Below are 57,671 nucleotides of genomic sequence, written 5' to 3'. Positions count from 1 at the left end.
TTAGGCGTCGTACCCACAGGCGCATCCGGAAAAAGAGAAGTCGTTAATGTTTCCGACACTTGTCTTTTGGCCAGATCAATGAGCGCCACGGTGTTATCATTGCCGTTTGCCGCATATAAAAACTTGCCATCTCTGGTCAATAGCAGGTCGTTGGGATTTTTGTTGGTCGCAATTTCCGCTGCAATCTGCTGTGTTTCTGTGTTTACGATCACCACCCGCGAGCCGCCCCAAAGCGAAACATAAAGCTCTTTTTTATCATTAGAAAGCAAACAGGTGTAAGCCGCAGCACCTAAGTTTAGCTTACCAATGGTTTTTTTGGTCTGAGAATCACAAACATAAAGCGCGCTGTCTTCTTTTGTCACCACATAAATCCGCTTTTGAGCGTCGTCGACTGCTATTCCGGTAGGAGATATTTTGACGGGCCAGGGTTTGCCCAGCACAATCGGCTCAGCAGCAACAAGTTTCTGGTCTTCTATTTTGTATACCAAAATCTTATTGTCGTTTCCGCCCGAGGCATATATCATTTTCTCATCCTGACTGAATGCCAGACCAAGGTATGATTTGGCCACAATGGCAGTGTCCAGCACTTTCTCGGAAGCCGCATCAATCAATGTAATGCTTTGGGTGCTCTGCCCGTTGTTAGTGACAGCCAGGTATTTTTTTGAAGGGGAAACAACCAGGTTTAAAGGCAAGTCGTCCAGGTCCAGGCTACGGCCTACCGGTGTGAGTGACCAGCCATTGGGCAAGTCGATGCGTTTGGCCGAAAGTTGCTTATACAAGGCTAATTCCTCGGATTGACCGCCTGCATTCCTTTTACAGCCGTAGCAGATGATGCCCGCCAGCATCAGGTAAATTGCAAATTTCAGATTTTTTGTCATGGTGAGTTAGCAGAATTTTGAACTATATTTTTTAAAATTTTCCGGTCAAAGTAAGCCACAGACTGCGGCCGACGCCATTGATCCCTGAGCCGTGTGTACGGTAATCTTCATTGCTAATATTCTGTACAACAGCGTTTAATGCAAAATGTTTGGTCTCGTATCCCGTCATAAAGTTCACTATTAACCATCCCGGCGTGCCTCCTTTTGGGATGCGGTTATCTGCTGCGTCTCCCGCTGCCAATCTGGTTTGTTTCCCGGCAAACCATGCCTCCGGACGGGCAAACCATCCCTTATTGCGGTACTCCAGTCCAAACCTTCCGCTTAGTGGCGGAATGCGACGGACCGGCTCCTTTTTAGTTACATTTTCACCGAAATTATAAGCAGCTGAGCCGTATACTTTCCAATCATTTTCAAAGACATATTCTGCCTCAAACTCCCCGCCCCTGATGTATGCACGCTCCACGTTTTCCTTTCTATACACATCAATGCCATCTATTTTCTGACCATCAACTTTCACGCGGGCAATCAGGCTGCGCAGATTGTTTTGAAATAATCCGGCACACAATGCAAGCCCGCCAGAATGGTATTTGTAACCCGCCTCAAAATTGTAGGACGTTTCGGGTTTAAGATCGTATGCAGGTAACTCGTAGCGGAAATCCACGATTCCCAGCGTTCCCATATCATCAATATTCGGTGCCCTGAAACCAGAGTGGAAGGACGTGTAAAAATTGGAATTTTCGCCAGGCAGATAAGAGATAGAAGCATTTCCGACAAGTGCCTGCGGCTTGACAGAAACGCTACCAAGCGCTTCGTCTTCAACTTTTATATTAAAACCATTAAAGCGCCCGCCAAACGAAAACCGCCAGTCATCCAGCTTTACCTGATGAAGTGAATAAACGGCATAATTCAGGTATTTGCTATCATCAGGATAGAGCCCGCGGCTGGCTAGTGGCGCGGCATTTGCTATTTGATCGGTCTTACTGCTCCTGACAACATCATTATAGATTTCTATTCCGGAACTGGCGTTCCAGAAAGGAGTGATCTCAGAGATTACATTAAAGATCAGTCCGGTGGTTTGCACTTTATCAGTCTCTGTTCGCAAACTGTTACTGCCATTTTTTCGGCTGAGCCGACCTTCATTAGTCGATTGGAAAGAACCGGTCAGTGATAATTCGGATGCCCATTTACTGGATGTATTGCCTTTTAATTTAACATAGCTTAAAGACCGTCTTTGCGGATCAAATTCATTCAAGGCAAAGTTTTCGAGCTTGTAACGGTAGTATAGCGGAACGTGCTTTTGAGAAACCGATTGATGTGCCAGGGTCAGCGTCCACGAATCAGTGAATTTCAAAAGCAGTTTCGCATCAAAAGCCCGGTCTTTGTAGCCACTCGGCGTTTGTTTGCCGGTAGTATCTCCACCTATCAGATCTCCAAAATTACGGATGCTGATGCCGCCCGAGAATGCAGCACGCAAGCCCGAGAGCTCGACCCCTGCCCGTAATGTCTTTTCCATATTACCCGTCGCGTAGCGCGCTACTGCTTTGCCATGGACAGATATCTTTTCGGAAAATGCAGGAGTCGCAGTCAATAATTGAAGGGTGCCACCTAATGCATCCGAGCCGTAAGCTACCGAACCACCTCCGCGTAAAACCTCCATTTTATCAATACTAAAAGGATCAATGGTATTCAGGTACTGGTTGGGGCCATAGCGAAATGTGCTGTTGTTCAGCCGGATTCCGTCTATTAAGATGAGCGTCTGATTTCCGGTTAATCCGCGTAAAAAAGGCGATCCCGCTCCGTGCGTGGTTTTTTGCACAAAAACGCCGGTGGTCCCCATCAGGGCTTCCGGCGTTGTACGGGGCTGATATGTCTGAAAACTTTTAGAAGAAAAAACGGAGATAGAGCCAGCCGTTTGAAATGTTTTTTCATTGGCCCGGCTGGCCGTAATGTTAACCTGACTTAATAATTCGGTCCGAAGCGAATCATTCTTCTGTCCGCAAGCGGGAATACTTAAAAGAATAAGACCGTAGATTATTTTCATAGACGTGATGTGTCGATATTGAATTCACATCAAATCTAGGCGTTCTCTGCTGGTTAAATTCAATTGATAAATTAAGGAATCATTAAGTCAATCCTGTAAGTGTTAGACCATGAGCCTTTGCATATGTCCATCGATGAACGACAACCTGTCCGTTTTTGAACAATATTCAAGCCATCAAATCTGATAACTTCCAGTAAATGGGCACATTATTATCTAGGCACGGGATTTGATTTAACTTATTGTATATAATCAGGACGCCGACTTTTATGAAGAAAACAATCCTGGGAGAATTGGAAGAACTGGTGCTCCTTGTGGTAGCCGCAAGCACCGAGCAAATGTATGGGGTTCCTGTGATGGAACAACTTCAATTGCATGCGGGCCGCAGCTTTACCATCGGTGCTGTTCATACAACATTGTATAGACTCGAGGAAAAGGGTTTCCTATCCTCTTCTGTCGGAGGCGCTACAACGGACCGGGGCGGAAGACGAAAGCGCTTTTTTGCGCTGACGGCGGCTGGCGCCACTGTACTCGCTGAAATCCGGACAATGCGAGAAAATCTTTGGCAAGCCATTCCGGAAGGAAAGTTTAAGTTATTAGGCCAGTAACATAGCTCATCACAACGTGACCCGAAAGCCTCAAAATCAGCAACCGAAAGCCCAACCTCCCCGCTGGGCCGACAAGCTTCTCGAATGGTTCATAGCACCGCACCTGCTAGAATTCGTGCAGGGCGACTTGCATGAAGTTTTCTATAAACAAGTGGAAACCAACGGACTGTCCCGCGCTCGCCAGGGTTACATATCGGCCGTATTGCACTGTCTGACACCGTTCTTTTACAAGCGTAAAGCAACTTCGAAATACCCAAATCCATCCCTAACCGACATGCTTCAATCCTATTTTACCACCGCCCGGCGCAATCTTGCCAAGAATAAAATGTACACAGCCATCAATGTCTTTGGGCTCGCCCTGGGTATGGCCTGCGCGCTCATGATTGGTTTGTGGGTTCAAGATGAGCTTAGTTATAATCGCTTCATTACAGATGCGGAAAACGTCTTTTTTGTGCGGACCAACTCGACCAACCGAAATACGGGAGAAATCGGCACGGGTGAAGTCACACCCGGACCATTACAGGATGCGCTTTCCAAAGACATACCCGAAGTTGCCGCAGCCACAAAGGTCAATGCCTGGGCGGAGCTGCTGGTTAAGGTCGGAGAAAAAAGTGCCAAGGAGAAAGGATATTATGCGACGGACGACTTTTTTGGCGTATTCGAATTGCCTGTTTTGAAAGGCAACCCCCGCATGGCGCTTGCGCAAACCAACCAGATTGTCATTACAGAAAAAATGGCTGATAAATATTTTCCCAATACAGAGGCACTTGGAAAATCACTGCAGCTTAATAATGAGAAATTCTATGTCGTCGGTGCTGTGTTAAAGGATTTGCCAGACAATTCGACTTTGAAGTTTGGCTGGGTGGTCAACTGGAAGGAGCAGGAACAGCCCTGGCAAAAAACGTGGGGTAACAGCTCTTTTTTAACCTACGTCCGGCTGCGGCAAAATACGACCCAGGCCCAGGCCGAACAGAGCATGAAAGGTATTTACAAGCACTATACGGATAAGGATAACACTACGGTGCCAATTCTTCAACCGATAACGGACGTTTATTTGTATGGTGAATACAAAATGGGCAAGCCAGTCGGTGGGCGGATCGAATATGTCCGGGTGTTTTCTGTCGTTGCAGCGTTTCTTTTGCTTATTGCCTGCATTAATTTTATGAATCTTGCCACAGCACGTTCTGCTACACGGGCCAAAGAGGTAGGTGTGCGAAAAGTAGTTGGCGCATTACGTTCCTCGCTGATCGGGCAATTTTTAAGTGAATCTGTTCTCACCAGTGTGCTGGCCGTTGTCCTGGCGCTGGCTGGCGTGTGGCTCGCATTGCCTGGTTTCAACCAGTTGTTTGGAAAGCAATTGGCCCTAAACCTTGCCAGTCCGGCAATTTGGGCCGGGATTATAGCATTAACAATGCTGACCGGGCTTTTGGCAGGAAGCTATCCGGCGTTGTTTTTGTCAGCATTAAGGCCGATTGCGATTCTGAAAGGCAAAATACAGTTTGGCAATGGTCCGGCACTCTTCCGAAAAATACTGGTTACATTCCAATTTTCCTTATCCGTTTTTTTGATTGTCGGCATGCTTGCCGTCAGTAAGCAAATGCAGTATTTACGGACCAAAAATCTGGGTCTGGATCGTAATAACGTTATTTACCTGACCCTGGAAGGCAATTTTGCCAAGCCCGAAAAGATGGAAGCTTTCAGGCAGGAAGTAATCAGGCAACCAGCCGTAGCATCGGCGACGGCGACCGCTATGCTCCCAGTCAACATCCAGGCAACATCGGGCGATTTATCCTGGCCGGGAAAAGATCCGAGCCTGGAAACCAATGTGACAGCGATGACGGTTGGAGCTGATTTTGTCAAAACCATGAACATTAAGCTCGTCGACGGCAGGGACTTTCGTGCTGGCAGCGCCGCGGATTCATCTGCCTACCTGATCAACGAGGCAACGGCCCGGCTGATGGGCGAAAAAAATCCTGTTGGCAAGGAGATCAAATTCTGGAAAGGCACCGGGCGTGTGATCGGGCTTATGAAGGACTTCCATATGATCTCGCTGCACCAGGCTATCACCCCGCTCGTACTGACTTATATTCCTGAGAATTCGGGTTATTTATTAGTAAAAACGCAGACGGGGAAAACAGAGCAAGCCCTTGCAGAGCTTAAAAATATAGCTAAGCGGTTCAATCCAGATTATCCTTTCGACTATCATTTCCTGGATGATGAGTATGAGAATCTTTACCGGAGTGAGCAACAGGTCAATACGCTTGTCAATTATTTTGGTGTGCTTGCCATCCTGATTTCGTGCCTGGGGCTATTTGGACTCGCAGCATTTACTGCCGAGCAGCGGACGAAGGAAATTGGCGTACGAAAAGTGCTCGGAGCAAGTTCGGCAAATATTGTCGGTCTTCTTTCTTCTGACTTTCTGAAACTTATCCTAATCGCATTAATTCTTGCCTCTCCGCTGGCATGGTGGGCTCTCAGCAGCTGGCTGGGCACATTTGCATACCATACAAGTTTAAGTTGGTGGATTTTCGCCATATCCGGCGTGGTAACAACGTCCATTGCACTACTCACTGTCAGCTCTCAGGCGATCAAAGCTGCCTGGTTGAATCCTGTTTCTGCTTTAAGAACCGAGTGATATTTAACTGATATGACCACCAACAAATTAATTGTGTTATCTTTTTTGATAAGTCTGCCCATCACCGTAGTAGGCCAATCTTTTAAGGGAACGGTAAGTGATGCTGTCAATGCAAAACCGCTGCCTTATGCCAGCATAGGGGTGAAAGGAAAAAGCATCGGGGGAATAGCAGATGCAGATGGGCGCTTTGACATTGCCATAAACAAGGCAGCACCAACAGATACTCTCATTGTGAGTTATCTGGGATATGCATCTGTAAAATTTATAAAACGAGAAATTTCGCAATCAGCCTATCAAATTAAACTCAGCCCGGGCGCCCTGCAACTCCACGAAGTGATTGCACAAGGCAAACGGGAAATAATCCCGATCGGCAATCAGAAAGCAAGCGGGCAATACACGGGCTGGGGTGATTATAAGAGTTCCCGAGGACGTCTAAGGGGTGTTGCTATTGAGACCAACGAGCTACCGTTGAAGCTGGCCAAGTTTAAGATGCACATGGATGCGTGTGAATTTGACAGTGTCCGCTTTCGCTTGCATATTCTGCCTTTGGCCGGGGGCTACTCAGGCAATTTAAAGGCGGAATTAATTAATGAAAACATATTCTTTAATGTCAACAAAGGCCAGAAATGGGTCAGTGTCGATTTAGCTCCTTATAATCTTGTCATTGATGAGAGCATAGTCGTCGCCGTTGAATGGCTGGACGCATGGGTAAAAGAAGAAGAAAGGGATGAAAGTTATAAACTGACTATCTCGCTATCCAGAAAGGAAGGTTATATGTTTATCCGAAATACGCCCGAAGAGCCTTTTCTGCCAACAAAATCCAAATTCAGTCCTACAATGTATTTTGAAACCTATAAACCGGGTAATGGAGGCGTAGAGTAAGAGATAAAGCCAGATTTCGTCGCTAAATCCCAGTTGTAAATTCGTTTTGACGGGTTCTTGTGTTGCCGAAACGATAATCTAAGCGGATTTGGTTGTAATTTGAATGATTGGGTAAAGCTAAAAGTCGTGTGCACTAATCGCAGTATTAGGTTTTTGGTGAACGGCCGGGAAGCATATAAAACCATAATAACCGACCCGGCAACCGAAATTATTGGTGTCCAGTACCGTTTCAAAGGCCCTGCTGCCGTCAGAAATACGAGGCTGCAAGGCAAATCTGGAAATCAGGTGATCTTTTAAAAGGAATCAGCCGCAATCTAATTCCGATGGTTGTTTTTAAAGAAAACTTGAAGCAATGAGAAAATCTTATTCTCACTTTTAGCCTGCGTGTATGGGTCTTCAATAAAGGAAAGCTTATCTTTTAATTCATCCATGTTACGGGATGCGGGCGTACTATAGCCCATCGCCCAGTTATCGAATGATCTGACATTTACAGGTCCTTGAAAAAGGGGGATTACCTGATTATGGCGGTCGTCCCGCTTTATCTTTTCAAATAAGGAATGTATGGCATCTTTATCTCCTTCCAAAACCTGTATAATGCTGCCATTACAGTAAATCAAAACCCCCGTAATATCAGCCTCAGCATTATTTATACGGCTTTTTTCTATAATATTTCCCATTTCTCTCTCATCCAGCAGGACTCTTGATGAGCTCAGATATACAATTGAATGCATCATTAAAATCATTTAAACCCTACGCTAAAACGCTCGTCTTAACGTATATACTATCAGTTACATCACCAACCAATATATCACAAAAACGTGCCAAAGCCTCGTTTTGAGAGGGTATTAAACAAAATTTTTAAATATTCTTTTTCATCAGCAACCACCTTTACCAGCGGCACGTTTATAGATAATTTTACCATCCCGTTCTATATAATCGCCCGATATTATCGGATACAAATACTTGGGTGCGTGCGATACACTATGGCTTCGTATCTTTATTTTGTCGTTGACTTTCAGCGTGTGCAATTGCCGGGATTGATTAATAGCGTTTAAAGAATTCTTCTCGGATAGTTGGGCGCCAAAACTAAGAATGTAATCTTCATCATTAATTCTGACCATCACCCCAAAACCCAATCGGGAGCCAGCGGGAAGAGAAAGGGCGGTTACGGTAGCCGTCATATCGGTAAAAGCATTGATATGTTTGCGTATTTTAGCTTCACCGGCATACACTTTTTTGCCTTCGGGTGACACTTTCCATTTTTCGTATCTTATAGCATCCGGAGTAGACTCCCATTTTTTCAACGAAGCTTTCCTTTCGGCATCAGAGCGTGGACTTGCGGTTGATTTTTTGGCAGCTTCATTTTTGATTTCACGATTTGCAAATACTAGTCCGCTTACTACAACCAGGGGCAAAAGCAGCGCATAAATGATTTTTTTCATGTTTTTAGCAGGTTTAATTTGAATAAATCTCTTCGGCAAAGCTAAATGGTTGTATTCTCGCCGCTGTTAAGGAGCTGTAAAAGAATGTAAACGATAAGTAAAATCAGCTTTAACAGAGTGTTGCTGATTTTTACGGACAATGGATTTTTATAAAAATTTGAAAAAAAGTGCAACGGTTTGGCCAGCTTCATTTGTCTGTATTGAAGGCGATAAAGCCATTCTATAAACTACTCATTCCATGAAGAAACTCTTATTCTCTGCATTGATCCTGTCGGGTGCATTTTTCATCGGTTCCTGCACCGACGAATCGGTTGAAAAAAAAGAAGTTGTGGCCGAAGAATTCGACAAAGAAAGGTTTTATAGTCAAATCAGAACGGTACCATTTTACATATCCAAAGCTTACCGGGTTGTCGGCCAAGACACCATCAACGTGCTGGCAGACTCGCTCAAAGTTCTCTACCGCGATGCTGTTTATGTAACCTTCCAGGCAAGCGGTGGTTCTGGCGACATAGGTTATGTACATTATTACGCCGGCTCGGCTTGGACGAATCCACCGTTCGCGCCGCCCGCAAAGGCTTTTAGTACCGAAATGAAGTTTTCCAGGCCTACCAACATGACCTTCAATTGGGATGACACCAAAAAAACCGTTGTCGTCACCTCTTCGGGAGCTGATAATGCGTTCCGCCTGGTGCCTCCCGGAAAAAGCGCATACCTGGATACCAGCCGTTTTCACTACAAATATGATTTTGAGGCCGCCAAAGCAGGAGCCGACCAGAGTATGACCTGGATTTATGATGACTACACCATCGTAATGAAACCCATGTATGTCTTTTACAAACATCCCGACGAGACCCTTTTTTTAAGAGGCATTGTCGTTTTTTAAGCGCACACCAATGTCCGAAATCGCACAGTCAATGCTATCAAATAGCCGCTCCAATCCGCTGTAAGGCATTTTTAGCCTCGTGGAATGAAAATTGGGCCGTAAAGGAAAAAGTAGCTTTACAGACCTGACAATAATTTAGCGGTATATGATGGTGCTCAACTATATGAAAATTGCCTGGCGTAATTTGCGCAAAAACCGCGCGTACGCATTCATTAACATCACTGGTTTAGCACTTGGCATGGGCTGTGCATTGCTGATATTCGCACTTGTCCGCTATCATTATCAAACCGATCGTCACCACCGCAATTACGAGCGGATCTACCAATTTACATCGCGTTTTACCTCCTCTACCAGCGAGTTCAACATTCAGGGCATTCCGTATCCGTTCGGTCAGGCAGCGCGAAGCGACTACCCTGAAATTGAACATATTGCCATGCTGGAAGAGTGGTATTCACCGCTGGTAAGCATACCCGTTGCGCAGCAGGCAGATAAGAAAATAAAGGATAAAAATCACAACGGCGCATTTGTTCAGCCTTCCTATTTCAGCATTTTTGATTACACCTGGTTAGCAGGCGGGCCCGACGCTCTTGCTGAGCCGGGCACTGTGGTTATCAGTGCTGAAATGGCCCGCAAATGCTTTGGTACCAGCACAAACATTATAGGCCGGACCCTTCGACTGGATGCCCGGATCCCTGCGCGCGTGGTAGGCGTATTTGCAGATTACAAGGACAATACTGATCTGGATTATTCTATCCTGGCTGCCTGGGGATCTGTTAAAGAGCAGCTAGGCTCCCGGCCAGAAGATCAGCCTTTTGATAATACCAACGGCAGCACGCACTGTTACGCATTGTTTAACGACAATTTCACGGCAGCTGACTGGCAACGGCACATACCCTCTTTCGTCAAAAAGTATAATCCAGCTAAAATCAAGGAGACCTCCTACCCGGCCATACCATTCAGCACCATGCACTTATCGGCTGAGTATGGAGGCGTAAGCAAGGGATTATTGCTGTCTTTGACATTGATTGCCGCACTGCTAATAGGAACTGCCAGTATCAATTTTGTAAATCTTGCCACTGCGCAGGCACTCAACCGTGCACGCGAAGTGGGCGTTCGCAAAGTGTTGGGCAGCACAAAAGCACAGCTGTTCTGGCAATTTATAGGTGAAACCGCGCTCATTGTCTTTGCTGCCCTGGCACTGGCCATCGGTATCTTTCAGTACGGACAGACACTGGCCAATACTTTCCTGAATGGCCCCTTCCGGTTTACATTTTACTTTTCTACCTCGGTATTGGGTTGGCTGGCCTTACTTGTTATAGCGGTTATTTTGCTGGCAGGTTTATATCCAGCCCTGGTTTTGGCTGGTTTTCGCCCGGTTGTCGCCCTGGCAGGACGGCTCACCACACAACAGGCAGGCGGTTTCAATCTCAGGCGTGGTTTGGTGGTAGCGCAGTTTGCCATTTCACAAATGCTCATTATCGGCTTGATAGTCGTAGGCAGTCAGCTCCGGTATGTTCAGAGAAAAGACCTGGGCTTTCGAAAAGATGCTATTGTGACCGTAAGTCTGCCAAACCTTCCAGCGCAGGATCTGGTTAAAATGCGTGCGTTCCGTAACCTGGCAGCAGCCATACCTGAGATAGGCCAGTTTAGCTACTCGATGGGCGGGCCTCCTCAGTCGGGCTGGAGAAGCGAAACCAGGGTTCGCCTTGATGGCCGCCCCAGCGAGGAGCCATACGGACCACAACAAGCCTGGATTGATGCTGACTATGTGGGCTTATATGGTTTAAAATTACTGGCTGGTCGTAATCTCCAGGCTTCGGACACAGCCCGAGAGGCCCTTATCAACGAGACATTCATGCAGCGGCTGGGATTCTCCCGGCCCACGGACGTTGTGGGCAAGGTCTTGCATAAGGCTGGCTTTGCTCCTTTGGAAATTGTAGGCGTTTTAAAAGATTATAACCAATCAGATCTTAAACAGCGCATTAAGCCCTTATTTCTGACCACTATGGCTACTGGGTTTTACTCGGCAAATATTCAACTTCGCTCTGCCAACTACGCTCATATGCTGGCTCGATTAGAAAAGGCATACAATCAGGTGTATACCGACAGCTTTTTCGAACCAGCATTTGTCGATGAACAGATTCAGGAATTCTACCAGCAAGAGCAGACCATGGGCAAGCTCATTAACTTTTTCACAGGCATCGCCTTGGTCATAGGTTGCATGGGCTTATATGGACTTGTCTTATTTATGGTCACTCAGCGCACGAAAGAAGTAGGCGTTCGCAAAGTACTGGGTGCTAGCGTCGGTAGTATCCTTTGGCTTTTCAGCTGGGAGTTTATTCAACTGATTGGCATTGCATTTGTCCTTGCAGCACCTGCCGGGTGGTGGGCAATGAATAGCTGGCTGAAAAATTTCGAATATAAGATATCGATTAACCCTTTTGTTTTTCTGTTAGCACTTTTAGCAACAGTTGTCGTTGCACTGATCACTGTAAGTTTTCAAAGTGTCAGGGCCGCCTTAATGAACCCAGTGAAGTCTTTACGAAGCGAATAGACTCTGTGGCATAAATTTTTAACAACCTGACATTGTACACCAAATACTATAAACCATGGGAATCAAGCCAGGACCTAAAAAAACTGCCCAGTCTACCCAAGAGCCCGATAAGCGTCAAAGGGATAACAAGGAGTCACCCGGCAACACGCCTTCATTGAAGCCACATAAACATAAAAAAGGCGATTAATTTTGCTGTAAGCACGCGGTGCATGCTGTTACACCAGCAGATCCATTGCTTTGATGATGCTTGAAACTGTTCTTTTCCGACATTTGATCGTGCTGGTAAATAAAACGGAGCTGCCCTATAAAGAGCAGCTCCGTTTTTTATTTTCATATTTTAAATTCCCTACCTGATAAGCCTTACCGGGTATTAACCGAAGTATAATAGAGCTGCAATTTGACGCCCTTGTTGCTTTGTCGCTGATTGCCGATTACCAGACGCTGGGCGCTTTTGGTAAATTCCGTATCGTAGGTGGGCTGCGCGGCAGTTTCGCTGGTATTGAATGGTGAAGTTCTGAAAATCAAACCGGTTGTATTTTCACCTCCGGCAGCTAAAACACTTGAAATATAACCGCCTACATCAAAAAGGTAAAAAGCAGTGTTATTAAGCAGATCAACCTGATATTTGCCAAAGACGGGCGTTCCCGCCAAAGTCCTTGCCGGCTCGGGAAAGCCCGTGCTTCCTTGAAAATATTCGTTGTTTTTGTCGACCAGATAGGCATACAATGTATCAGGCGCGCGATAAAAATTTGTCACCGAGCCCGCCAGCGGCGTCACGTGCAAAAATGCTTTATTAACAACCGTATAAGGATTAATTTTCAAATCCATAATGGTTGGGAAATCAACGCGCGTCATCACACCCAGGCCGGCCTGAACAAAGGACATATTACCCGATTGCTCAGAAGGCAGGGAAATCCTTTTCGTATTAGGAAGCTTAACAAGCTGCGTTCCTTTCCGGTCGCTCAGGATTTGATTGTAACCAATGCCGGACTTGATGATAGCTGAATCCCGCTTTACGCCATCATCCTCTGTTAAATGATAATGCAGCTGAATGGATGTGTGATCATCAAACAATCTGAACCCGACAAGTGGACCATTGTCCGAAGATCCCGGCACTAGTACGAGCCCTTTAACAAGATCAATCCACTCGGTGTTGCTGGGCAGCTGATTGTTTTTACTCATGGAAAAAATCTGCTTTCCCAAAACATCAGAAAGTTTGATTCTGATTCTTCCGCTGGATCTTGGCGTGGGAACTACCTTTACTTTGCCTAGTGGCGTCGCCTCGTAAGGCGTCGCATCCGTGTTGTAATAAGCATTTTTATCAAGCATGTTGGCCAGCAGCTTGTGGACGGCAATGTTCATGGCAATCGTAGTATCGCCATACGTATAGTTATCGTATCTCAGAGAAAGTACAAGCGAATCGTAAACAGCAAGTTCAGGAACTACAAGCGCCGTTTGAATCGTAGGCTGGAAAAATGGAGTAGCCTGAAATTTACCAAAATAAGGATCAATATTTCTTCCCAGCAAAAGTCTTCCCGGGCCTCCGGTAAATACCGAGTCTGTTCCAACCGAAGAAAGTGAAACCGATGCCGTATCTGAAAACACCACGGAAAAGTCATCAACATTAGGCTGGACGATCGCTTCAATCTGATCACCGGTAGGTTCACAACCAGACATTGAGGCTGTTACACCCAATATAATCAGTAATCTAAAAACCGTTGAAGATCTTTTAAGAAAATGCGAATTGAATTTCATTTAGTGCAAGAACAGTAAAAAGTGCAAAATTATCATATGTAATCTTAATTACAACATCATTAGGATAAATGCGCCAATTTAAAAGTGCATTCACATGTTGCAACAAAAACGCAAAGCGTCACGTAAGGGTTAAAAATGGCAGTAATCAACGCCTGCTATTAACACGAACTACGCTGCCGATTGTATTTACGCACCTCGGCAGCAAACAGTGGCAAACCTGATGATAAACGTAAAAGAGACCAGCCTATTTTAAACCAAACACAACAAAGCCTTATGACAACATTACGGATACTACAAACGTTGAATGCAACAGAGAGGGCCAAACTTTTAGACAAAAAGTAACATATAATTTTACTTAGCAGTATCAAGATGTTATGTTTGCAAAAAATTTGAAATTGCGTTTGCTGTTTTTAAAGCACTAATCCTTCTGATAGGCATGATTTCAGGGCCGTGTTATTCACCAATATTCTTTTGTATCAATTAGTCAAACCATATTTTTTACATGTTTAATACCTTAAAAAAGACTTCATTAGCCCTTCTGGTTGCGTCAACCGCATTACTTTCGTTCAGTTGCAGTAAGGATGATCCCGAAGCAGATAAAATTGGAAACTGGTACAGAGCAGGCATTCCCAATTTTGGTGGATCTGCAAGGGCACGTGCAGTAAGCTTTGTCATTGGAAATAAAGGATATATCGGAACAGGTCTTACAAATGAGACTGTTCAAAGAGTAAAGGATTTTTGGTCCTATGATGCAACAACCAAAATCTGGTCACAAGTTGCTCCATTCGAAGGATCAGGAAGAAATGATGCTGTTGCCTTCGTTGTAAATGGAAAGGCTTATGTAGGAACAGGTTTCGACGGTGTGACCACAGTAGACGGCGGATACAAAAAGGATTTCTATCAATACGATCCTGCGACCAACAAATGGACAAAAAAGGCGGATTATGCAGGCGGAACGCGCCAGTATGCAACGGCTTTTGTTGCTGATAACAGAGCTTATGTGGGCCTTGGATGGAATGGAAGTGGTTACTATCAGGATTTCTACGAGTATAATGTACAAACTGATAAGTGGACAGAGGTTGCCACTTTCACAGGTGGAAAACGCAGAGGCGCGTTGGCATTCACAGTGGGTGGTAAAGCTTATGTAGGCTTTGGCCAGAGCAATTCGGGCGCCGGATCCGAGCCAAAAGATCTTTACAGTTTCGATCCGGCTGGAAACAGCGGAACGGGCGCATGGACCAGAATGGAAACCAATACGGATGATAAATTCACCGGAAGAACTTACGCTTTGCCCTTGGTTATCAATGATAAAGCTTACATAGTTGGTGGAAATGCAAAGTCCGATACATGGGAATATACACCCGGCACCAACACATGGACTGAGGTTGCGAGCTTCGAAGGTGGCCAGAGAGGTTTTGCCGCTGGTTTTGCAATCGGTAACACGGGTTATTTAGGAACAGGCGGAAACATTGTTGACGACTTCTGGGCTTTTGATCCTACTGCTGCCAAAAATGATGATGATAACCTGTAATTGTGAGTAGCAAGAAAAAAATCATTTTAATTATAAGCGTACTGGCCTTTGCTGCTGTAACTTATATCTTTCTTTACAAAGGGGATATCGGTGCAGACGGCAAAGGCCTTCGCCGTCTTAGCGTAGAAGCATTCAAAGTTGAATCAGGCTGGGGTTACCGCATTCTTGACAACGGCACGCCCATTATTGAGCAGCGCAGCATTCCGGGAATTGCAGGAAACAAAGGCTTTCAGAACGAGCAGTCGGCTTTAAAAACGGGCAATTTGGTTGAGCGCAAGCTGCTAATCGGCATTTTCCCACCCTCGGTTTCAGCCGGCGAGCTGGATAGCCTGGGGATTCAATACGGGCAGTAATTTTGATTGTCGGCTATCTTGCCGCATCAATTATCATTAATCCCTCTTTGCTTGCTCAGCCGCTTTTGCATCCGCGTTACTGAACTGGTAATGGCCCATCACCGGGTAATGATCTGAATAGTCGACGTTATTGAATGTAGTAAAGTCCTGGATTTGAAGCCTGTCGCCGCTATAAAACTGGTGGTCTATGCGGATAAAATAAGGCAGGTGGTTGAATGTAAAGCCAAAGCCCTCCCCTTTTTCTTCAAACCCGTTTTTAAGCAAGCCGCGCATTTTACTGTAAACATATCCGTAGGGAATCTCATTAAAGTCGCCGCATACAATAACCGGGTGCGGCGAAGCATTGATCCAGGATTCAAGGATCCCCATCTCTACCGATCTTCTCACAAAACCATTGCGCATGCGCTGGAAAGTGATTTTTCCTTCCTTTTTGACGCCCTCGACCTGCTTTTGGCGCACCAATGTACTGAGCTTTAATGTCATTGAATAAAGGTGCACGGCAATGATGCGCACCGTATCTCCCTTTATCTTGATATCTGCTTGGAGAAGACCGTTTTGCGCTTCAAAGATTGTATCCCTTTTTGCAATGATGGGGTATTTGGAGAAAATTGCCAGCCCAGCCGACTGCGTAGGGCTTCCTGACGTGTTCTTAGTGTAAAAGGCGCTGTGGCCATATCCGCTGCTGTCCAGGGCTCTGTTAATGTTAAAGAGGTTTCCGCGGTCACTGAAATATTCAGACATGCAGAGAATGTCCGCTTCCGAAGAAGTCATCCATGCTTTCATATCACTTACGCTCTTTCTGACCTGGGGATCTTTTAAATCTTCATTTCTTTGAAAGCTGTGCACATTATAGTTCATGACAGAAAATGACTTAGCCAGCACATCCGGATCCGTATCGTTGCCGAAAGAATAAGTCCTGGGCAGAAAAAGAACGGCCAGGCCGACCATAATCAGCGGCATCAAAGCCCTTTTTCTTTCAACAATAAACCAAATGGGGATACTGACCAGATGAATGATAACGACAACCGGAAAAGACATCATCATGAAACCAGCCACCCACCCTTGGAGCGGGATCCAGAGTATCATGATGTAAATCAGCAGGGTATAAGTCGCAAAACACTTGTAGAGGAACCAGAGGAAATTTTTAAACCCTTTCATTAAGTCAAATATCGCATTTTTTAACAAAAATAGGCGATCGAGATGAATTTAGAAGACATCTGCTTTAACTTGTACAAATGATAAAATATTTTTACCTTTGCAAATAATTCTATTTTGATCGATTGATTGAGGGGGTCTTAAATCCCCTTTTTTATTTGCAGTAAGCCGTACATGACAATAAAAGAGCAGTTGGAAGCTTTGCTGGAACCCCTTCTTGAGGATGGCAACTGTTTCCTTGTAGATATCATCATTAAGCCTTCCAAGGTAAGTCAAAAAGTTTCAATTCTTGTCGATAGTGATGAGGGGATAACCATTCAGCAATGTACATCCATCAGCAGAAGATTGGCCAAGCAGTTGGAAGAACTGGAAGTTTTTGCAGATGCCTACACACTTGAAGTTTCATCACCGGGATTAGACCAACCTTTGCTTTTGTTGAGGCAATATCAAAAAAACCTGGGCAGAAATTTAAAGGTCACATTGAAAACGGGAGAGGTAATTTCGGGGACATTGATGGAGGCAAATGAAGAAATTGTAAAATTACAGTTACCTGCACCTAAAAAGAAGACGAAAACGCCCATCGACCCAGCTGAGTTGATCCGGGATATTCCGTTTGACGATATTTCAAAGGCTTTAATAGAAATTTCTTTTAAATAAAGTTACAAGCCAGAGCCAGTTTTCTGATTTGTAATCAATTATATAATATGTATAACTTAGTATCAGCAAATATCTATAACATAAGCAATGGATAGCGGAATATTAATTGAATCATTTGCCGAGTTCGCAAGCTCCAAAAACATCGATCGTCCAACGATGATCAGTGTTTTGGAAGAAGTGTTTCGCACAATGATTCGTAAGAAATACGGCACTGATGATAATTTTGATGTAATCATTAACCCAGAAAGCGGTGACCTTGAAATGTGGCGGACACGTGAGATCGTTGACGACAACTCAGAGGACATTTGGGATTACAACAAAATACCACTTGCAGAAGCCCGCAAAATTCAGGGTGACTTTGAAGTAGGTGAAGAAGTTGCTGAAGAAGTTAAGCTGGTTGAATTCGGCCGCAGGCTGGTGCAGACGGCAAGACAAACTTTGATCCAGAAAATCAAGGACATGGAAAAAGAAATCATGTTCGAGAAATACAAGGATCAGGTAGGTGAAATGATTACCGGCGAGGTTTATCAGACATTACGTCACGAGGTGATCATCGTGGATTCGGAAGGTAACGAGCTTTCACTTCCACGCACCGAGCAGATTTCAAAAGATCGCTTCCGCAAGGGAGAATCCGTTAAATCTGTGATCCACAAAGTGGAAATGAATAATGGTTCTCCAAAGATCACACTATCAAGAACTTCACCTGTTTTCCTTGAAAGACTCTTCGAAGTTGAAATTCCCGAGATTTACGATGGAATTATTTCAGTAAGACGTGTTGTTCGTGAACCAGGGGAGCGCGCCAAAGTTGCCGTAGAATCCTACGATGATAGAATCGATCCGGTAGGCGCTTGCGTAGGTATGAAAGGATCCCGTATCCATTCAATCGTACGTGAACTTGGTAATGAGAATATAGATGTTATCAACTACACAGACAACCTTGAACTGCTTATCAGCAGGGCTTTGAGTCCGGCCAAAGTAAGTTCGATGCAGATTGACCGCGATACCAAACGTGTTTCTGTTTTCCTTAAACCCGATCAGGTTTCACTTGCAATCGGAAAAGGCGGCCAGAACATTAAGCTGGCCGGTAAGCTGGTTGGAATGGAAATTGATGTTTTCAGAGATATTGAAGAGCAAAACGATGAAGACGTCGATTTGACCGAATTCTCCGATGAAATTGATGAATGGATTATCAGTGAACTGCACAAAATTGGTCTGGATACAGCCAAAAGCGTGCTGGCACTTAATAAAGAAGAGCTTGTCAGAAGAACCGATCTTGAAGAAGCAACGGTTGAAGAAGTTCTTGACATTCTTCGAAAAGAGTTTGAATAATTTACAATAACCGGCAGTTTTAATCCAGGGGTTAGATCTGCCAATGCAAAACTTTTTCTACTAATTGCTAATATGGCAGAAGATAAAATGATGCGCCTAAGCCAAGTGGCACGGATCCTGAACGTAGGAATTACTACGATCGTGGATCACCTGTCTGCCAAAGGGTATAAGGTGGAGAGTAACCCGAATACAAAGATTAATTCTGATCAGATTGAATTTCTTGCGAAAGATTTCAAATCTGATGATCTGAGATCATCCCTTTCCTTTAAACCAGCTCAGACTGAAACTCCGGTAGAAACCAGGGAAGAAAAAGTAAAAAGTGATGTTGATGGAATTCTATACTTCCGTAACAGTGCTTCTAAAACAGAAGAGAAACCTGTTGTTGAAGAAGCTGAATCAAATGCTCCATCCGCTTTTGAGAACCGCCTGCCTGGAATTAAGGTAGTCGGTAAAATAGATTTGGACGCAAAAAGATCTGCGCCGGCACCCGCCGCGCAAGAACCTAAAACGGAAGCGCCTAAGGAAGTTGTAGCTGAAAAACCAGCTGCGCTAGCGCCAGACGCTGTTGTTGAACCTAAGCCAGAGCCTAAATCAGAGCCTGTTGCAGAGGTAAAACAAGAGTCAGAGCCCGTTCAGCCAAAAGCTGTTGAAACGCCGAAAGAGCCGGTTAAAGAAGAGCCTAAGGCTGAACAGCCGCAGGAGACCAAGGCAGCTGAGGAGCAAAAACCAGCTCCTGCCCCAGCGCCGGAAGAAAAACCCCAAGCAGAAGCAGTGCAACCAGCGCCTGTGGCCGAAACGCCTAAGGCTCCGGAAACAGCTCCGGTTCCAAGCGAACCTGTGGCAGCTGTCGCCGAAGAAGCGGTTGAGTCGAACCTGATCGAGGCCAAGGGAGAGCAGCTCCGCGGTCTTCGCGTGATTGGTAAGATTGAGCTTCCCTCTGATAAGATCAAGAAAAAAGACCCTGTTGCATCCAGCAGTGATACAGCAGCAGATAAAAAACGCCGCAGAAAACGCAAGAGAATCCGTGATGGCGTTGTGGTTGCCGGTGAAAACCGCCCCGCGACAACAGCAGCAGATCCAAATGCACCTGCAAGGCCTAAGGAAGCCAATGTTCCACCAGCAGGAAGCCGCACAGGAAACCGTCCGGCTGCACCGGGAGCACCAGCTGCCCCAGGCACAACGCCGGCAGCAGGTAATGCATCTGCAAGGAGCGGCCCGGGCAATCGCAGTGGCGCAGCAGGCAATAATCGCCGTGGTGTTAAAAGAGAAGAAGTTTCAGATAAAGAAGTTTCAGATAACATTAAAGCTACAATGGCCCGCATGGGTGGTGGTAACACCAGAAATGTCGGTCGTGGTGGAAAAGGAACCCGTCGCAGGGACCGCGGAGATCAGAACGATCCGAACGGACTGGATTCGGACGAAACAAAAGTATTGCGCGTAACAGAATTCGTTTCCGCAAACGATTTGGCTTCACTGATGGACGTAACAGTTCAGGAAGTAATCTCGGTTTGTATGAGCATGGGAATGTTCGTTTCCATCAACCAGCGTCTGGATGCAGAAGCGATCACTTTTATCGCCGATGAATTTGGATTTGAAGTTGCCTTTATTTCTGCCGAAGAAGAAGTGCAGAATGATGTGCAGGAAGAAGTTGATGACGAAGAAAGCCTGAAAGAAAGAGCGCCGATCGTTACCATTATGGGTCACGTTGACCACGGTAAAACATCGCTTCTGGATTATATCCGTCAGGAAAATGTAGCCAGTGGTGAAGCGGGTGGAATTACCCAGCACATTGGTGCATATAGTGTTAAAACCAAAACAGGCAAACAGGTAACATTCCTGGATACGCCGGGTCACGAAGCATTTACAGCGATGCGTGCCCGTGGTGCCAATGTTACCGACGTGGTTATCATCGTGATTGCAGCTGACGACAGCGTCATGCCCCAGACACGTGAAGCGATCAACCACGCGCAGGTTGCCGGTGCACCTATCGTATTTGCATTCAGTAAAGTAGATAAGGCTGGGGCCAACACGGAAAAAATCCGTGAGGAACTTGCCAATATGAACCTTTTGGTTGAAGAATGGGGTGGAAAATACCAGACCCAGGAAATATCCTCCAAATCAGGTATGGGTATCGACGAGCTGCTTGAAAAAGTATTGCTTGAAGCCGAACTGCTTGAATTGAAAGCCAACCCGGACCGCCGTGCAGCAGGTGCCGTAGTAGAAGCATCCCTTGATAAGGGCCGCGGATATGTTACGACCATCCTTGTACAGACGGGAACCTTGAAAGTAGGCGATGTGGTCCTTGCAGGATCGCATTACGGAAAGGTGAAAGCCATGACCGACTATCTGGGAAGAAAGCTTAAATCAGCCGGACCATCCATGCCAGTGCAGTTGCTTGGTCTTAACGGTGCCCCGCAGGCAGGTGATCGTTTCAATGTATTTGAGAACGAGCGTGATGCCCGCGATATCGCAACCAAGCGCGAGCAGATCCAGCGCGAGCAGTCGATCCGGACGCGTAAGCACATTACCCTTGAAGAGATCGGTCGTCGTAAGGCAATCGGAAGTTTCCGCGAGTTGAACCTGATTGTTAAAGGTGACGTGGATGGATCGGTTGAAGCCCTTTCAGATTCGTTATTGCAACTATCAACATCTGAGGTGCAGGTGAACATTATCCACAAAGCAGTGGGTCAGATCTCCGAATCCGATGTCAACCTGGCCATTGCTTCTGATGCGATTGTGATAGGCTTCCAGGTTCGTCCTTCTTCGAATGCCAAGAAAATGGCAGAACAAGATCAGATCGAAATCCGTCATTACTCTGTAATATACCAGGCGATCGATGAGATTAAGGATGCGATGACAGGTATGCTTGCTCCTTCTATCGAAGAGATCATTACCGGAAATATCGAGATCCGCGAAGTGTTCAAGATCAGCCGGATTGGAACCATTGCAGGTTGCTATGTTACGGATGGTTATGTGAAACGCAGCAATAAAATCCGCGTAGTTCGCGAAGGAATCGTATTGCTGACCGGCGAAATCGACTCGCTGAAACGTTACAAAGACGACGTGCAGGAAGTTAGAAACGGTTACGAATGTGGTTTGAGCATTAAGAACTTCAACGACATCGAAGTGGGTGACATCATCGAAAGCTTTGAGCTTCGTGAAGTGAAAAGAACACTTTAATAGTTTAAGCGAATATAAAAAAGCCCTGCTCCAAAACTGGATGCAGGGCTTTTTGCTGTTTAACACTATAATTTTACTTCATGTATTCTTTGTCAAGAAACAGATAACGGTCCCTGTCACTTTCTGTCTGCTGCTCGCTTTTTACGTCAATGTTCATGAACTTAACAGGAGCCTTGCCTGTATTTGCATCCCACTGAGGAAGTCCTTTACCGTTGGGATTACCCGTTTTTATAAAATTTGCAAAATAATCTACCATTGTTGCAGACACTTTGTAATCGTCCGGCGTCCATTCGTACACCTTGTTACTAGCCAGGTTTCCTAATGCATACTCAATCTCAGAAGCGTGGGCTGCTCCTACTGCCGCAGGCGCCGCGGGTGCAGCTTTGGCAGCATCGCCCTTGATAACCCCGCCCGCAAGACCTGCCTTCGCATTACCCATCGCTGCCGACATAGCCGGGCGAATGCGTGAGAAAACATAGCGGTACACAGGTTTGCCGCCAGTTTGAATTTGCAGATCAGCCCATTTCCATGTGCTGTAAACAATGAAGCGGTCGCTGGAAAGGGCTGTTGCCGCTTTGACAACATCAGCATCTGAGGCAGCCGGATACAATTTCAGAATTTGCTCTGCTTTATCATTATACAAACCGCTAACGGCCTTCTTGTAATTTTCAAGCGTTGGCGCATCGGCCTTTAAAACAACCTGGTAAGGTACTTCGGCGGAATTCCAGCCAACCAGGATGGGGATTTTTGCCTGCTGGCCAGCCTGGAAGATTTCAGGCAATGTTTTTGGCAGAAAATAACCATCAATCGTAGGCGTAGTGGCAGTGCGCGTCTGGCCGGGCGTGTAGGCTGCATCCAAAAGATCCGCAGCAGATAAAGCCCTGAGCTCTTTTAGCGAGCTGCCCGTTTTAACGCCTTTGGCAAATGCCTCACCGATCTTTTCAGCTTCGGCCAAAGGCATAGATGCTAATGTAGGGTTAATTCCTGCCCCACTCTCTCCTATTGCTCCTACAATGAGGTCCTTAGACAAGGGCGAAGCCATCTGAACCGAAACCGAAATCGAGCCTGCCGATTCACCGGCAATGGTCACACGCTTGGGATCGCCACCGAACTTATCAATGTTCTTCTGCACCCATAGCAATGCTGCGTGCTGATCCAGGTAGCCGTAATTGCCCGAAGATTTGTTGGGAGATTCCTGCGTCAGCTCAGGATGTGAGAAAAAGCCAAAAATCCCCAGCCGGTAATTCAATGTTACCACTACAATTCCTTTTTTGGCTAATGTCTCTCCATCATACCGGGGCTCAGAACCATCACCGGCTGCAAGGCCTCCACCATAGAAATAAACCAGGACCGGCATTTTCTCTTTCATCGTCTTGGCGGGCGTCCAGACATTTAAGTAAAGACAATCTTCGCTCATATCCTTTGAGCGGAAGCCCATATCGCCAAAAATCGGCTTCTGCATGGGCTTGTTACCAAATTGGTCCGCTTTGCGCACACCTTGCCAGTTCTGGGCTGGCTGTGGTTCTTTCCAGCGCAGCTCACCAACCGGCGGCGCAGCAAATGGAACACCTCTGAAAATCAATAGCCCCGATCCGGCCTCCCTGCTTCCCTCCAAAGTCCCATTCTCGACGGTTACCTGATTACTTTTTTGGGCAAAGAGCGTCATAGAAGTGGTTACGCAGAGCAAAATTGCTAGTACTAACTGTTTTGGCATAATATAAAGGTTTGACATGTTGCAACATTTAAAGTATAAATCATACATTAATTTTATATTGTATCAATATGTTACAATGATAATTTAAATTCTGCCTGTTAGCAAATCTTTTCGTTACTTGCCCATATAATGCAGGCAAGCCATGGATCAGGAATTTAAAAAACAGGAAACAAACTTTACAGGAGCCGGTTATTTACCCGGCATTGCAATTGATACCGTCATTTTTGGTTTTCATAAAAATGAGCTGAAAGTACTGCTGCTAACCTATAAGAACACAGGTTTTTTTGCCTTGCCCGGTGGCTTTGTACATGAAGATGAAGACATTAATCAAGCCGCACGGCGCATCCTTTTGCACAGGACGGGACTGGAAGATATTTTTCTTGAACAATTTTACACGTTCGGGGAGAAAAGTCGGCATGATACTGAGCCGCTTAAAAAAATTATGGCTGCCCGCGGCTTTGTTCCGGATGACAAGCACTGGCTGCTGGCCCGCTTCGTATCGGTGGGTTATTATGCGCTGGTGGATTTTACCAAAGCGATTCCCACACCCGACAGCATTTCGGACAGCTGTGAATGGTTCAATCTAACCGAGCTTCCCAAGCTCATGCAGGATCACGAGCACATTCTGGCCAAAGCCCTGCAAACCATTCAGCTGGATTTAGATCACAAACTGATCGGCTTTAACTTACTTCCCGAGCAGTTCACCATGGGCGAGCTGCAAGGACTTTATGAGACTATTTTAAACAAAAAGCTGCTACGGGCAGCCTTCCAGCGCAAAATGCTGGGCCTGGGCATACTGGAACGAATCGCAAAAAAATGGACGGGAGGTGCTCATAAGGCTCCGTACTTGTACAGGTTTCTCCCCTATCCCAGCCCGGAGGCCCGATGAGCACGCCACGTCCGCTATAATAGATCCGGTTACATTCTGCCCGCCGAATCCGTGGACATTGTATCTGTCCCCATTTCCGTTTGCATGGTATCCACACCTGTTGAATCCATATTTCCCTCAGTGCCTTCTGCGTTTTTGTTTCCATTACAAGCTGCCAGACTCAAAAGTGCACTCAGGCTCAGGAATGAAACTACTCTTACGATCGCTTTCATAAATTTCGGTTTTAGGTGAAAATTTCTGCTTTATCAAAAAACCGTTCCATCATCGCGCCTCCAATACTTTTAAATGAAGATATCCGCCTGTTAGTGAGCAAGATTAAGCTGCACAGCTAGCGCACGGGTGATAATGCTAAGGGAAAATTCTCAGCGCAGCCGGCCCTTCCTTAGCTCATTGAGCTCTTTAAGACCTAAATGCTAACAAACCATCCGATTGTAAGCCAGAACTGCTGGGCTTTTGAAGGATTGTCGAATTCATTGACACGATACTCGACGCCGAGCTCTATTTTGTTGTTGTCGGTAGCATTGTAGCCCAAAGCAAGTAATCCGCGAATTTCAAGATCCGCATTGCCCTCTGACCATATGCCCAGATACTCGTTGTTGACTTTGCTGTAAAATTCCCGGGGGTCGATTTGCCGGCCGCTTAATGGCAATTCCAGCCCCAGCCGATACCGCGCCCGAAACTCCGGGGATTCCGATGGTCTGAATGTTTCATCGGTAACAACCCGGTGGGCCAGGCTGATTACTTCCAGATTTTGAACATTACTGAACTGCTGAATGAGGCGGTGGGTGAATTCCTTGCCATCCCACCTGGCCAGATAGCCCGCTCCCAGGGTGTTGTCTGCCGAGATTTTCCTGGTGATTACCGTGCTTAAATCGGTTCTTTCATATCGCAGCCGGCGGCTGAGGGCTGTTTCAGGCTCTCTTTCGAAGAATATTTGCCTTGCTTCCAGCTTTGTATTCAGCTTCCAGCCAGGTGCAAGTTTTATATTAACATTAATTTGCGGAAGCGTACCGGTCCTGAAATTGCGTTGACCCAATACAGCCAAGGGCAACATTACCAGAAAAAGACAGTTAAGAGCGTATCTGTACATCAATATATCAGATTATCCGTGTTGCGCTGAACGATCTGATGAATGCTCACAATCGCTCCGTTTTCTTCGGCCAGTACTTCAAAATAGCTTTCCAGTTTATCCCTTGTCCCTTTTAGTACCAGCTCATATCTGGTCTGTACGCCCTTTGCAGCCATGTTTTCAAGCAAAGATTTTTTCAATGCGGCCACTGGCCCGTTCCAGTGAAGCTGCGTTTTCACGATCTTATAATGTGAAAATTCCTTGCGCAGATTATCTGCTAATGTGGCCCTGCTACCTCCCTCCATGGCATCAATACTCGACACGATCTCGACGTCCTGGATATTTCCCGATTCATCGAATTCAATGCTATACCGCTTTTTTGAATGTTTCAGTTTCGCTTCGATGGAATTTCCAGTCAGGCTTTCTTCCCTGTACCAATGAATTTTTGATTTCGTAAAAACGGAATTGACAAAGTCAGCCGCTGTCTGCGGGACTGCGTCGGTTTTAATGCTGAATTCGCGTTCATACTTTTTCTGTGCCGAGCATGGATTCCATAGCAACCCGGCCATTAGCACAAATATGAGATTTATGAAGGATTGTTTACTTTTCACCAGCGCATTCGTTTAATATTATTTTCTTATGCATTAATAGTAACGTAAGCCTGAGCGAAAAAAGGTTCTGCAAACATGCTAATTACCGATCTTGATCCTGGACCTGGTAATGATAAGCTTTTTTGGATGGGATTCGGGAAAGCAGGATCAGTCCGAAAACGAAAATCACTAAAAGGGCCAGAATGCTGTTACGCATGCTTCCCGTCAGGTATTCGACCGTGCCATAGATGAATGTGCCTACTACGATGGCGAGCTTTTCGGTTACGTCATAAAAACTGAAATAAGAGGCTGTATCAGTGATATTTTCGGGGATCAGCTTAGAGTAGGTCGAGCGCGAAAGGGATTGTATTCCACCCATCACCATGCCGACAGCACAGGCGACAAAATAGAATTCCATGGCCTCAGTGGTGTAGTAAGCCCCTGTGCAAATTCCGATCCAGATCGAAACGCCAACCATCAGGGCGAAAATATTGCCGATTTTTCCCGAGAGCCAAGCGAATGCAAATGAGCCGATGATGCCCACGATCTGAATCAGCAGAACTGTGACGATCAGGCTCTGCGATGGCAGTTTCAGCTCGGTTGCCCCAAAGATCGTTGCCACGTACATTACAGTTCGCAGACCCATGGTGTAAATGAAAAAAGCGCTGAGAAATTTGGCCAGAAAGGGCTGTTGACCCAAATTAAAATACACCTTTTTAAGCTCGGCAAAGCCATTGAAAATCCAGTTTCCGGGCTTTTGCTTTGCGGCTTTATTGGCGGGTAAATATTTGAAGGGGATCTGGGCAAAAAGTATCCACCAAAGCCCGACGGTAAAAAAAGAAATCCGGGCAGGAAGCGCTTTGTCGGTGATGCCATAAAATCCGGGCGCTAAGATCATGCTTAGGTTAAACAACAGCAGCAGCACGCTTCCCAGGTAACCCAGAGAGAATCCCCGCGCACTATATGCATCAAACCGGTCTTCGGTGGCTATTTCGGGCAGGTAGGAATCGTAAAAAACAATGCTTCCGCTCCATCCGATCAGACTCAGGGCAAACAGGATGATGGAAGGCACCAGGGTGTCTTTGGTAAAAAAATAAAGCAACATACAACTGACAGCGCCCAGGTAGCAGAAGAACTTCATAAATCTTTTCTTCTTGCCACTATAATCGGCGACAGCAGTGCATAAGGGGATAAGAAGCGCGGTGATAAGAAAAGAGGCCGAAACGGTGTAGGTGAACAGCACCGAACTTTTGATTTGAAACCCAAAAAAATCAGTGAAAAGATTTCCCGAAGCCTTTAAGGCAGTGGCGCTGAAATAAACGGGAAAAATGCTTGATACGATAACAAGGGCGTGAACCGAATTAGCCCAGTCGTACATATACCAGGCGTTTATAATTTTTGGGTCGTTCTTTTTCATTCAGGGTTGAATTTGGTACAAAATAATAAAAGCGGCAGATTTAACCGGCCGCTTTTACTGAATTATACCAAAAAGTGAATTGTTTACTTGATCACAGGCTCGAAAACCATGATCGTTTCCTGCTCAACTTTATCGACAGGCATTTTGCTTTTCAACTTCAATTTGCTGTTGGATATTTCCACCACACCAAATTCGCCCGAAAAGCCCGAAATCTTAATGTCAAGCATTTTATCATCATTTTTCAAATACCACGTCCCGCCGTTGATAACCTGCTTTGAGCCTTGGTCAATGGCTTTGGTAACATTGTTTTGAAGGAACTGAATGTCCATTACTTCCTTAATGGCGCGCGTCTGCGTGTTCAAAAGATTCAAAGGGATGGTTTTACCGTTCAGGTCAGTTACGTCCGACATCCGCCATGGATAATTGATCAGGATCTTGTCCTTTTCAGATAGCTGCGGGTTTGGATCCGGGTTCTCTTTTTTGTCTTTATCACAAGCCACCAGAAATAGGGCCAGAAAAAGAGGGGCAATAAGCAGTAATCGTCTCATATCAGGTTTATATTTTATGTTCCAGGCAATTTCTTTTCTTACTTTGTCATTACTATGTTGAAATCTGCGCCATTCGCGGAAAGCGTTTCCCGGAAAGCGTTTCCCGGAAAGCGTTTCCCGGAAAGCGTTTCCCGGAAAGCGTTTCCCGGAAAGCGTTTCGCAGAAATCGTTTCCCCGAAAAAATCAAATTTCAATGTTGCAAAAGTAACGAATTTGTCTGGTCAATTCTTATGATCCATTTTACCAATATGTATGTGAGGGTTTTTTACACCACTTTATTTTATTGTCTGGCCCAAGCAGTTGCTGTTTTAGCGCAGGATTGCCAGCCCGCTTATATACTAAATCCGGTCAAGGCCAATAACACCATCGAATGGGGAAAAATCCCTGAATTCACCCTGCCCTTTACGATCGTTTACAATGCTACGCGATTTGGCGATACGCAGTCGCAGCCGCTTAAACACGGATTTAGCCATCTTGCCACATTCAGCGGATCAGAGCTCGCAACATTGCCTGTTGCCAAGCGCGCATTGATCTGGTATGGTGTTGCCACATCGAGCGGCAACCAGCCCTGGGCAGACAATGCCCTGCGCAGCCCGTGGGGAAACGATACGGCTGCTTACCGCAGTTTTTGGGACAACTATGCCGAAACAGCCAAAGGAAGCGATATTATTTGTATGGACATTGAGCGCATGCAGCGTGAAGACCGCGACATTCTCGCCTTAAAATCTAATAGCCAAATCCCGCAGAATTACCGGAACTTGCCGGATGCAGACTTTCTTGCAACTTATAAAAGAGACATGCGCTGGTGGTATACCGAAGCGGCCAAAAGGCTCAGGGCCAAGGGTGTTACCGCTCCGCTGAGCAGTTACAGCGATGTTCCCGTGCGAAACACCTGGCTGAATATTACTTCCAACAGCTGGCAGGACTGGACTACCAACCCGGCGCGGACACATTATCTGGTGCAGGACAATGCTGGCAAAATCGGCGGCAGCTTTTACGATGCGCAGCAGTTTTTGACACCTTCGCCTTACTATTATTATGGCTATGATAACCCGATCGGCAAGGATTACCTTTCCTATCTGCTCTTTAACATTGAGGCCAACCGCGCTTGGAGCGATAAACCCATCATTCCGTTTGTATGGATGCGCATTCATGACAGTTATGATCCCAACACGCCGCTGATTGCGCCATTTGTGGCGGAAGCAACTGCTATTTTCCCGTTTTTCTCGGGAGCAAAGGGCTTATGGCTTTGGGAAAACCCCGGCTTTCCGGGCAGCCGCCAGGAAAACTACGAGCCTTATGAGCGCTTTATTTACGGACTTTACCGGCTTTCGGCCTTCAAAGATATGTTTGAGGGAACATATGAGCTGGTCATTCCGCAATCGGCGCGCGATCATATGGAGCGGCAAAGCCCAATCTGGCGCGGCGTAGTAAAAGGAAGCAACATTCTCATCGCTGCCCAGAACCCCTATGCGGCTGATAATGCCGAAACCGAGATTGTGGTTTCGCATCAAAAGTGGCTTAAAAACATTAAGCTGAAAGGAAAAGAAGTCTTTCTCTGCAAGTTTGATCTCAATGATACGGTCACTGGCACTGAGCCAGTCCTTTCGGATGCTTATGTTTATGCCAATCCCGTCTCATTTGAAATGAATGTTGTTTTGAATGGCATGAATGGTGTTTCCAATGTGGCTTTTTCCCTGCTTAATACCAAAGGTCAGGTTGTGCTCTCAAAGGAGCTCAAAGCCGTCGCGGGCGAAACGCGCGAGCGGATCGATTTGCCGCGGTTATCTGCTGGCATATATTTTGCCCGCTTTGTAACCCAAAACCGGACCATTACCAAAAAAGTGGTCATTCATCAATAGCACTTACAACTATGAACCGCCTGAGCCAGCAAACCAGCCCCTATTTACTCCAACATGCACATAATCCCGTTGACTGGTATCCCTGGGGCGACGAAGCATTAAGCAAAGCAAAAACGGAGAATAAGCCGATCCTGGTCAGCATTGGTTACTCGGCTTGCCACTGGTGCCACGTGATGGAAAGGGAATGTTTTGAAAAAGAGGACATTGCCCAGGTCATGAATGCACATTTCGTATGCATCAAGGTGGACCGTGAGGAGCGTCCAGATGTGGATGCTGTGTATATGGACGCCGTGCAAGCCATGGGCGTGCGGGGCGGATGGCCATTGAATGTCTTCTTGTTGCCGGATAGTCGGCCCTTCTACGGAGTTACCTATTTGCCACCGCAAAACTGGGTGCAGCTGCTGAAAAGCATCAACAATGCATTTGACAAACATTACGATGAGCTGGCTGGGTCGGCAGAAGGTTTTGTGCAGAACATGCTGATATCGGACACAGAAAAGTATGGCCTCATAGCCAGCAGCAACGGTTATCAAACTGCCGAGCTCGATTCAATGTTTGAACATTTGCAGCGCAATTTTGATACAGAAAAAGGCGGGATGGACCGGGCGCCCAAGTTTCCTATGCCTTCTATTTACAAGTTTTTGTTGCGCTATTATGATATAAGCCAAAATCCGGAGGCGCTTGCCCATTTGGAATTATCGCTGAACCGCATTGCATTGGGCGGGATATATGATCACGTTGGCGGAGGCTGGGCCAGATACTCCGTTGATGACGAGTGGTTTATCCCCCATTTTGAAAAAATGCTTTATGACAATGCGCAACTGCTCAGCATTTACGCCGAAGCCTATTCGCTTACCCAAAACCCACTTTATGCCGATCGCCTTAACAGCACAATCCAATGGCTGCAGACTGAAATGCGAAACGAGCAAGGCGGCTTTTATTCGGCACTGGATGCTGATAGTGAAGGCGTTGAAGGCAAATTTTATATCTGGACAAAAGCAGAACTGAAGCAAACCCTGGGTGAAGACTTTGAATGGTTTGCCAGGCTTTATAATGTTTCCGATCATGGCAATTGGGAAGAGGGCCACAATCATTTGCATTTAACCCGGCCAGTTTTGCAAACAGCAAGTGCTTTGCGGCTTGATGTGGTTGATCTTGAAACCAAATACAATGCGGCACTTCGAAAACTGGCCGAAAAGCGCGCAGAGCGTATCCGGCCCGGTCTGGACGATAAGACGCTTACTTCCTGGAATGGGTTATTGATCAAAGGACTGGCGGATGCTTACCGGGCTTTGGGAGATGAGAATATTCGGGCGCTTGCCGTTTCAGCGGGTGTGTTTATCCGGGACAATATGATGAAGCAAAGCCGGCTTATGCATAGCTACAAAAGCGGCCAGGCCACGGTAACTGGCTTTCTGGAAGATTATGCAGCGGTCATCGAAGCTTACCTGGCTCTTTACCAGATCACATTTGATGAGCAGTGGATCACGCTGGCTAAAAACCTCGCTGATTATACTATCCAGAACTTTTACGACCAGCAGGAAGGTTTCTTTTATTTCACCGACATTTCGGGTGAAACACTGATAACCCGTAAAAAAGAGCTATTTGACAATGTAATTCCGGCCTCCAACTCGATTATGGCGCATAACCTCTATCTGCTCGGAATGATGCTGGATGATGATCAATACAGCAAAATCTCAGATGCCATGCTCTCTAAAATGAGCAAAGTGATGCTTGCCGACGTGCAATGGGTCACCAACTGGGCCGCATTATACTGCATCCGGGCCACACCAACAGCCGAAATCATCATCGCAGGCCCAGAAGCAGACGAAATGCGCAAAGACTTCGACCGCTTCTTCGTCCCAAACAAACTCGTCATGGGAACCACAACCCGCTCCGATCTCCCCCTGCTCCAAAACCGAACCGACATTAACGGAAAAACGGCAATCTACGTATGCTACGACAAAACCTGCCAACTGCCCGTAACGGAAGTTGAATCAGCGCTTGATCAGCTGGCTGGGGTTTGATTTGGGGTTGTTGGCGTCAAAGCACCGGGCGAACATTTACAAAAATGACTTATCTAGAAGTAGGTTTTCACAGCGAATCTGAATTGCTCTATAAATATTTTCTTAAACTCGCTGATATTATTTTGCTCGTAAAAGATGAGCATCGCTTTTTTATATTCGACTGCGTCGACAGTTCGGAAAGAGATAGGACAATATTGGTGAGCAATCAGTATTGCGTTACTTACTATACGTGCTGTTCTTTTGTTCCCATCATTAAACGCCTGAATATAGGACAGCAACACCAACGCCAGCAGCGATTTCTCAAACACATTTTCTTTGCGGTTGATCAGCCTACACATATCTTCCAATGCTTCTCTGATCTGATGTTCGTTATCAAGCGGCTTATAATTCGTACCGGAAATACCGACACGCCGCCTCCTGATGTTGCGTTCAACTTCAAGGTCCTTAATGAGCAGACTATGTATATCTTCTATGCGTGCAATAGATAATGGAACCACGTAGTCAGGGTTCTCGATGATAAAGTTGAGCGCGTCTTTATGATTTAGCAGCATGGTCGCGTCATCCTTAGGTTTTCCTGCGGCCGTTTCCTTGTCCTTCAATAAGCGTTCGGTTTCCAGCAGAGAATAAGTATTTCCCTCAATTTGTGATGATTTCCAACTCAGATCAATCGCTAGCCTTTCCATCTCTTTATGATAGGCAGCGGAACTCATATCATCTACATTGCGGCGAAACTCCTGCTGTAATTCTCGCAAGTAATTTGCTTCATCGGTAGTGAACAGATTGACACTGGACAATATCTCATTGATCAGCTGAAAATTGAATTCTTCCCGGATATTACGCTGGTCTATTTCCTGCTGAAAATAAACTGCCATGTCCAGGTGACTAAACAGCTGGTTGGCTGGACTTATGGTATACCTTGTAGCGCGAGTCTGCCCCGAGGCAAGTAGTTGCCCGGTTGCAACCAATGTTGCTATCGCTCTTTTGGTTGTTGCAAAAGAACCCTTTCCAACCGCCTGATGTATCTCAACAGATGAACATAGGGGATGATCCCTAACAAAGGATAAAATTTCAGAATCTATTCTTGGCACTATTATAGCTCATTATTAACATATGATTACAGCTCAAATCTAAACAAAAATGAGCTGTAATAAAATCAAAATTGAGCCGAAAATTTTTTATAGCTCAAATGAAAGCGTGATACGGATCAATTGTTTGTAATTCTGATCCGTATTTACGTCGGATTTGTATCGTAACGACCTATAAACTGGACGCCTACTAACCCAGCAGCGGATAATACCGTTCTTCGATCACGCGCATGTGGTGGATGGGATGGCCGATGATGACGAAGCCCAGGGCCAGCGCGGAAATTTCGGATTTGAAAGCAAAGCCCGAGCGGAGCATCATTTCATCATTCATGCCTTTGTAAAGTGAGAGGGTGGCCTGCCTTACCTGATTGAATTCCTGCATCAGGTCCTCAACGCTGCGTTGGTAGGCGATCGTGTTTGCTGCCAGAAGCTCCTCGTCGTAGCCTGGCAGGGTGGTTTTGTCGTTTCGGCAAAAACGCATGGCGCGGTAGGACATAATGCGCTCGTTATCAATAACGTGTTGCAAAATATCCTTCACGCTCCATTTTCCTTCGGCATAAGCCCGGTCTTGAAGGCTGGCTAGTTTTGTGATGTCAGTATAAACTTTGTCAGGTGCATATTGGTCAAATGCTTCAAAAATGTTAATGTCTTCAACCAGATTAATATAGCGGTCAAAAAACTGGGGCATTGGGTTGATCATTGATTTTTTCATGGGCTGCAATCGCTTTTTTTAAGGCGAAAATATAAGAAAAATCCGCAGGATGTCTTTTGCTGCCCATATGACACCATAGTATTTTAAACAACACTTGCAGAATTGCACTTAACTTGATTACATTTGGATATAAATCCTCTTGAAATTGAAAAGACTGTTACCAATCGGATTGTTGGTTCTGCTGCTCTACAACACGTTCGGGCTGACTATCGCTGTACTTTTCTTTGATAATCATCACCTACAAGCACCCATCTCGTCCTTAAACGATGAAACGGTGGTTGTGAAAATGCATTTGCCGTCACTTCCCTATTCGGGCGATCTGCAAATTACCGATCTGCCTCAGGGACTTATCCGCCAAAACGACCAGTTTTACAATCCCACCAATGTCCTGCATCAAAACGACACGCTTTACGTCACTTTGAAATCCAACCAGGTGGCCAGGGACGATTTTTTCGCATTAGCCAATGCCATGCAGATCTTGACCGATCCCAATGCAAAACTTCCTGAGGATCCGTATAGCAAAGCCATGAAAATGGTGGATCATCTGCTAAAAAACTACGTTTCCAACATCAATGAAATAAGCTTTCAAACCGCATTATTTGCCGAACAGGCGCCCTTATCGATGGCCTTGTATTCGAAAAATATCTATTCAGCCAACTTCATTCAGCTAACAAGCCCGCCTCCCGAGCTTAGCTGAATATTAGCGGATCATTCGTCTTCCTGCCGCAAGCCTTCTATTTCATTTATACCATTGCCCGCAAAAACGCTGTGTCTTTTTTGGAGATCGCACCGGCGCGGCATTATTCCTTATTAAAACAAATGCAACATTCTTTACAGAAAATGAAGCAACTGGTCTTGTTGCTTTTTATAATCCTGCTGTGCGTGACAGGAAAAGCATTCGCGCAAATGCCCAACGACGCCATTTATATGTCGAAAAACACGGCTTGCCTGGCTCTTTCTTACGGCCACAGCTCTTGGGATAAATATTGGGAAAATAGCCTCAAACGCCCAAATTTTAACATTGGCACGCACACAACCCAGAATGCAATGGCCATGCTGGCCGTAGGCGTTACCAAAAATCTGAACGTGATCGCAGGCGTGCCTTACGTATGGACCAAGGCGAGTGCGGGCAACCTGATGTGGCAAAACGGATTCCAGGATGCCTCTCTTTGGCTTAAATATCGTTTTATCAACAAATCCGGCTTCTCTCTGCATGCCATAGGCGGCGCTTCTATTCCCATCGGCAACTACGTTCCCGACTTTCTGCCTATGTCCATTGGCATCCAGTGCAGGACGGCAACAGCCCGTTTGCTGGCCAGATATTGGAACCGGCCAACAGGTATTTACCTGACTGCATCAGGAAGCTATATTTTCAGAAGTAACATTAAGATCGATCGCGATTCGTACTTGGCTGATGGTAAGCTGCACGGCACCAACCGGGTAAGCGTACCCAATGCTTTTGATGCATCGGCCAGAATCGGCTATCAGAAAGCTGCTATCCAGGCAGAAGTTTTCGCTGAATACGGCGCCTGCGATGGCGGCGACAACATCCGCCGCAACGATATGCCTTTTCCATCAAATAATATGAAAAGCACTGTGGGCGGGGTTTATGCCAAATTTCAGCCGAAAAATATCGGCGTTAATGCCCGGGCCGCTTACGTTTTAGACGGAGCTAATGTTGGCCAGAGTACATCTTTCTCTGTTGGCGTGCTGTACCAGTTCCGGTATATCAAAGCTGACAAAAACCCAAACATGCATCAATAACAATGAAAGTAAAATATATATCAAAGAGCAGACTGCTGATTGCGTGCGGATTGCTGATCACATTAGGGTTTTCTTCCTGTACCAAAACCATTGACGAGCCTACGGCTTCGGTTAACAACCCTTCCAGTATGGATGCCGATGCAGGCAACTGGAAACCTTACGTGCTTACTTCGTCCAGCGAAGTGGAAGTAGCTGAGCCTAAGAATGCTGCGTCGGCCGAGTATAAAGCAGAAATTGAAAAATTAAAAGAGACGACTTCTAAAATCACGCCTCAGCAGCGGGATATTGTTAATTTTTGGGGAGCCGGTGCTGCTTTTCGCTGGAATGAGATTGGCCGTGAGCTGGCTGCGCGCTATAATACCCCGCCCGCATCCAACCAGGACGGCAAATATCCACTGCCTGACCCGGCTAACCCATTGGCTGACCCTAAGTTTCCATTCGCTAACCCGCCTTACACGGCGCGCGCGCTGGCTTACCTGAGCGTGGCGCAGTATGATGCGCTGGTAAGTGCCTGGAATTATAAGTTCAAATACAACCGCAAGGCGCCTTCGAAAACAGACGCTTCCGTGCAGGCTATTTTGCCGGTTACCGATCTTCCCTCCTATCCTTCTGAGGATGCGGTTGTGGCCGAAGCTTCGTTTTTGGTTTTGAAAGCCATGTTTCCGGGGGAAGTGCCATTTTTGGAACAGAAACTTGCAGAGCATAAAAACAGCCGTTTATGGGCTGGTATGAATGTGGAGAGTGATATTGCCGCTGGTGCAGAACTCGGAAAAGCGGTAGGCGCCAAAGTTATGGCAAGAGCAAAAACGGATGGTATGGGCACGGCAAACAACCAGGCAGCAACAGCTGAAATGGTCGCTAATGCTAAAAAACTCGGCGTTTCTGAGCCGTGGGTAAGCCAGGAGATGCCCGCCCGCCCGCCTATGCTTCCTACATACGGATTTGTAACGCCCTGGAATTTTGACAAAACAACTGTAAAAACATTGCGTCCCGGCCCGCCGCCAACGATCGGAAGTGCTGAATATCAGGAAAATATCAATGAGCTTTTGCAAATCGCCAAAAAGCAAACCCGTGAACAGGCGCGCATTGCCAGTTTCTGGTCAGATGGTGTGGGAAGCTATACGCCTCCTGGTCACTGGCATAGAAGAGCAGCTGACCTTTGCCATAAAAATGCGTACAGCGAGGTGCGTACAGCCAGGACACTGGCGCTTTTGGGCACTACATTGCAGGATGCGGGCATCTGTTGCTGGGACGTGAAATATTTCTATTACTACCCACGCCCAAACCAGATGAACAGCAAAATCAAAACCTCTGTGGGCTTACCTAATTTCCCGTCTTACACATCCGGACATTCCACCTTCTCGGGCGCCGCGGCTGAATTGCTAGCCTACATATTCCCGGAAGAAAAGAAGAAAATCGACGAAATGGCACAAGAAGCCTCCGTATCCAGAATGTACGGACTGATCCATTACCGCTTCGACTGCGAAGCAGGTCTGGCATCTGGCCACAAAATCGGCGAATACGCCGTTGCCAGAGCGAAAGCGGACGGGGCGAAGTAAAAAGATAGTTTGTGTACCAAAAAACGTCCTGGCCTTCCTTGTAGCCGGGACGTTTTTTGGTATTAGTCCGATTAAAACAATGCATGCCGTTTAATAGAATTCCCATATCTCATAAGTAGTATTTGAAGTATTTTATCTGTATAATTAAATGTTACTCAACTGTTTAAACAAATTCTACTATGAAACCAGTTCTACTCATTTCAGCCCAATTTTGCCTTTTTATTTTTGCCCTCTCAACACAAGCGCTCGCAGGGACGTGCCGCTTTACAGAACTGCGTTTGAATTCACAATCTGCTGTTAACAATTTTGACGCATCATGCACGAGTGTAATTGGAAACATTTCTATCGCAGGCGCGGATATTACTGATCTGGCACCCTTAGCAGGCGTTGCAACGATCGATGGTACGCTTACGATCCAAAACAATACGATTTTGCCGAATTTGAAACAATTGGCAAACCTAACAAGCACCAAGAATTTGCTGATCTATAACAATGATCTTCTTACCGATTTGTCTGGTTTAGAGGGATTAACATCGAATTCAGGTTCTATTCACATTCGTTTTCACAAAAATCTGACAAGTCTGACCGGATTAAATAACCTGGCTACCGCTAGAATCTTTTACATTACCGATAACGCGCTGTTAGAAAATCTCGATGGGCTAGCCAGTCTGACTACCATCACGGATGTCTTGATGATAAGCCTCAACAAGAGTCTTGTCAATCTGGAAGGCCTTAACAATTTGAGCAATGTGAGCCGCATACTTATTGGTGAAAATGATCTTTTGAAAGATTTAACAGGACTATCGAGTTTAACTTCCGTTTCCTACCAAATGCACGTGAGTTCTAACAAAAGTCTGACTAGCCTCGCTGGTTTACCCACCAGCATATCTATGAGTGAGCTTTATATTAGTGATAATAATCTATTGACTGATCTGACTGGATTGCAAAGTATTGGTTACGTATATTGGCTGGTTATCAGCGACAGCAAAGGTCTTGGCAGTCTTAACGGATTAAACAATCTTAATTCGGCAACAAATTTTATCATCAGGAACAACCCATTGTTAACCGACTTGTCGGGCCTCGATAACCTTACAAATATTGGCTGGATCCAGATTACCGGCAATGCAGAGTTGAAAAGCCTTGATGGTTTGGGCGCTGGTGAACAGAGCAATAGTGAAACCGGGAGAATTTCGGCTTCGCTTGCTATCGGAGGATTGGCAATCACTAACAATCCAAAATTAACCATGTGCGCTATTGAGCCGGTCTGTATTTTTATCAGGCAAAGTACTGCCAGCATTAGTGGTAATGGCATTGGTTGTGAAAGCCAGGCAGCTGTTCAAAGCTCTTGCGGGTCCCTTCCGGTAACACTTGCCCATTTCTCTGCAACCGATGAAAATCAACAAGCCATCCTAAAATGGGCAACAACAGACGAAAGCAATAGCTCCGCTTTTGAAATTGAACGTAGTCTCGATGCCAAAGCCTGGTTGAAAATAGGTGAACATGCTGCAAAAGGTGAGAGTACCCAGCTTGTCAATTACCAGTGGACGGACATTCACCCGCTCGATGGCCTTAATTACTATCGCTTGAAAATGGTTGATCGCGATGGCACCTATTCATACAGCCAGAAGCGTATGCTCCGATTCGAGCTGAATCAGGCTTCAACATTCATTTACCCAAACCCTGTTTCTGACTTCCTGTTTGTAAAAAATGCCAGGAATATCACTTGGCTTAGCATTACTGATTTACGTGGAAAAATTATTTTCGAAACTAAAAAGGTGCCCAGTGAAGGGTTGTCAATAGAAAGAATAGCTACCGGACTATATCATGTACAAATTACCACGCAGGGAGGGGAAGTGAAGACTGAAAGCATTGCCATCTATTAAATTTTTGTCCCTAGCTATAAATAAATAAACGCCCGTAGCCGACTGACGTTAGCTACGGGCGTTTAATGTTATTCGAATAATATCTTAATGTTTATTACTCCTTAGAAAACGGGGGTTTCGCTTACCTACCCCAGATTCCCGATATCAAAAGGAAGCTTGCGGAGGCGTTTGCCGGTGGCGGCGAAGACGGCGTTGCCCAAGGCCGGGGCGATGGGTGGCAGGCCGGGCTCTCCTACTCCGCCTGGTGCTGCGCCGCTGTCTATGATGTGGATGTCGATGGCGGGCATCTCGTTGAGGCGCAGGATGTTGTATTGGTGGAAATTGTTTTGATCGCTGATGCCATTGGTGAATGTGATGCCGTCTTTGATAGCGGCCGTAATGCCCATGACAATGTTGCCTTCGGTTTGCGCTTTCACGTTATCCGGGTTTACATAATGCCCGCAGTCGATGACAGAGACCACTTTATCAATCTTTACTCCCTGGTCTTTCCTGGAAACTGTGATGCAACATGCGGAAATGCTGCTGAAAGAGCTGAATACGGCAAGCCCTTTTCCCGAACCATCAGGCAATTTTTCTTCCCAATTTGCTTTTTCAGCCAATGTTTGAAGCACTTTCTTAAAGCGGTCATCAGTAAGAATGTCCATTCTGGCTTGTAACGGGTCTTTTTTTGCCAGATGGGCGAGCTCATCCACAAAGCACTCCTGTCCCCATCCGAAGTTTGACGCATAAACAGAACGCCACCACACCACCGGAATGTCGGTTTTGACATGCGTCCAGCTTACCTTAGAAGCGCCGTCGAAGCGATATTTATTATTTTCTGTGGCCAGCTCGCCGCTAAGCCAGGGATCTGCGTCGGTTTCTTTCAATCCACCAAAAACCTGACCGGAAATGGATTCACCAATGGCGTGATGATGAAAACCCGTGATTTTGCCATTTTCTACAAAACCCTGCATATGACTGAGCATTCCCGGCCGGTAAGGGCCCTGTGAAATATCATCTTCCCGCGTCCAGACCACCTTAACGGGTTTCTTGACCACTTTTGAAATGTGGCATGCTTCCAGCACAAAGTCGTGATATGCTTTCCGGCCGAATGCACCTCCCAGCAGCGTAACATTGATTTTTACCTGCTCAGGTTTTACTTTCATATAGCCGCAAACATCTCGCAATGCCCAGTCGGGCCCTTGCACGGGCGCCCAAATTTCCACTGTTCCGTCGTCCTTGACATGCGCTATTGCATTTTCAGGCTCTATGGGTGCATGTGCTAAAAACGGCGTCTCATAGTTGGCTTCGAGCTTTTCCTGGGCAGAAGCGTATTTTGCAGTAAAATCGCCTTTCTCCTCAGCGTTAATGCCCTCTTTTTTGGCCGCTTCATAGGTGGCTGCGAAATAATTGGCTGTGCTTAAAGATTTTTCCAGATCACCATTATCCCATTTTACAACCAACGCCTTTTTGCCTTTCAGAGCCGCCCAGTAATTGGTGGCCACCACAGCTACGGCTTCGGAAGTGCGGTGCGGCATGGTCCTTTCGGTTTTGATAACCTGCAAAACGCCCTTGATCTTTTTTGCTTCCGTATCATCGATGGAAGCCACTTTACCGTGGATCATGGGGGAATGTAGAATGCTTGCATACACCATTCCCGGCACATCCACGTCGATGCCATACACCGCCTTGCCGTTTACGCGCTCGGGCACATCGAGTCTTTTATTGTATTTACCAATGATCTTGAAATCGCTGGCATCTTTAAGCTTGGGATTTTTAGGAATTTCCAGCTTGGAGGCTTCATCGGCCAGCTCACCATAAGTCAGGCTTTTGCCTGTTGCCTTGTGGACGATCTTGGCATCTTCGGCGTGGCATTCCGAAACAGGCACATTCCACCTTTTGGCGGCAGTGGTTGTAAGCATTTCCCTGGCTGCGGCCCCGGCTTTTCGGATCGGAAACCATAGTTCGCGCACCGAACTGCTGCCTCCCGAAGTCTGGCTGCCATACTTGCCCATTCCGTCACTTTGCACGATGAGCACTTTTTCCAGGCTTACTTCCAGCTCTTCGGCCAGAAGCGACGGCACGGCCTGCGTTGAGCCCTGGCCCATATCAGGCCTTGGGTTAACAAGGGTAATGTTGCCGTTGGTGTCAATGATAATGAAGGGATTGATTTCCAGGCGGAGCACAGCAGGCGTAATCTTTTTTAAAGATGCGTCCCTGGTAAAACCTGAAATGCCTAATGCAAGCCCGAAAGTGGTGATGCCCGAAGCTTTCAGGAAATCGCGTCGTGATGTTTGTATATTTTTCAATGTCTTTAAAGCTAATGTTGACTGAATGTTGCCTGTTAACGCTTTCCAATGCCGTTTTCCGAAACTTTCATCTCCTCGGCAGCCCGGTGAATGGCTTTCCTGATGCGATCATATGTGCCGCACCGGCATAGGTTTCCGCTCATAGCCGCATCAATGTCGGCATCTGTTGGATTGGGTTTGGATTTGAGAAGCGCCGCGGCAGACATGATCTGGCCCGACTGACAGTAACCACATTGCGGGACCTGCTCTTCGATCCAGGCTTTTTGAAGCACATTCATCTTGCCATCTCCGATGCCTTCGATGGTGGTGATCTTATCATTTTTACCCACGCCCGAAACCGGCAGCTGGCAGGAGCGCGTTGGCTCTCCGTTCAGATGCACCGTGCAGGCTCCGCACAGGGCCATTCCACAGCCGAACTTAGTGCCTTTTAACCCGGCAAAATCGCGGACAACCCATAGCAAAGGCATATCGGGCTCGACATCAACTTTTACCTTCTTTCCATTCAGTGATAGATTGTATATCGCCATAGTAAAATATTATTAACATTAATCGCAAAAATGACCATCTAAATTACGAAAAAGGAAATTTTTTCAAATTTATATTTCGCAAAACCAGCGTTTTACGTGATAAGCGGACAAATGACTTTCGTCGGGACAAAAAACAACGTTAATTTTACCCGATTTCATTTCCCAGACCCTATTTATGATTACAAACGACGCAGTTGTTCTTGGTTTGTTAATGCTGATTTTAGCTGCTATTTTTTATACAGCTTCTGATGGTAACGCTGCCTGGAAGCGGTTTTATGCAATAGTCCCTCCGCTGTTGCTTTGCTATTTTATTCCCGGCCTGCTGAATTCGTTTGGCATTGTAAATGGTCAGACCTCGCAGCTTTATCCGGTTATTTCCAAATATTTTCTTCCCGCTTGCCTTGTCTTTTTTACGATCGGCATGGACTGGCGCTCATTGAGCCGGTTAGGGCCAAAAGCGTTGATTGCTATGCTGGTAGGAACGCTGGGCATTATGATCGGCGGGCCATTTGCTTTGTGGATCGTGGGGCTGATCAGTCCGCAGACTGTGGCCGGCGAAGGCGCCGATGCGGTTTGGCGCGGGCTTGCCACCATTGCCGGAAGTTGGATCGGCGGCGGGGCTAACCAGACTGCATTAAGGGAAGTTTTTCAGCCCAGCGACGCGCTGTTTTCACAAATGGTGGCCGTGGATGTGCTTGTTGCAGAGCTATGGATGGCATTTCTGATTTACGGCGCAGGAAATGCCGCCAGGATCGACCGCTGGCTCGGCGCTGACAGCCGGCCCATTGAGCTGATAAAGCAACATCTTGATATACAAAACAAAACCAACGAGAACACGCCTGCCATGCGGGATTATATTTTCCTGGGAGCAGCAGGCTTCGGTGCCACGGGAGCAGCCCACTTTCTGGCAGACATTATCACGCCCTATCTGTCCAGAAACTATCCTTTTTTAGATAAATACAGCCTTACCTCGCCCTTTTTCTGGGTGGTAACCATTGCTACATTCATTGGCATCGCGCTTTCGCTGACGCCTGTCCGAAAACTGGAACATGTGGGCGCCTCCAAGCTCGGTTCGGTGTTCCTATATGTGCTGGTAGCCACGATCGGAATGCAGATGGATCTGGGTGCGGTGGCCGGGAATCCCGGACTTTTTGCTATTGGCCTGATCTGGATATTGACGCATGCGATTATTTTGGTGCTGGTTTGCAAATGGCTTAAAATCCCTTTCTTTTTTCTGGCGGTGGGAAGTCAGGCGAACGTGGGCGGTTCGGCTTCGGCGTCTGTGGTAGCTGCTGCCTTTCACCCCTCACTGGCAACAGTCGGAGTTTTGCTTGCGATTCTGGGCTATGCAATCGGCACTTATGGGGGTTATCTTACGGCGCTGGTTATGCAATGGATCAGTGAGGGCTGACCTACAAATCCAGCACTAGGCCGTCATAGGCCAGATGTACATGAGCAGGCAGCTCATTTTCAATATCGGCATGCTTTCCTAGTTTATGGCTCATATGCACCAGATAGGCCTTTGGAACTTGCAGTTTTTCAATCAGTTCCAAAGATTGGGATAATGTAAAATGAGAAAGATGCGGCTCTTTTTGCAGCGTATCCAAAACGAGGACCTTTGATCCAATGATCTTTTGCTGCTCTTTTTCAGCAATAAGATTGGCATCGGTAATGTAAGTAAAATCACCAACCCGGTAGCCGTAAACCGGCAACTTGTGGTGCATGGCCTCAATAGGCGTAAATTTTACACCCTGCACATCAAATGGCTCATTATCAATGTTATGAAGCTCAAAGTGCGGCACGCCCGGATATCTTTTCTCAGAAAAAGCGTAGGCGAACTCGTTTTGGATCTGCATTAAAACAGATTCTCTTCCGTAAAGCGGAATATCACGCTGACTGCGGTGGTTGAATGCACGGATATCGTCAAGTCCGGCGGTGTGGTCCTTGTGCTGATGCGTAAAAATAGCTGCGTCCAGGTCCTTTACATTGGCCCGGAGCATCTGCTGACGAAAGTCGGGACCGGTGTCAATAACGAAAGATCTGCCATCAACCTGGATCCAAACGGAAGTCCTTAAACGCTTGTCGCGCGGGTCATCAGATCGGCAAACGGCACATTCACAGGCAATAACCGGTATTCCCTGTGATGTGCCGGTCCCTAAAAATGTAATCCTCATCAGGTTTATTCTGTCAAATGCGCGACCACTTCAACCAGACGGTCAAAATTCAAAGGTTTCATCAGCGCATCGTCAAATCCTGCTTGTTTAAAGTCTTCTTCCGAATAGTTTTTGGCGTTTCCGGTAATGGCAACGATGGGCGTTTTGGCCTTTTTCTCGTTAGGCAATTTGCGGATGCTTCTTGCGCACTCCATTCCATCCATCACAGGCATATTGATATCCAGCAAAATAATATCGAAATCCTCTTTTTCAAGAAGCTGCAAAACCTGCTCTCCGTTTTTGACAGAAGTGATCTCGTAATGTTGAAATTCCAGAATCTTCCTTGCCAGATTTTGAATAACTGAGCTGTCTTCGGCAATGAGTACTCGCTTGGTGTATGACATATGATGGGTCAGGTATTGTGTTTAATAATTAGCCAGGCTCAATTTAGGGATATTTCATCCAAAGTCGCAACCCGGCGCGGTGCGAAGATTCAAAATTATCATAAAAAAGTAAATAAACATCTTATACTTTTTCAAAGCACACTTTCGGGTGTAAGTTTGTGATCCGTTCAAAAATTTCGAAGTCTCATGTTTAAAAATAAGGTAATCCGGTACAGCACAATCGCGATGGTAATTGCGATCCTGGCCTATTTTGTAGTCGAAAATTTCTCTATTGGAGGCCTTAATGGAGCCAGCGAAGATCAGATCGCCAGCAACCCCGAGCAATACAAAACGACCATACTCAACGAGCGCGCGGCCAAAGACGAGCAGTTCCGCACCACCGAGGACTCTCCCATCGCAGACAAAGAAAGCTTCCACGGCCTGCATTACTTTGCACCCGACCTCACCTATCGCATCAAGGCCAATATTTCTCCTTATATGAATGATGATAAGGAAGTTGTAGTGAAATACACGGACGGGACGTCGGAGAAATATGAGAAGTATGGTTATGCCAATTTCAAGATTGGCGACCAGGAGCAGAAGCTGTTATTGCTTAAAAATGAAAGCGTTATCTCCGTCCTTTTCAAAGACGCAACCAGCGGAAAGGAAACGTATGGTGGCGGCCGCTACCTGGATTATCCCGTTTCTGAAATCAAAAACAATGTAATTGTTCTGGATTTTAACAAAGCGTATAACCCTTACTGCGTTTACCAGGAAAGTTACGCCTGCCCCGTTCCGCCCCAGGAAAATACGCTTTCTGTGGCCATTTTGGCTGGCGAGCAGCTCGAATCGGCTGTTCATAATTGAGCCGCTTTACGCTTTTTGTGTTTTGTTAAAAAAACCAATGACTATTTCAAGTCTGACGGCGCTGTTCGACTTAAATCCTTAATTTTGTAATTCGGCTTAAATGTCGGTTGAAAACCTTTTTTGAAAGCATTCGCATGAAGATCTCCTATAAGTGGCTTAAAGAATTAATAGAAATAACAGAATCTCCGGAAGAAATCGGCAAAATACTGACCGCAACCGGACTGGAAGTTGAAAGCATTGAGGAGATTGAATCCATCAAAGGAGGTCTGCAAGGCGTTGTGATCGGTGAGGTGCTTACCCGCGAAAAACATCCGGAAGCAGACCGTTTGAGCCTTACGACTGTTGATGTAGGTGGTGAAAATCCATTATCCATTGTTTGCGGCGCGGCTAATGTGGCTGCCGGTCAGAAAGTAGTGGTAGCAACCGTAGGCGCAACATTATATCCGATGGGAAGCGACCAGCCATTGGTTTTGAAGAAATCAAAAATCAGAGGCGCTTTGTCGGAAGGAATGATCTGCGCAGAAGATGAGTTAGGCGTCGGCTCGTCGCATGACGGCATTTTGGTGCTGGACACCGATCTTCCCAACGGCACACCGGCCAGCGAATATTTTGGTATTTCTTCTGATTATTTAATAGAAATCGGCCTTACGCCTAACCGTGCAGACGCTGCATCGCATTATGGGGTTGCACGTGATCTGAAAGCCTATTTTAATCGCGATATAAAACTTCCGTCCGTTGATGCTTTTGCAATCAACAACGAAAACCTGCCATTTGAAGTCGAAGTACGCAATTCGGAAGCGGCGCCACGATATGCCGGCCTGACCATCACCGGTTTGAAGGTAGCCGAATCGCCCGAGTGGCTTAAACAACGACTGGCAACAATCGGAATCCGCTCGATTAATAACATTGTAGACATTACAAATTTCATCTGCCATGAGCTGGGCCAGCCCATGCATGCTTTTGATGCAGATAAGGTTACCGGCAACAAGGTGATCGTTACCACCCTTCCGGCCGGGACAACATTCGTGACGCTGGATGGCGTGGAAAGGAAGCTTTCGGATTCCGATCTTATGATCTGCAATGCAGGCACAGGCGGCAATCCGGAGCCTATGTGCATTGCCGGGGTTTTTGGCGGGCTCACTTCTGGTGTCACTAGTGAAACCACTTCCATATTCCTTGAATCTGCCTATTTCTCTCCTGTATGGGTGCGTAAAACAGCACAGCGGTTTGCATTAAAAACGGATTCTTCCTTCCGCTTTGAGCGGGGAACGGACCCTAATATGCCTTTGTATGCATTGAAAAGGGCAGCATTACTGATCCAGGAAATTGCAGGCGGCACCGTTTCGTCCAACATTACAGACATTTACCCAGATCCGGTTGCGGATTTTGAAGTGAAAATGACTTACCGCAACATTGACAGGTTGATTGGTAAATCATTGGATAAAACACTTATTACTAACATTCTGAATGGCCTGGACATTAAAATTCAGGACCAAACCGAAGCTGGCTTTACTGCTATCGTGCCGCCTTACCGCGTAGACGTGCAAAGGGAAGCCGATGTGATCGAGGAAATCCTGCGCATTTACGGTTTTGGCCAAGTGGAGCTTTCCGATGCGCTTAGCTCTGATTACTTGTCTGATTTCCCCGTTAACGATCCTGAAAAACTGAAACTGCGCGTTGCTGAACTGCTGGTAGCGAATGGTTTCAACGAAATGATCAACAATTCGCTGACAAAACCTGATTACCACATTTCAATTGCAGAAAGCATTCAGGGGAATCCGGTCAAAATCCTGAATTATCTGAGCGAAGATCTGTCCGTAATGCGTCAGACGCTGATTTTTTCCGGTTTGGAGGTCATAGCTTACAATAGCAACCGCCGCCAAAAGGATTTGAAGCTTTTTGAATTTGGTAAAACCTATAATGAGATCAGCGAAAAATATGTGGAGAAAGAAAGACTGGCTGTTTTCCTGACGGGCAACATCGGACAGGAAAGCTGGTTTGAAAAGTCGCGCGAAGTCGTTTTCCATGATCTGGCAGGCTTTGTAATGCAGGTTTTATCAGCGGTTAAGATCAGGGATGTGGAAAGGACTGAGGCGGATGCGGCGATTTTTAAGTTTGGAACAACATTAACATTAAACCGCAAGCCTGTTGTCACATTTGGACAACTCCAAGCGGCTATTGCTAAAAAGCTTGATATTAAGGCGCCTGTTTTTTACGCAGATTTTGATTGGGATTATATGCTCAAACAATACGATGCGTTTGTTCAGTACAAAGAAGTGCCGAAGTTTCCCGAAGTGCGCCGGGATCTTTCGGTTGTGGTTGACAAGAAAATTACGTTTGACGAGTTGCGCCAGATCGCCTATAAGACGGAAAGGCAGCTTTTGCGCGCAGTAAACGTGTTTGATGTGTATGAAGGCGCGAATCTGGAAGGTAAGAAATCGTATTCCGTGAGCTTTATTTTACAGGACGATCAGCAAACATTGACCGACAAAGTGATTGACAAAACCATGCAGCGGTTGATTTCTGCTTACGAAAGGGAATTTGAGGCCGTGATAAGGAAATAAGAGTTTTGGTTGACAGCATTATTAAGGCCAAAAAAATGGAAAGGAGCATCGAGCGCATCATTGAGCATAAGTTGACCGACCTTGAGAAAAAACTCGAGTTCCTGATCAACATTAAAGAGAAACTAAACTGGTCAATATCAGAGCTGCAACGCGAAAATGCGGAACTGCGTGCATCGAATAACCAACTCAAGGAAGAAGCAAAAGAAATAAAGAAAAAATACACTAGTTTGGAAAAAGACTTTAATAAGTCTAAAAGTTTCGCTAAAATTGTCACTAGTAAACTGACACCAACAAGCGGAATCGCCGAACTGAAAGACTCAGTTGAAAGATATATACAAGAGATCGATAAGTGCATAGAATTGCTTGAAGATACCTTATGAAAAAAAATAACATACCCAATCCGGACGTTTCTGTCTTTATAAAACTGCTGGACAGGGGTTTCAAACTGAGCGTTCCGGCGGATCAGGAGAAATTCTACAGGGATGGGTATGAGGTGTTCATGCAACGCGTGCAGCAGCATAAATTAAAGGGAAAAGTTTACGGTGACATTGAAGCAATTGCACTTACTTCTATTGAATGCCTTGTAGCATTACAACGGAACCAGGAGCAAATGGACAATTTGGTGATGGCTTTTAAAAACAGGGTAGAAAAGCTTGATGAAACCATTACCAGCGCAATAGAAAGCTAAAAGCTCAACACCACAAAACCTTTATTTTATACGGATTACTCTTTATCTTCTTTCAATACTTCCACCTTCGGCATTTTCACGCGGTTTAGTCGGTAAAACCAACTATATATAACCTTACTGAAATGTCAAATTCATTAATTTTCATCCTTGTCCTGTCCGACATTATCGCCATTGGTGTGGGGATTTTCGCAGGAAAATTCATTTTTCAGAGGTCGTTTGACCAGAAAGAAAAGGAAGCGCAGGAGCGCGCAGCCGAAATTCTCCGTAATGCCGAAAGTGCTGCTGAAAACATAAAGAAAGACCGAATCCTTGAAGCCAAGGAAAAATACCTGAGACTTAAAGGTGAGTTTGAAGAGGATGCCAACAAGAAACGCGTGATCCTTCAAACCAACGAACAGAAATTAAAACAACGCGAGCAAAGCCTTAACCAGACCATTGAGGCAAACAAGCGCCGTGAAAACGAGCTGGAAGCGCTGAAAACAAACTTGAACTCGCAACTCGAAACGGCCACGAAACGCCGCGAAGAAGCAGAAAAGTCACTTGCACAACAGGTTACCCAATTAGAAAAAATCGCGAACCTTACCGCTGATCAGGCGCGTGAGCAGTTGATAGACGCATTAAAAGCAGAGGCTGATACAAGGGCCGGATCGTATGTAAAAAGTGCGATGGAAGAAGCCCGCCTTACTGCCACCAAAGAAGCTAAAAAGATCGTTATCGAGACCATCCAGCGCACGGCTGCTGAACATGCGATTGAAAACTGCGTTTCTGTTTTCAACATTGAAAACGACGATATTAAAGGAAAGATCATCGGCCGGGAGGGACGTAACATTCGTGCCCTGGAAGCTGCAACGGGCGTTGAGATCATTGTAGACGATACCCCGGAAGCGATTGTCATCTCCGGATTTGACCCTGTAAGGAGAGAAATTGCCAGACTTTCGCTGCACCGCCTGGTTCAGGACGGAAGGATCCACCCGGCCAGAATTGAAGAAGTTGTTGCCAAAACACGCAAGAACATTGACGATGAAATAGTTGAGATCGGCGAAAGGACTGTAATCGACATGGGCATTCACGGACTTCACCCTGAGCTTGTTAAAATGATCGGCCGCATGCGTTTCCGGTCTTCTTACGGACAAAACCTGCTGCAACATTCACGTGAAGTGGCAAAGCTATGCGCTACGATGGCTTCCGAGCTGGGTTTGAATACGAAACTGGCGAAAAGAGCCGGTCTGCTGCATGATATTGGTAAAGTCTGGCCGGAAGAATCCGACCTTCCACACGCAATATTAGGGATGGAGCTTGCCAAGAAATACAAAGAAAACCCTGAGGTGTGCAACGCCATTGGTGCCCACCACGACGAAATTGAAATGACAAGCATCCTTTCCCCGATCATTCAGGTGTGTGATGCGATTTCAGGATCTCGCCCGGGAGCACGCAGGGAAATGATGGAGTCTTACATTCAAAGGCTGCGTGATCTTGAAAACATGGCATTGTCGTTTGACGGTGTTGAAAAATGTTATGCGATCCAGGCCGGCCGCGAGCTGCGCGTGATCATTGATGCAGATAATGTTTCGGATGAAAAGGCAGGGATGCTTTCTTTTGATATTTCACAAAAAATTGAAAAAGAAATGCAGTATCCCGGACAAATTAAAATTACAGTAATCCGTGAGATGCGTTCAGTAGCGTATGCGCGTTAATCAGCCAAAAATACATGAGTTACTCACTTCTTAGTAGTTCAGAGCTGTTGGATATCCAAACGCTTGGTGAACTGAAAAAAGCAGGTTATCAATCCCGTTCCATTAAACAGGAACTGCGTGACAACCTGATCGTTAAGATTAAAAGCAAAGAAAATATTTTTCCCGGCATCTGGGGTTATGAGGAAACGGTCATTCCCGACGTGGAACGTGCCATCCTTTCGATGCACAACATTAACTTCCTGGGGTTACGCGGGCAAGCCAAGACGCGTATTGCCAGAATGATGATCAGTCTTCTGGATGAATACATCCCGTATGTAAAGGATTCGGAGCTGCATGACGATCCATTGGAGCCATTATCCCGTTTTGCAAAAGACGCTATTGAAGAATATGGCGACCAGACAGAAATTGCCTGGCTGCACAGAAGCGAGCGTTATACCGAGAAGCTGGCAACGCCGGACGTCTCTGTGGCCGACCTTATCGGTGATGTGGACCCTATCAAGGCCGCAACATTGAAATTGCCTTATTCGGACGAAAGGGTGATCCACTTCGGGCTTATTCCCCGTTCACATCGCGGCATTTTCGTGATTAACGAGCTTCCCGATTTACAGGCCAGGATCCAGGTTGCACTTTTCAATATTTTGCAGGAAGGCGACATTCAGATCCGTGGGTTCAAATTGCGTTTGCCGCTGGATATCCAGTTTGTTTTCACTGCCAACCCGGAAGACTATACCAACCGCGGAAGCATTGTAACCCCACTGAAAGACCGTATCGAAAGCCAGATCGTAACGCATTATCCGAAAACAATTGAAACGGGTAAGAAAATTACAGAACAGGAAGCGATTGTTAAAACGGAGCAAGTGGGCATGATCAAGGTCAATGAGCTTGCTAAAACATTGATCGAGCAGATTGCATTTGAAGCAAGAGAAAGCGAATATGTGGACAGCAAAAGTGGTGTGTCTGCACGTTTGACGATTTCAGCTTATGAAAGCCTTTTGAGCACGGCGGAGAGGCGAGCGCTGATCAACAGGGAGGAAAGCACTTACGTGCGGATTTCTGACCTTTATGGCGTTGTTTCTGCCATTTGTGGAAAGGTTGAGCTTGTTTATGAAGGCGAGGTTGAAGGACCCGTTATCGTGGCTCAAAACCTGATTGGAAAAGCGATCCGTACACAGTTCCTTAACTTTTTCCCGGATCCGGAAAAGAGCAAGAAAAGCAAGATCAACCCATACGCGAAAGTGATCGAATGGTTTGGCTCAGGCAATGAAATGGAAATGCCTGGCGATATGACCGATCGCGAGTATATGGCGCGGTTGAAAACCATTGACGGACTGGACGATTTCGTGGATATGCTCAGCGCTTATTCAGGAGTGGAAGAAAAGCTGTTTATGATGGAATTCGCATTGCACGGCATGGCGGAGTTCTCGCTGATCGGGAAAATGTCTTTGGATCAGGGAATGAAATTTCAGGACCTGGTTAGCAGCATGTTCTCCGGACCGGGAGAAGATGATTATGATTTCGAGGACGACGATGATGATCGAAAACCATTTTGATATATAATAAAAAATGCCCGGCAAACACCGGGCATTTTCTTTATAAGCTATTACAGAATCAGAAGCTATTCCTCCAACATCAAAGCGGAGCGCCTTCGTCTACAACATTAGGCTCGCTCGTGTCAATCAGCGCATCCGGCTCGTTGTTGACCTTCGCGCGAACTTTCGCTTCCAGTTCGTCCATTAACTCGGGATTGTCCTTAATAAGGGCTTTCACGGCGTCACGGCCCTGTCCAAGACGGTTACCGTCGTAGCTAAACCATGAACCCGCTTTTTTAACGATATCCAGCTCAACTGCAAGGTCGATGATCTCCCCTACTTTGGAAATTCCTTCACCGTACATAATATCAAATTCCACAACTTTGAAAGGCGGCGCAACTTTGTTTTTCACAACCTTCACACGTGTACGGTTACCCAGGATCTGGTCAGCGCTTTCTTTGATTTGACCCACACGACGGATATCCAAACGCACAGAAGCATAGTATTTCAATGCATTACCACCCGTTGTAGTCTCAGGGTTACCGAACATTACGCCGATCTTCTCACGCAACTGGTTGATGAAAATACAGCAGCATCCGGTTTTGTTGATTACACCCGTAAGCTTACGCAATGCCTGAGACATCAAACGAGCCTGTAAGCCCATCTTACTGTCACCCATTTCACCTTCAAGCTCAGCGCGCGGCACAAGTGCTGCAACAGAGTCAATAACAATGATATCAACAGCACCGCTGCTGATCAGGTGTTCTGCGATTTCCAATGCCTGCTCACCGCTGTCTGGCTGTGAGATCAGCAAGTTGCTTGTATCAATGCCTAATTTCTCAGCATAGGACCTGTCGAATGCGTGCTCTGCATCAATGAATGCTGCAAGTCCGCCTTTTTTCTGAGCCTCGGCAATGCAGTGCATCGATAATGTTGTCTTACCGGACGATTCCGGTCCGTAGATTTCCACAACACGGCCACGCGGAACGCCTCCTACTCCAAGTGCCAGGTCCAGCCCCAGCGAACCTGTTGAAATAACAGGAATGTCCAAAACCTTACTGTCGCTCAGGCGCATTACTGTGCCTTTTCCGTAGGTTTTGTCCAGCTTTTCGAGCGTGGTTTGTAGTGCTTTTAGTTTGTTGTCTTTATCAGTGGTTGGTTGTGCCATAAAAACGGTTACAATAATTTAGTTTGTTCATAAAAAAGCGGCTTCTGATTCCAAAAACCGCTAGATACTTGGTCTTTTTGTTGTGTAAAAATACCAAATTCCAAGCAAAAATCCAACGGGTTTTTCTTTTAAAAATATAATTTCAGGCATGATAAATACAGATAATATCAAGCGGATTTTACAACTTAGGACATTGGATTATTCTGCGTCGCGAATCATTTACCCACCGGCTTTTTGCCAGGATAAACGGTGAATAATTAATGGCCTATTTCTATAATTTTGCAGCGCAATGATCTGTTGTAGAGATTCATTCCGACTACTTACTTAATTACCGCGTTTGTGTTTAAAAAGATTTTTATTGCCATCATAGTGCTTTGCGTCCTTGCAGGGATTTATTATCGTGATCTGCTCAGCTATGGCTGGATGCAGGCTTCCGGTCAGGTGAAGATCCTTATGAATGTGGAGGAAGTAACCGACGTGCTCGCCGATCCTTCATTCCCCGATTCGCTTAAAGCAAGGATCCGGCTGATCGAGGAAATCAAAAAATTCGGCGTCGATTCACTCGGGCTGACGCCTTCAAAAAACTACACAACGTTCTATAATCAGCATGGAAAACCATTGATCTGGCTCATTACAGCATCAGAAAAATATAAAATCGAACCCTACAAATGGCAATTTCCTATCATTGGTAGTTTTCCTTACAAAGGTTTTTTTGATTCCACACGTGCGGTAAATGAAGAGCGTGAACTGATCAAGCAGGGCCTGGATACGGATATCGGAGATGTCTCGGCGTGGTCTACACTGGGTTACCTGAAAGACCCTATTTTATCGAGCATGCTGAACCGGCGGGTGGGAAGTCTTGCTAATCTGATCCTGCACGAGCTCACGCATGGAACGCTTTTTGTGAAAAATAATCTGGAACTGAATGAGAACCTGGCCAGTTTTATCGGCGACCAGGGCGCTATACGCTTTTTGAAGTTCAAGTATGGTCTGGATTCACCAGAATTACGTACATACGAATATTCAAAAAAGTACAATGATGCCTATTCGCAGCACATGCTCAGGGGAATAAGCCGGTTGGATAGTCTCTATAAGACGTTCGGGACAAACCCCGTCGCCAGCGCGCATTACGATTCTTTGAAGACGGCGCTCATTGCCAACATCTTTGAAGACGCAGATACACTGCTTTCGGGGAAACGGACGTTAACAAACAAAAATCGTGGGGCGCCGGGCCGCCGGGCGGGCCGCTGGCCTGACGGGAAGTTACCGAATAATGCATATTTCATCAGTTATCAGACTTATAAGTCGAAACAGGACATTTTTAAAATTGAGTTTGAACAAAAATTTGGAGGAAATATCAAGAAATACCTGACCTATTTGAAAGAAAAATATCCCTCTCTATAATTACCGTTTTAGCATGAAGAGATCGTACATCGTTATAATTGCTTTAATCACCTTTTCGCTTTTTTTCTCATTTCGGCAGTTTGAAGAGCAGGCAGCTCAGAACAGGGTTATCAATAACAAGAGCTTTGGGACGGGCGAAAGGGTCGAATACAGAGTGCATTACGGGTTTATCAATGCTGCCGAAGCCAAAGTAGAAGTAGGTAAGTCGGTTTCCATGATTAACAACCGGCCCTGCTACCGGGTCAATGTGTCGGGACGTACAGTAGGCGCGTTCGACCTCATTTCACGGGTGCGCGACACGTGGAGGTCATACATTGACACAACGGCGATCCTGCCGCATATGTTTGAGCGTCAGATCCAGGAAAACAAATATCGCAAGGACGAGCGCGTCATGTTCAACCACCACAGGGACCAGGCCGTCGCAAGTGTGAAGGACGAGACCAAAACCTACAATGTCCCCAACAACATTCATGACATTATCAGCGGCTATTTTTATCTGAGAACGATCAATTTCGAACGCATTTCCGAAGGCGAAGTCATTGAAGTTCCCACATTTTTCGACGGGGAGGTTTATAAGCTGCGCGTTCGTTATGTGGGAAAAGATGTGATCAAAACCAAATATGGCAAAACCAAAGTGCTCAGGATCAACCCCCTGATTCCTGACAATAAGTTTTTCAAAGGAGAAGGCGCTATGAAATTGTGGGTTTCTGATGATTCTAATAAGATTCCATTGAAAGTTGAAGTGGAACTGAAAATCGGATCTTTGGAGATGGATTTGAAATCATATAAAGGGCTCAAAAAAGACCTTGTCTGGTTCTGAAAAAGCGCTTCCGCCATTCCTGGAAGTGCTTTAAGGGAAACCAAAGCTCATTCCGGCTAATGGCATAAAATGAAACCGGAAAACTTCCGAAGCTAACGTAAAATTGGGCAATGGAACCAACCTCCGGACTTTCGAAGTCGAAGATCAGCGTTTCATCTTGGATGAAACGAAGATAGCGATCCAGCATGAGCGTCCGCGCATTGCCTTTCCTTCCTTTCTGATCCGCTGCATTAAAAAGATAAATTGCTCTTCCTCCAAACCTTACAATGAGTATTCCTGCATGGATATGTCCCGCATGAATATGGTCATTGGATACGCCATAATATAACTCCGCCTGTTGCCTGGCCTTTAAGACGTTAAAAAGTGCCTCCAAACGATTAAATGCATCCGGGTCAATTCCGCCGGGAATGCACGCTGTTTGATTTTCCTTAAATAATTTGATCAATGGCTGAATGTCCGTACTTCTCTGCACCTGCCAGTTATAACCCTTACTACGCACTAAATTCCGCTTTCTGTCTTTGGAATAGCCCGCATCCAGTTGTTGGAGATCACCTTTCAAGTGAAGCCAGTACGTATGCTTTTGTGAAAAATTAAAATCCGGAAAAGTATGAGCTAATGCAGATAACCTGATTGAATTCTCTGGATTGAATTGATAAGATGCTATGTAGGAGAATTCTTTTGAAACAACCCGAAGGAATGATTCCAACTGCAATCCAGAAAGTGGCTTTAAGGAGAATAAACCCAGATATTGGCAAAAAATAGGCTGATAAACTACCTGGAAACCCCATTTCCTGCGAATGGGAATCGGCATGACAATGTTCGGATGCTGAATATTGGGCCAAACAAGCGCCTTCCAGCTTTCACAGACCGTGTCGAGATAGTAAGTTTGAGCGTAAATGACACATTGAAGGGATTCGCGAATGTGTTCATTCCATGTTGCGTCACAGATCTGCGCGCGTTCGATCAGTAATGGCGTCATCGTGTTTTTCAGGTTTAAAATAAGTTTTCAAACCCTTTAGACGCCATTTGTTATTTAAAGTAACTGCGTAATTTTTGCAGCGTTTCTTCCACGTCTGGAGTTTCGCCCATCAGCAGGTTAATGCTTTGAATAGAGTGAATTACCGTGCTGTGGTCGCGGCCACCAAAATGATAACCAATTGATTTCAAAGGCAGATCTGTATATTCTTTGGCCAGAAACATGGCCAATTGACGTGGGTAAACGACTTCTTTTTTCCGGCTTTTGCTTTTCAGATCCGCAATGGTAACCTGGAAAAAGTCGGCGATCACCTCTTGAATCGTATCAATGGTCACCTCTTTATCCTCGTTCATTACAATGTTCCGCAATGTATTTTTGGCCAGCTCCACGTCTATTTCCCGGCGTGTCAGCGAAGCCTGAGCCATCAGGGAAACGATCACACCTTCCAGTTCCCGCACATTGGAATTCACGCTGTGCGCAATGTATTCGATCACATCATAATCGATCGAAATTCCTTCGGATTGGATTTTCTTTTGGATAATGGCAATACGCGTCTCGAAATCAGGCGTTTGCAAATCGGCTGTCAATCCCCATTTAAAGCGGGACAATAACCTGTCCTGCAAGCCCTGCAGCTCGCGCGGCGGCCGGTCACTTGTCATAATGATCTGCTTGCCTAGCTGGTGCAGATGATTAAATATATGGAAGAATGTATCCTGCGTTTTTTCTTTTCCCGATAAAAACTGAACGTCATCAATCGCCAGCACATCCACTTTCATGTAAAAATCGGTGAAGTCCTGTAACGTGTTGTTTTTAATGGAATTAATAAACTGATTGGTAAACTTTTCGGAAGACACATATAACACCAGCTTGTTGTCAAAGTGGTTCATAATGTAATTTCCGATGGCTTGCACAAGGTGCGTTTTGCCCAGCCCTACCCCGCCGTACATCATCAGCGGATTAAATGACGTGAGTCCCGGCCGCTGCGCCACGGCAAATCCTGCGGACCGCGCCAGACGGTTGCAATCGCCTTCGATAAAATTATCAAATGAGTAATTCGGATTCAGGTAAGTGTCCAGGTTCATGGAATCGTGGTCCTTATCCCGGTGATTGGAACCCAGCCTTGGGTCCGTTACAAAATTATCCGGCTTGGAAGAATTTGGAGACTTGGGCGTAGAAACGTTCATCGTAAGCGGCTGATGCTTATCATTACCTTTGTCTACGATAATGGAATACTCCAACAAACCATCCCTCCCGATCGCGTAATCAAGTGCTTTCCTTAAAAGATTGACATAATTATCTTCCAGCCATTCATAGAAAAACTGGCTTGGAACCTGAATCGTAAGCACTTTACCGTAGAGTTTTAAAGGCCGTATCGGTTCAAACCACGTCTTAAAACTTTGATCCGGAATATGCTGCTGAATCACTCTCAGGCAGGCATCCCAGATCTGGTCTACTTCTCTATGTGTGCTAACTCTTTCCAATGTATAAGTTGAGGAATTCAGAATGTCGAAATTTAAAAGGACGGCAAAGATATAAAAATACCTGATCTCTGCAGATTAAAACCAAGGTTCAATTTAATACCCGGGCGGGCTATCTGCAAACCCACAAAAT

47 protein-coding genes (1 of these 47 running past the window's edge) are annotated in these 57,671 nt (G+C 46.0%); 26 read left to right on the top strand and 21 right to left on the bottom strand.

Features of this window, described 5'->3' with window-relative positions; translation table 11 throughout:
• Window positions 1-878: the start of a bifunctional YncE family protein/alkaline phosphatase family protein gene (locus tag NFI80_RS00235; RefSeq protein ID WP_235164241.1), read on the bottom strand. 1,609 nt of this gene lie to the left of the window's left edge; the window shows 878 of its 2,487 coding nt (coding positions 1-878); it begins with the start codon at window positions 876-878; its stop codon lies off the left edge, out of view.
• A gap of 31 nt (window positions 879-909) precedes the next feature.
• Window positions 910-2,919, bottom strand: coding sequence for a TonB-dependent receptor plug domain-containing protein (locus tag NFI80_RS00230; RefSeq protein ID WP_233796857.1), 2,010 nt, complete (start codon window positions 2,917-2,919; stop codon window positions 910-912).
• A gap of 266 nt (window positions 2,920-3,185) precedes the next feature.
• On the opposite strand from NFI80_RS00230, the gene NFI80_RS00225 reads away from it, so the two are divergent.
• The 3 genes from NFI80_RS00225 to NFI80_RS00215 are packed head-to-tail and all read left to right on the top strand — an operon-like array spanning window position 3,186 to window position 7,041.
• Window positions 3,186-3,524: a PadR family transcriptional regulator gene (locus NFI80_RS00225; protein WP_026631545.1), complete on the top strand. Its 339-nt coding sequence runs from the start codon at window positions 3,186-3,188 to the stop codon at window positions 3,522-3,524.
• A gap of 16 nt (window positions 3,525-3,540) precedes the next feature.
• Window positions 3,541-6,159, top strand: a complete 2,619-nt coding sequence (locus NFI80_RS00220) for an ABC transporter permease (protein ID WP_233796858.1) — start codon at window positions 3,541-3,543, stop codon at window positions 6,157-6,159.
• A gap of 12 nt (window positions 6,160-6,171) precedes the next feature.
• Complete coding sequence (locus tag NFI80_RS00215) at window positions 6,172-7,041, top strand: carboxypeptidase-like regulatory domain-containing protein (RefSeq protein ID WP_235164240.1); 870 nt, start codon at window positions 6,172-6,174, stop codon at window positions 7,039-7,041.
• Between the two features lie 314 nt (window positions 7,042-7,355).
• Here NFI80_RS00215 and NFI80_RS00210 read toward each other — a convergent pair whose 3' ends face one another.
• On the bottom strand, window positions 7,356-7,775 hold the full coding sequence (locus tag NFI80_RS00210) for a BLUF domain-containing protein (protein WP_235164239.1): 420 nt from the start codon (window positions 7,773-7,775) through the stop codon (window positions 7,356-7,358).
• Window positions 7,776-7,916: 141 nt separating this feature from the next.
• Complete coding sequence (locus tag NFI80_RS00205; protein WP_235164238.1) at window positions 7,917-8,483, bottom strand: hypothetical protein; 567 nt, start codon at window positions 8,481-8,483, stop codon at window positions 7,917-7,919.
• 238 nt (window positions 8,484-8,721) lie between these two features.
• Here NFI80_RS00205 and NFI80_RS00200 point away from each other — a divergent pair, with 238 nt between their 5' ends.
• Together NFI80_RS00200 and NFI80_RS00195 are read left to right on the top strand one after the other, a co-directional pair.
• Entirely contained in the window at window positions 8,722-9,366 is a 645-nt protein-coding gene (locus NFI80_RS00200; RefSeq protein WP_235164237.1) for a hypothetical protein, read from the top strand.
• A 145-nt stretch (window positions 9,367-9,511) separates the two neighbouring features.
• Window positions 9,512-11,920 (top strand): FtsX-like permease family protein, encoded by a 2,409-nt coding sequence (locus tag NFI80_RS00195; protein WP_235164236.1) that lies wholly within the window; start codon window positions 9,512-9,514, stop codon window positions 11,918-11,920.
• A 360-nt stretch (window positions 11,921-12,280) separates the two neighbouring features.
• On the opposite strand, the gene NFI80_RS00190 is transcribed toward NFI80_RS00195, so the two are convergent.
• The gene (locus NFI80_RS00190; RefSeq protein WP_235164235.1) at window positions 12,281-13,597 is read right to left on the bottom strand and encodes a DUF4270 family protein; all 1,317 of its coding nucleotides are present in this window, start codon (window positions 13,595-13,597) and stop codon (window positions 12,281-12,283) included.
• A 580-nt stretch (window positions 13,598-14,177) separates the two neighbouring features.
• Between NFI80_RS00190 and NFI80_RS00185 the strand changes: the two genes are divergently transcribed.
• Both NFI80_RS00185 and NFI80_RS00180 read left to right on the top strand, forming a co-directional pair.
• Entirely contained in the window at window positions 14,178-15,206 is a 1,029-nt protein-coding gene (locus NFI80_RS00185; protein ID WP_233796867.1) for a Kelch repeat-containing protein, read from the top strand.
• Window positions 15,207-15,208: 2 nt separating this feature from the next.
• The gene (locus tag NFI80_RS00180) at window positions 15,209-15,559 is read left to right on the top strand and encodes a DUF4907 domain-containing protein (protein WP_235164234.1); all 351 of its coding nucleotides are present in this window, start codon (window positions 15,209-15,211) and stop codon (window positions 15,557-15,559) included.
• A 36-nt stretch (window positions 15,560-15,595) separates the two neighbouring features.
• On the opposite strand, the gene NFI80_RS00175 is transcribed toward NFI80_RS00180, so the two are convergent.
• Window positions 15,596-16,717, bottom strand: coding sequence for an endonuclease/exonuclease/phosphatase family protein (locus NFI80_RS00175; protein WP_510185810.1), 1,122 nt, complete (start codon window positions 16,715-16,717; stop codon window positions 15,596-15,598).
• Window positions 16,718-16,906: 189 nt separating this feature from the next.
• On the opposite strand from NFI80_RS00175, the gene rimP reads away from it, so the two are divergent.
• From rimP to infB, 3 genes are all read left to right on the top strand, one after another.
• Window positions 16,907-17,371, top strand: a complete 465-nt coding sequence (gene rimP / locus NFI80_RS00170) for a ribosome maturation factor RimP (protein WP_235164232.1) — start codon at window positions 16,907-16,909, stop codon at window positions 17,369-17,371.
• 87 nt (window positions 17,372-17,458) lie between these two features.
• Entirely contained in the window at window positions 17,459-18,700 is a 1,242-nt protein-coding gene (gene nusA / locus NFI80_RS00165; protein ID WP_233796871.1) for a transcription termination factor NusA, read from the top strand.
• A gap of 72 nt (window positions 18,701-18,772) precedes the next feature.
• Window positions 18,773-21,880 (top strand): translation initiation factor IF-2, encoded by a 3,108-nt coding sequence (infB, locus tag NFI80_RS00160; protein WP_235164231.1) that lies wholly within the window; start codon window positions 18,773-18,775, stop codon window positions 21,878-21,880.
• Between the two features lie 73 nt (window positions 21,881-21,953).
• On the opposite strand, the gene NFI80_RS00155 is transcribed toward infB, so the two are convergent.
• Entirely contained in the window at window positions 21,954-23,594 is a 1,641-nt protein-coding gene (locus NFI80_RS00155) for a carboxylesterase/lipase family protein (protein ID WP_235164230.1), read from the bottom strand.
• 142 nt (window positions 23,595-23,736) lie between these two features.
• On the opposite strand from NFI80_RS00155, the gene NFI80_RS00150 reads away from it, so the two are divergent.
• On the top strand, window positions 23,737-24,483 hold the full coding sequence (locus NFI80_RS00150) for an NUDIX hydrolase (protein WP_235159573.1): 747 nt from the start codon (window positions 23,737-23,739) through the stop codon (window positions 24,481-24,483).
• Between the two features lie 29 nt (window positions 24,484-24,512).
• Here the strand turns inward: NFI80_RS00150 and NFI80_RS00145 are convergent, their stop codons facing one another.
• The 5 genes from NFI80_RS00145 to NFI80_RS00125 all read right to left on the bottom strand — a co-directional run bounded on the left by NFI80_RS00145 (window position 24,513) and on the right by NFI80_RS00125 (window position 28,107).
• The gene (locus NFI80_RS00145) at window positions 24,513-24,695 is read right to left on the bottom strand and encodes a hypothetical protein (protein WP_233796875.1); all 183 of its coding nucleotides are present in this window, start codon (window positions 24,693-24,695) and stop codon (window positions 24,513-24,515) included.
• 194 nt (window positions 24,696-24,889) lie between these two features.
• Window positions 24,890-25,573: a DUF2490 domain-containing protein gene (locus NFI80_RS00140; protein ID WP_235164229.1), complete on the bottom strand. Its 684-nt coding sequence runs from the start codon at window positions 25,571-25,573 to the stop codon at window positions 24,890-24,892.
• Window positions 25,573-26,163, bottom strand: a complete 591-nt coding sequence (locus tag NFI80_RS00135) for a hypothetical protein (protein WP_235164228.1) — start codon at window positions 26,161-26,163, stop codon at window positions 25,573-25,575. Before NFI80_RS00135 ends, NFI80_RS00140 begins: the two co-directional genes overlap by 1 nt.
• A gap of 82 nt (window positions 26,164-26,245) precedes the next feature.
• Window positions 26,246-27,559 (bottom strand): MFS transporter, encoded by a 1,314-nt coding sequence (locus NFI80_RS00130; protein WP_233796878.1) that lies wholly within the window; start codon window positions 27,557-27,559, stop codon window positions 26,246-26,248.
• A gap of 83 nt (window positions 27,560-27,642) precedes the next feature.
• Window positions 27,643-28,107 (bottom strand): hypothetical protein, encoded by a 465-nt coding sequence (locus tag NFI80_RS00125; RefSeq protein WP_026631566.1) that lies wholly within the window; start codon window positions 28,105-28,107, stop codon window positions 27,643-27,645.
• A gap of 230 nt (window positions 28,108-28,337) precedes the next feature.
• Between NFI80_RS00125 and NFI80_RS00120 the strand changes: the two genes are divergently transcribed.
• Together NFI80_RS00120 and NFI80_RS00115 are read left to right on the top strand one after the other, a co-directional pair.
• Window positions 28,338-29,969 carry a T9SS type A sorting domain-containing protein gene (locus NFI80_RS00120; RefSeq protein ID WP_235164227.1) on the top strand — a complete coding sequence of 544 codons (1,632 nt, stop codon included), beginning with the start codon at window positions 28,338-28,340 and terminating at the stop codon, window positions 29,967-29,969.
• A gap of 11 nt (window positions 29,970-29,980) precedes the next feature.
• The gene (locus tag NFI80_RS00115; protein ID WP_235164226.1) at window positions 29,981-31,996 is read left to right on the top strand and encodes a thioredoxin domain-containing protein; all 2,016 of its coding nucleotides are present in this window, start codon (window positions 29,981-29,983) and stop codon (window positions 31,994-31,996) included.
• Window positions 31,997-32,049: 53 nt separating this feature from the next.
• Here the strand turns inward: NFI80_RS00115 and NFI80_RS00110 are convergent, their stop codons facing one another.
• Both NFI80_RS00110 and NFI80_RS00105 read right to left on the bottom strand, forming a co-directional pair.
• Window positions 32,050-33,084, bottom strand: a complete 1,035-nt coding sequence (locus NFI80_RS00110) for a Fic family protein (RefSeq protein ID WP_235164225.1) — start codon at window positions 33,082-33,084, stop codon at window positions 32,050-32,052.
• A 187-nt stretch (window positions 33,085-33,271) separates the two neighbouring features.
• The gene (locus tag NFI80_RS00105; RefSeq protein WP_235164224.1) at window positions 33,272-33,793 is read right to left on the bottom strand and encodes a DinB family protein; all 522 of its coding nucleotides are present in this window, start codon (window positions 33,791-33,793) and stop codon (window positions 33,272-33,274) included.
• Between the two features lie 145 nt (window positions 33,794-33,938).
• Here NFI80_RS00105 and NFI80_RS00100 point away from each other — a divergent pair, with 145 nt between their 5' ends.
• The 4 genes from NFI80_RS00100 to NFI80_RS00085 all read left to right on the top strand — a co-directional run bounded on the left by NFI80_RS00100 (window position 33,939) and on the right by NFI80_RS00085 (window position 38,999).
• Window positions 33,939-34,490: a hypothetical protein gene (locus NFI80_RS00100; protein WP_235164223.1), complete on the top strand. Its 552-nt coding sequence runs from the start codon at window positions 33,939-33,941 to the stop codon at window positions 34,488-34,490.
• A 143-nt stretch (window positions 34,491-34,633) separates the two neighbouring features.
• Window positions 34,634-35,557, top strand: coding sequence for a hypothetical protein (locus NFI80_RS00095; RefSeq protein ID WP_235159729.1), 924 nt, complete (start codon window positions 34,634-34,636; stop codon window positions 35,555-35,557).
• A 2-nt stretch (window positions 35,558-35,559) separates the two neighbouring features.
• Complete coding sequence (locus tag NFI80_RS00090) at window positions 35,560-37,116, top strand: vanadium-dependent haloperoxidase (RefSeq protein ID WP_235164222.1); 1,557 nt, start codon at window positions 35,560-35,562, stop codon at window positions 37,114-37,116.
• 179 nt (window positions 37,117-37,295) lie between these two features.
• On the top strand, window positions 37,296-38,999 hold the full coding sequence (locus NFI80_RS00085; protein WP_235164221.1) for a T9SS type A sorting domain-containing protein: 1,704 nt from the start codon (window positions 37,296-37,298) through the stop codon (window positions 38,997-38,999).
• A gap of 125 nt (window positions 39,000-39,124) precedes the next feature.
• Here NFI80_RS00085 and NFI80_RS00080 read toward each other — a convergent pair whose 3' ends face one another.
• Window positions 39,125-41,287: a xanthine dehydrogenase family protein molybdopterin-binding subunit gene (locus NFI80_RS00080; RefSeq protein WP_235164220.1), complete on the bottom strand. Its 2,163-nt coding sequence runs from the start codon at window positions 41,285-41,287 to the stop codon at window positions 39,125-39,127.
• Between the two features lie 35 nt (window positions 41,288-41,322).
• The gene (locus NFI80_RS00075) at window positions 41,323-41,814 is read right to left on the bottom strand and encodes a (2Fe-2S)-binding protein (RefSeq protein ID WP_255699215.1); all 492 of its coding nucleotides are present in this window, start codon (window positions 41,812-41,814) and stop codon (window positions 41,323-41,325) included.
• A gap of 175 nt (window positions 41,815-41,989) precedes the next feature.
• Here NFI80_RS00075 and NFI80_RS00070 point away from each other — a divergent pair, with 175 nt between their 5' ends.
• Window positions 41,990-43,225, top strand: a complete 1,236-nt coding sequence (locus tag NFI80_RS00070; RefSeq protein WP_235164219.1) for a DUF819 family protein — start codon at window positions 41,990-41,992, stop codon at window positions 43,223-43,225.
• Window position 43,226: 1 nt separating this feature from the next.
• On the opposite strand, the gene NFI80_RS00065 is transcribed toward NFI80_RS00070, so the two are convergent.
• Window positions 43,227-43,988, bottom strand: coding sequence for an MBL fold metallo-hydrolase (locus NFI80_RS00065; protein WP_235164218.1), 762 nt, complete (start codon window positions 43,986-43,988; stop codon window positions 43,227-43,229).
• A gap of 5 nt (window positions 43,989-43,993) precedes the next feature.
• Window positions 43,994-44,371 (bottom strand): response regulator, encoded by a 378-nt coding sequence (locus tag NFI80_RS00060; protein WP_082215385.1) that lies wholly within the window; start codon window positions 44,369-44,371, stop codon window positions 43,994-43,996.
• A 186-nt stretch (window positions 44,372-44,557) separates the two neighbouring features.
• Between NFI80_RS00060 and NFI80_RS00055 the strand changes: the two genes are divergently transcribed.
• From NFI80_RS00055 to NFI80_RS00030, 6 genes are all read left to right on the top strand, one after another.
• Entirely contained in the window at window positions 44,558-45,217 is a 660-nt protein-coding gene (locus NFI80_RS00055) for a DUF1684 domain-containing protein (RefSeq protein ID WP_235164217.1), read from the top strand.
• A gap of 134 nt (window positions 45,218-45,351) precedes the next feature.
• Window positions 45,352-47,781: a phenylalanine--tRNA ligase subunit beta gene (gene pheT, locus NFI80_RS00050; RefSeq protein ID WP_235164216.1), complete on the top strand. Its 2,430-nt coding sequence runs from the start codon at window positions 45,352-45,354 to the stop codon at window positions 47,779-47,781.
• Between the two features lie 35 nt (window positions 47,782-47,816).
• Complete coding sequence (locus NFI80_RS00045) at window positions 47,817-48,161, top strand: hypothetical protein (RefSeq protein ID WP_026631579.1); 345 nt, start codon at window positions 47,817-47,819, stop codon at window positions 48,159-48,161.
• Window positions 48,158-48,469 (top strand): cell division protein ZapA, encoded by a 312-nt coding sequence (zapA, locus tag NFI80_RS00040; protein ID WP_233796891.1) that lies wholly within the window; start codon window positions 48,158-48,160, stop codon window positions 48,467-48,469. Before NFI80_RS00045 ends, zapA begins: the two co-directional genes overlap by 4 nt.
• A gap of 122 nt (window positions 48,470-48,591) precedes the next feature.
• A complete protein-coding gene (gene rny / locus NFI80_RS00035; RefSeq protein ID WP_026631581.1) occupies window positions 48,592-50,163 on the top strand; it encodes a ribonuclease Y in 1,572 nt (523 codons plus the stop codon).
• Between the two features lie 14 nt (window positions 50,164-50,177).
• A complete protein-coding gene (locus NFI80_RS00030; RefSeq protein ID WP_235164215.1) occupies window positions 50,178-51,713 on the top strand; it encodes a P-loop NTPase family protein in 1,536 nt (511 codons plus the stop codon).
• A 79-nt stretch (window positions 51,714-51,792) separates the two neighbouring features.
• Here the strand turns inward: NFI80_RS00030 and recA are convergent, their stop codons facing one another.
• Entirely contained in the window at window positions 51,793-52,860 is a 1,068-nt protein-coding gene (recA, locus tag NFI80_RS00025) for a recombinase RecA (RefSeq protein ID WP_026631583.1), read from the bottom strand.
• A 339-nt stretch (window positions 52,861-53,199) separates the two neighbouring features.
• Between recA and NFI80_RS00020 the strand changes: the two genes are divergently transcribed.
• On the top strand, window positions 53,200-54,264 hold the full coding sequence (locus NFI80_RS00020; protein WP_235164214.1) for an aminopeptidase: 1,065 nt from the start codon (window positions 53,200-53,202) through the stop codon (window positions 54,262-54,264).
• 13 nt (window positions 54,265-54,277) lie between these two features.
• Window positions 54,278-55,084 carry a DUF3108 domain-containing protein gene (locus tag NFI80_RS00015; protein WP_026631585.1) on the top strand — a complete coding sequence of 269 codons (807 nt, stop codon included), beginning with the start codon at window positions 54,278-54,280 and terminating at the stop codon, window positions 55,082-55,084.
• Here the strand turns inward: NFI80_RS00015 and NFI80_RS00010 are convergent.
• Both NFI80_RS00010 and dnaA read right to left on the bottom strand, forming a co-directional pair.
• Complete coding sequence (locus NFI80_RS00010; protein WP_235164213.1) at window positions 55,059-56,063, bottom strand: hypothetical protein; 1,005 nt, start codon at window positions 56,061-56,063, stop codon at window positions 55,059-55,061. The two genes, NFI80_RS00015 and NFI80_RS00010, sit on opposite strands and share 26 nt — an antisense overlap.
• A gap of 50 nt (window positions 56,064-56,113) precedes the next feature.
• Window positions 56,114-57,541 carry a chromosomal replication initiator protein DnaA gene (gene dnaA / locus NFI80_RS00005; RefSeq protein ID WP_233796895.1) on the bottom strand — a complete coding sequence of 476 codons (1,428 nt, stop codon included), beginning with the start codon at window positions 57,539-57,541 and terminating at the stop codon, window positions 56,114-56,116.
• Window positions 57,542-57,671: the final 130 nt, after the last annotated feature.

Source organism: Dyadobacter chenhuakuii (assembly GCF_023821985.2).
Lineage (GTDB): Bacteria > Bacteroidota > Bacteroidia > Cytophagales > Spirosomataceae > Dyadobacter > Dyadobacter chenhuakuii.
Note: the sequence above shows the minus strand (reverse complement) of the source record. Positions and strands in the feature narration are given on the sequence as shown.

Bases quoted from the DNA above. Each gene is read 5' to 3' on its own strand.
- NFI80_RS00230 (WP_233796857.1), bottom strand. From the start codon at position 2,919: ATGAAAATAATCTACGGTCTTATTCTTTTAAGTATTCCCGCTTGCGGA.
- NFI80_RS00225 (WP_026631545.1), top strand. From the start codon at position 3,186: ATGAAGAAAACAATCCTGGGAGAATTGGAAGAACTGGTGCTCCTTGTG.
- NFI80_RS00215 (WP_235164240.1), top strand. From the start codon at position 6,172: ATGACCACCAACAAATTAATTGTGTTATCTTTTTTGATAAGTCTGCCC.
- NFI80_RS00210 (WP_235164239.1), bottom strand. From the start codon at position 7,775: ATGATGCATTCAATTGTATATCTGAGCTCATCAAGAGTCCTGCTGGAT.
- NFI80_RS00205 (WP_235164238.1), bottom strand. From the start codon at position 8,483: ATGAAAAAAATCATTTATGCGCTGCTTTTGCCCCTGGTTGTAGTAAGC.
- NFI80_RS00200 (WP_235164237.1), top strand. From the start codon at position 8,722: ATGAAGAAACTCTTATTCTCTGCATTGATCCTGTCGGGTGCATTTTTC.
- NFI80_RS00195 (WP_235164236.1), top strand. From the start codon at position 9,512: ATGATGGTGCTCAACTATATGAAAATTGCCTGGCGTAATTTGCGCAAA.
- NFI80_RS00190 (WP_235164235.1), bottom strand. From the start codon at position 13,597: ATGTCTGGTTGTGAACCTACCGGTGATCAGATTGAAGCGATCGTCCAG.
- NFI80_RS00185 (WP_233796867.1), top strand. From the start codon at position 14,178: ATGTTTAATACCTTAAAAAAGACTTCATTAGCCCTTCTGGTTGCGTCA.
- NFI80_RS00175 (WP_510185810.1), bottom strand. From the start codon at position 16,717: ATGAAAGGGTTTAAAAATTTCCTCTGGTTCCTCTACAAGTGTTTTGCG.
- nusA (WP_233796871.1), top strand. From the start codon at position 17,459: ATGGATAGCGGAATATTAATTGAATCATTTGCCGAGTTCGCAAGCTCC.
- infB (WP_235164231.1), top strand. From the start codon at position 18,773: ATGGCAGAAGATAAAATGATGCGCCTAAGCCAAGTGGCACGGATCCTG.
- NFI80_RS00155 (WP_235164230.1), bottom strand. From the start codon at position 23,594: ATGCCAAAACAGTTAGTACTAGCAATTTTGCTCTGCGTAACCACTTCT.
- NFI80_RS00150 (WP_235159573.1), top strand. From the start codon at position 23,737: ATGGATCAGGAATTTAAAAAACAGGAAACAAACTTTACAGGAGCCGGT.
- NFI80_RS00145 (WP_233796875.1), bottom strand. From the start codon at position 24,695: ATGAAAGCGATCGTAAGAGTAGTTTCATTCCTGAGCCTGAGTGCACTT.
- NFI80_RS00140 (WP_235164229.1), bottom strand. From the start codon at position 25,573: ATGTACAGATACGCTCTTAACTGTCTTTTTCTGGTAATGTTGCCCTTG.
- NFI80_RS00130 (WP_233796878.1), bottom strand. From the start codon at position 27,559: ATGAAAAAGAACGACCCAAAAATTATAAACGCCTGGTATATGTACGAC.
- NFI80_RS00125 (WP_026631566.1), bottom strand. From the start codon at position 28,107: ATGAGACGATTACTGCTTATTGCCCCTCTTTTTCTGGCCCTATTTCTG.
- NFI80_RS00120 (WP_235164227.1), top strand. From the start codon at position 28,338: ATGATCCATTTTACCAATATGTATGTGAGGGTTTTTTACACCACTTTA.
- NFI80_RS00115 (WP_235164226.1), top strand. From the start codon at position 29,981: ATGAACCGCCTGAGCCAGCAAACCAGCCCCTATTTACTCCAACATGCA.
- NFI80_RS00105 (WP_235164224.1), bottom strand. From the start codon at position 33,793: ATGAAAAAATCAATGATCAACCCAATGCCCCAGTTTTTTGACCGCTAT.
- NFI80_RS00095 (WP_235159729.1), top strand. From the start codon at position 34,634: ATGAAGCAACTGGTCTTGTTGCTTTTTATAATCCTGCTGTGCGTGACA.
- NFI80_RS00090 (WP_235164222.1), top strand. From the start codon at position 35,560: ATGAAAGTAAAATATATATCAAAGAGCAGACTGCTGATTGCGTGCGGA.
- NFI80_RS00085 (WP_235164221.1), top strand. From the start codon at position 37,296: ATGAAACCAGTTCTACTCATTTCAGCCCAATTTTGCCTTTTTATTTTT.
- NFI80_RS00075 (WP_255699215.1), bottom strand. From the start codon at position 41,814: ATGGCGATATACAATCTATCACTGAATGGAAAGAAGGTAAAAGTTGAT.
- NFI80_RS00070 (WP_235164219.1), top strand. From the start codon at position 41,990: ATGATTACAAACGACGCAGTTGTTCTTGGTTTGTTAATGCTGATTTTA.
- NFI80_RS00065 (WP_235164218.1), bottom strand. From the start codon at position 43,988: ATGAGGATTACATTTTTAGGGACCGGCACATCACAGGGAATACCGGTT.
- NFI80_RS00060 (WP_082215385.1), bottom strand. From the start codon at position 44,371: ATGTCATACACCAAGCGAGTACTCATTGCCGAAGACAGCTCAGTTATT.
- NFI80_RS00055 (WP_235164217.1), top strand. From the start codon at position 44,558: ATGTTTAAAAATAAGGTAATCCGGTACAGCACAATCGCGATGGTAATT.
- pheT (WP_235164216.1), top strand. From the start codon at position 45,352: ATGAAGATCTCCTATAAGTGGCTTAAAGAATTAATAGAAATAACAGAA.
- NFI80_RS00045 (WP_026631579.1), top strand. From the start codon at position 47,817: ATGGAAAGGAGCATCGAGCGCATCATTGAGCATAAGTTGACCGACCTT.
- zapA (WP_233796891.1), top strand. From the start codon at position 48,158: ATGAAAAAAAATAACATACCCAATCCGGACGTTTCTGTCTTTATAAAA.
- rny (WP_026631581.1), top strand. From the start codon at position 48,592: ATGTCAAATTCATTAATTTTCATCCTTGTCCTGTCCGACATTATCGCC.
- NFI80_RS00030 (WP_235164215.1), top strand. From the start codon at position 50,178: ATGAGTTACTCACTTCTTAGTAGTTCAGAGCTGTTGGATATCCAAACG.
- recA (WP_026631583.1), bottom strand. From the start codon at position 52,860: ATGGCACAACCAACCACTGATAAAGACAACAAACTAAAAGCACTACAA.
- NFI80_RS00015 (WP_026631585.1), top strand. From the start codon at position 54,278: ATGAAGAGATCGTACATCGTTATAATTGCTTTAATCACCTTTTCGCTT.
- NFI80_RS00010 (WP_235164213.1), bottom strand. From the start codon at position 56,063: ATGACGCCATTACTGATCGAACGCGCGCAGATCTGTGACGCAACATGG.